Here is a 54,764-nt window from a genome sequence, read left to right on the forward strand (position 1 = left end):
GATGCCCCACTGACCGCGCAGGCGCTCCCGCCAGGCCCGGCCGAAGCCCGTCGATCCCCCGTAGTTGACCTCCATGACGCCGATCCCGCGGGAGGCGAAGTAGCTCATCCGCGCCGACATGTCCGCTGTCGCCTGCCCGGTCGGACCGCCGTGGGCGACGACGAGGTAGGGCGGGCGTTCGCGTTCGAGGGCGGCGAAGCGCGGATTGTGCGGCGGGTGGATGACGACGGGGACCCCGCCGAGGCGGCGCGTGAAGGGACGCGAGTAGTAGTCGTCGTGCGCGTCGAGGCGTTCGACGGCGATCTCGCGGATCTCCCCCGTCACGCGGTCGACGGCGCACAGCGCCCCTGAGGACTCGGGTGATTTGAGGGTGAGGAGGACGTGGGTGCGTCCGAGGTCGTGGAGTTCGATGCTCCCGCCCGTTGCAATCGTCTCGACTGTCGACGCTGCGGCGCCAGGGTCAGTCGCCGAGGCGTCAAGGTCAGTCGCCGAGGCTGTAGTCGGGTCCGTCGTCCGGGCCCGGACGAGTGCGGCGAGGTCGGACTGCGAGTGCGCCCAGATCTCATCCCCCTCGCCGAGGTGCCACGTGGCCCCCAGCTGCCACAGGGGTCCCCCGATCTCGGCTCCCGTGTCGAGGACGGGACGCAGGTCCGCGGTCGTCCACGCAACCGGGCGAGGTGTCGGGGAGGCGGCGACCGCCTCGGCGAGGTCGAGGGAGTGCAGGGCCCACTGCCCGGTGTGGTCGGAGATGATCCGCAGCGTCGTCGGGGAGGAGAACTCGGGCTGGAGAAGCGAGACGCCCTCTCCTGAGGTGGCCGCGCCTGAGACACCGTGGAGGACCCCGCACACCCTCCCCGAGGTCGAGTCCTGGAGGTCGGTGACCCACAGGCTCGTCGCATCCCACGGCATGTTCGGGTGCTCCCAGCCGATGAAGGTGAGCAGCCGGCCGTCGGGTGAGAGCCTGGGCCACGCCATGAAGTGGGACTGCCGGGAGAGCACCCGGGTCGTCCCGTGCCGGGTGATGAGGACGATCGCGCGTTCGCGCACCGTCGACCGGCAGTCCTCGCGCACGCAGAGCAGACCCCACGGGGTCATGTGGAGGTCGCCGTAGCGGACGAGCCCGGACGTGTCGCGGGTGAGCGCGTGCGGGGACCGGCCGGGGATGATCTGCCACACCCGCTGGTCGGCGGCGTTGACGAAGCAGATGACCTCGCTCAGCGGGTCGAGCGCCCACGCCCCGCCCCCGTACTCGTGGACGGCGGAGCGGATGTTGAACGTCTCCGGGAGGATCCGCTCACCGGCACCCGGATGGGACAGGGAGGTCCTCACGAGACCCGTGCGGGAGTTCTCCTCGGGGAACTTCGTCGAATAGTAGACGTGCTCGCCGCGGAACTTCGCCTCGAAGATCGGGGCGGCCCCCGCGGCGACCTCGGCCGCGCTCAGCGGCGACGACCACGTGCCATACGGCGCGGTGACGACGTCCTGCGGGGATTCCTTCATGACCTCAAGGCTACCGCCGACCACCGACGTCACCGGGGGCGGCGCGCACCCGGAGTCGGGCGCGAACCCTCAGACCGTGGCGGTGGCGATCGCACCCTCGCCGAGGCGGTCCTTGGCGGTGACGTCGATCGTCGCCTGACCGAGGACCCGGGTTCCCCGGTAGATCACCATCGTCTGTCCCGGGGCCACCCCGGACAGCGCCTCGGCGACGTCGACGTGGAGGAGCTGACCGGCGGGCCGGGCGGCCGGCACATCGGCTTCGTGGGCGGGCACCTCGGCGATGACCTCGCCGAGCCACGCGCGGGCCGGCACGGGGTCGGCATGGGCGCGAATCTGGACCTCGCAGTCGATGCCCGTCTCCACCGTGTCGCCGATGTCGCTCGGAGCGGGCCCGCTCCACGAGGTGCGGATGCCGGTGAGGTGATGGACGGTGAGGTCCTCGCGGGAGCCGACGGTCACGGTGTTCGACTCCGGGTCGAGTCCGGTGACGAAGCGGGGCCGGCCGTCGGCGGCGGGCTTCTCGATGCCCAGACCCTTGCGCTGGCCGATCGTGTACGTCATCGCCCCATCGTGCTCGCCGAGGACCGCGCCGTCTTCGTCCTTGATCAGGCCCGGACGCATGGGGATCTTGTCCGACAGCCACGCCTTCGTGTCCCCGTCGGGGATGAAGCAGATGTCGTAGGAGTCGGGCTTGTTCGCCACGGGGAAACCGCGCTCGGCCGCCTCGGCGCGGACCTCGGCCTTCGAGGCGGTCGCCCCGATCGGGAAGTAGCAGTGCTCGAGCTGATCCCCGGTGAGCACGCCGAGGACGTAGGACTGGTCCTTGAGCAGGTCCTCCCCGCGGTGGAGTTCGGGACGGCCTTCGGCGTCGCGGATCACCTCGGCGTAGTGGCCGGTCGCGATCCGGTCGAAGCCGAGTGCGAGCGCCCGGTCGAGGAGGGCGGCGAACTTGATCCGCTCGTTGCAGCGCATGCACGGGTTGGGGGTGCGGCCGGCGGCGTACTCGGCGATGAAGTCATCGACGATGTCCTCCTTGAACCGCTCCGAGAAGTCCCACACGTAGAAGGGGATGCCGAGCATGCCTGCGACCCGGTGGGCGTCGCGGGAGTCCTCGATCGTGCAGCAGCCCCGCGAACCCGTCCGCAGGGTCCCGGGCATGCGGGACAGGGCGAGGTGGACGCCGACGACCTCGTGGCCGGCGTCGACGGCGCGGGCGGCGGCGACGGCGGAGTCGACTCCGCCGGACATGGCGACGAGGACTCTCATGCGCTCTCCTGCTTCCATCGTGGGGTGGCCGAGACCATTCCGGCCCGGCGGGCCTGGTCGACGACCTCGGGGAGGACGGCGAGCACGGCGTCGACGTCGGCGGCGGTCGAATCGTGGCCGAGGCTGAAGCGCTGGGCCGAGCGGGCGACGTCCTCATCCATCCCGCAGGCCAGCAGCACATGCGAGGGACGGGACACCCCGGCCGAGCACGCCGAGCCCGTCGAGGTGGCGATGCCGCGGGCGTCGAGGCCGAAGAGCAGGGAGTCGCCTTCGCAGCCGGCGAACGTGAAGTGGGCGTTGCCGGGCAGGCGTCCCTCACCGCGCGGACCGGAGAGGCGGGCGCCGTCGATCGTATCCTCGATGCCCGCGATGAGGCGGTCGCGCAGGGCCGCGAAACCGGCGGCACGGGTGGTCAGGTCGGAGGTGGCGAGGTCGGCGGCAGCGGCGAAGGCGATGGCCCCGGCGACGTCGAGGGTGCCCGAACGCACTCCGCGCTCCTGGCCGCCGCCGTGGAGCACGGGTGTCGGGGCCGCACCCCGGTCGAGGAGGAGGGCGCCGATGCCGACGGGTCCGCCGATCTTGTGCGCGGTCACCGTCATCGCGGTCGCCCCGAGGGCGGAGAAGTCCAGCGGGATCTGCCCGAGCGCCTGGACGGCGTCGATGTGGAAGGGGACGCCGAGTTCTGCGGCGAGGGCCCCGAGTTCGGCGATCGGCTGGATCGTGCCGATCTCGTTGTTCGCGGCCATGACGGTGACCAGCGCGGTGCGGTCGGGGTCGCGGCGCAGCTCGGCTTCGGCGGCCGCGAGGTCGAGGCGACCGTTGCCATCGACGGGAAGGTCGACGACCTCGGCACCGAGGCGCTCGAGCCATTCGACCGAGTCGAGGATCGCGTGGTGCTCGATCGTCGAGGTGAGCACGCGCGGTCGTGCCGGTGAGGCGAACGACCCGTCGTTGCGGGAGAGGTAGAGGCCCTTGACGGCGAGGTTGTCGGCCTCCGTGCCGCCGGAGGTGAAGACGACCTCGGACGACGACTGGGCGCCGAGGGCGCGGGCGAGGTCGTCGCGGGCGGTCTCGAGGCGCATGCGGGCAGCCTGACCGACCGCGTGGAGCGCGGACGGGTTGGCCCGTCGGCTCAGCTCCGCGGTGTAGACGTCGAGCACCGCCGGGGGCATCGGCGAGGTCGCTGCATGGTCGAGGTAGATCGGCACGCCCACCATTTTAGGCGCTCAGCCCGGGGCCCGGCCAGGAGTCGTGCCCGATCTCACCCGCCGCCCGGGCCGTCCACGATTCTCCGGCGCCACGTGCGGTGACTAGACTTGAGCGGGTGTTCACCGTTCTCACCTTCGTGCTCTACGGCGTCGCGGCCGTGCTCGCGGTCTGGTCGATCGTCGAGACGATCCGCAACCGACCCGCCGGCAGGCTGCTGCTCGGAGTCGCGGCACTGCTCCTGCTGCTCCTCATCGTCCAGCTCGTCGTTTCGATCGTCGCATTCGGCGGTGCCGGCGATGTCGACCCGCTCCTCTTCTTCGGCTACGTCATCACGGCGATCCTCGTCATGGCCCTCGCCGGGTTCTGGGCGTTCGCGGAGCTGTCCCGGTGGGGTCCCGGCGTGCTGATCGCGGCCGGGCTGACGGTGATCGTCATGATCGAGAGGATGGACCAGATTTGGCAGTGAACCCGAGGCGCAGCCGCACCCGCTCTCCCCGCTCCCCGTACTCGGCGATGCATTCGGGTCTCGGGCGGGCCCTGACCGCCGTGTACGGCATCTTCGCGCTCTCGGCGACCGCGCGGGCCGGCTACCAGGTGATCCGGGAGTTCGACGTCGCCCCGATCGCGTACTCGCTCTCCGTCTTCGCCGCCCTGATCTACATTCTCGCCACCGTGTGCTTCGTCATCGGCAGTCGCCTCACGCACCGCATCGCGATCGCCGCGTGCCTCATCGAGTTCGCAGGCGTCATCGTCGTCGGCATCCTCAGCCTCACCGTGCCCGAGGACTTCGCGAAGCCCTCGGTGTGGTCGACCTTCGGCATCGGCTACGGCTTCATCCCCCTCGTCCTCCCCCTCATCGGCCTGTGGTGGCTGGCCCGGGTGGGCAGGCAGGTGAAGGCCGCCGAGGCGGTCGCCGCCTGAGATCTCGACCGTCCCGTCTGCCGCCGTCCCGCCTCAAGCCTCACTTTATGCGGGAGGAGAGGATGTCCCAGTCGGAGGCCACAGCGGTGAGCTCTTCGCCCTTGGCCATGATGACGTAGGGCTGGGCGGTGTCGACCTTGACGGTGTTGCCGTTCTTGTCGTTCGTCTTCACCGCCTCGATCGTGTCGCCGAGGTCGAGCGAGTAGTCCTCGGGCACCTTGATCGTCAGCGTGCAGCGGACCTCGCCCATGCCGAGGGCGCCGTCTTCCGTCTTGAGCGTCATCGACCCGAAGTCGAGGTCGGCGTACGGCTTGCACTCCGCCTTGACCTCGTCGAAGCCGGAGTCCTTGTTCCGCAGCCCGCCGAGGTAGTCCCGGAAGGATTTGAATCCGCCCTGGTCGAGGCCCTTGACCTTCTCGGCCTTGCCGTCGGCGAGATAGGCCGAGACCTCGTCGGCCGCGGTGGCCATCGACTCGGTGAACGCCTTCGGGGCGGTCTCGACCGCGCCGGAGCCGTCGGCGAGCAGGGTGGGAGCCTGATCGGCGGGGATGAAGACCGCGGTGCGCACGATCGGCTGGGTCGAGGCGGATTCGCGGGTCGCGAGCTGGACCTGGGTGAGCTTGTCCTCCCCGTCGGTCGTGCCGAGGGCGTAGAACCACATCGGGTACTTCTCGAAGCTCGGACCGCCCGCGACGACCTCGGCGAAGTTCGGGGCGCGCAGCTTCTGCTTCGTCTTGTCCGCGATCTGGATCTGCGCCCGGGTGCGGTCGATGAGCGGGGCCCCTTGGATGGTCTCGAGGCCTTCGCCCTTGTTCTCGAGGATCTTGTCCAGCGACTCGGTGTAGGCGGTCATGAACTTCCCGGCCTCCCCCGGCCGCACCGCGGTGCGTTCGTACGGGGTGACCTGGGGGGTGTGGGGCTGGGCAATGGGCAGGGCGGCGCAGCCGCTGAGCGCGAGTCCCGTCGTCAGGGTGAGCGCGGTGGCCACGCGGGCGCGGGCTCCGCGCCGGGACCGCCTGGGGGCGTCGGTCTGCCCGCCGGTCTGCCCGCCCTTGGGTGCCTCGGGGGCGGTGGCGGAGTCGCCGGATCCCCGGCGCGTGGTCCTGCGGGTGTGCACGGAGTCCTCTCCTGTTCCGGTGCCCGGCGTCCTCGGGGTGCCCGTCTTCTTCCGGGGGCGGATGCGTCCGTTCCACCAGCGGAGGAAGAAGTACGCGGCGGCGCCTGCGAAGATGATCGCGACGGCGAGTCCGATGAGGCTGAGCGCGAACACGCCTTCGACGCGCATCTTCAGCTGCACGCTCGTGCCGTCGAGGTTCTCCCCCGCCGTGGCCGGGGCGATGACGAGCATCTGCGGGTCGGCGTCGAGGTCGAAGGTCTTCGTCACCGACTGCCCGGTCTCCCGGGAGATCCACCAGTCGCGTCCGGCGATGTCGGCGGCCGGTGCCGGGTCGCCGGGCAGCGAGCGCTTCGTCACCGAGTTCGGGAAGTCGACGTCGCTGATCTGGATCTGCGAGACCCCGTCGAGGAAGCTGTCGGTGTCCACGCCGTTCGCGGTGCCGAGGAAGAGCTCCTTGCCCTGGCTGTTGCGGGCCTCGATCGTGACGTCGGTGCCCGAGTAGGGTATGACCGCCTCGTCGAGGACGATGGCATAGGAGCCGTCGGAGACCTCGAAGGCCTCGGTCTCGGTGACCTCGTCGGTGCCGACGACGGACAGGGCTGAGCCGACCAGCACTGCGAGGATCGCCGCGGCGATCGCGAACAGGACGGCTGTGGTGAGGCGGACTATCTGGATCAGAACAATGCCCTCATCAGTGATGTGCGTGCTTTGGCCACTGCTGGGTCGTCGGGTCCGACGATCTCGAAGAGGTCGAGGACCCGCAGTCGCAGTGCTTCCTTCTGCTCCCCCGCCGAGGTTCGGATGAGGGAGATGAGTCGGGTGAAGGCGCCGGCGGGATCGCCGGTGACCACCTGTGCGTCGGCGGCGGCCATGGCGGCTTCGACGTCCTTCGGGTCGGCATCGGCGGCCGCGATCAGCTCGGCGGGGTCGGCGTCGATGAGGCGGCGGCCGAGACCGGCGCGGGCGAGACCGAACTTCGCCTCCTCATCGGCCGGCGATTCGGCAAGCGCTGCCTTGAACAGGGATTCGGCGGTGTCGAAGTCGCCTTCGGCCAGTGCCGCCTCGGCCTCGGGATGCTTCGGGCCCGCCGGCTCCGGTTCGACACCGTCGACGACGGCGTGACCGCTCACCCCGTTCTCCGCGGCGAGCTTGAGGAGTTCGTCGAGATACGCGGCGATCTGCGGCTCAGGCAGGGTCCCCTGGAACAGCGGCACCGGCTGGCCCTTGATGACGGCGACGACGGTCGGTGCCGCCTGCACGCCGAAGGCCTGCTGGAGGCGGGGGTTGGCGTCGACGTCGACGCGGGCGAGCACGAGGCGCCCGCCGTAGCCGGCGATGAGGCTCTCGAGCGCCCGGCTGAGCTGGGTGCTCTCCTCACTCGCCGGGGAACCCAGGTCGATGACGACGGGGACGCGTTCGGAGAGGGCGACGACGTCGTTGAACACAGCCTCGTCGACGTCGAGGACGAGGGAGGGCAGGGGCACCGCGTTCGGGTCCTGGGCCGGGCTCGCCTGCTCACCGGCGGGCATGTTCTTCGACCGGACCGCGGAGAGGTCGAGCCCCTGCTGCGGGCCTGCGTCCTGTGAGGGATTGACTGTCACGGGATCTCCTTTGCTTGCTGGTCAGTGGCTGGTGCGTCAGCGGAGGCCGGCTCAGCCGAGCTTGGCTCCGCTCAGGGTTTCGAGTCCGCCGATGAGGCGGACCTTGCCGTCCTTGGGCACGAGGAACGTGAGCACCTGGTACGTCGAGGTCGTCACCGGCTTCTGCGTGCTGCTCTCACCAGTGAGCTCCTTCTGCGGGGTGCTCAGCGTCAGCGTGCCGGTGCGTCCGCCTTCGGACTGGGGAGTGATCGTCGACGTCGCTTCGATGACGCCGGTGACGACCGCGGCGTCTCCCGCGGTGCCCTGGGCGACGATCTGCTTGCCCGGCTCGTAGGCGAACTTCACGCTCGCCTTGCCCGCCTCGGCGCTCTTCTTCTGCTCCTTCTGGTTCGCCCAGATCGACTTCGAGAAGTCGTCGGCTTCGAAGGTCTTCGCCTCCTTCGAGTCGGCACCCGAGCTCAGGGCCTTCGCGTAGTCGGCGAGCGTCTGCTGCGGGGTCTTGGCAAAGCCCTCGGCGGTCGCGTCGAGCAGCGGGGACCCCTGGCGGGCGTCGGCGATTTCGGGCAGCTTCGTGCCGGGCACGAGCTGGGTCTGCGACCACAGCTTGTAGTCCGAGCGCGGGTCCTCCTGGGTGAGGACGAGGAGCTGGGCGGAGTCCCCGGCGGAGGTGACGAGGCTGGTCACGCGCGGCCATGCGTCGGTGGCGGCGGTGTAGTTGAGCACGATGTCGTCGGCGGCGACGGCCGGCGGCAGCTTCTCGTCCTTGACCTTCTTCTTCACCTCGTAGGCGGCGGTGCGCTGGTCGAGGGCCGGTCCGGCCGCGCGGGCTTCGAGGGCTCCCTTGTCGAGCTTCTCATCGGCGGCGGCGACGTCGGTGGCCACAGCGCCGAGGATGCGCTCGGCCTGGGTGGCGCTCACCCCGGCCATCGGGGCGGTGGGTGCCGCCGAGGGTTCGGGCTTCGGCAGCTCTTCGGTCCCGCACGCGCTGAGCGCGAGGACGGGGACGATCGCGAACGCCGTGCCGTACTCGGCCAGCTTGCGGCGACGGTCCTGGCGGGCCTTGCGCCGGTCGGCCTCCCGCTTCGCGGTGCGCCGTCCGAGGATGAGGAGGACGACGCCGATGACGAAGATGACTCCGCCGGCGATCATCAGCGGGAGCGCCCACGGGGTGGCGGCGTTGCTCGGCCACGACAGGGTCACCGAGGTGACCTCGCCGGGCTGTCCGGTGCCGGCGATGAGGAATCCGGTGCGGTTGGCCTCGGCGTTCCAGTCCAGGCTCACGGATCCGCTGCCGGTGACCTCGGCCTCCCAGAGGTCGGCACCTGCCGGGTTGGGCACCTCGGCCGCACCGTCCTTGGCCTCGACGGTCAGCCCGCCGCCGGTGGCGAGCCCGGTGACGCGGGCGGCGGCGGAATCGCCGATCCACGCGTCGATGCTCTCGATCGGGGCCTGGGCGATCGTCAGGTCGCCCGTGCCCTCGGCGGTGAGCTTCGCCGGGGTGTCATAGAGGTTGAGCATGCCCGGGTCGACGATGACGGCCGGCGCTGACCCCTCGATCTGCGTCGTGGCGGTGATCGTGTCGTCCGGGGCCCACAGGGTCTTCTGCAGCAGCCCGAGGCCTGAGACAACGACACCCACCACCATGAGAATCACAGCCAGTGTGTAACGCACGCGCGAACCTTCTCCTCAACTCGGCACTTCCTCGCCGGCCCCATGTGGGCAGACGACAGTCCAAGTTTAGGCCACTGAGCTGGGACGGGTTCTGCGGATGCACTCAGCGTGTGTCGTCGCCCACACCGCCTCGGCGTCACAGGCGCTGCCTGCCCGACGCCTCGGGCACGCGTGCGCCGGGCAGCATATAGGCTTGCAGGGTGAGCAACGACAGAATTGTGTGGATCGACTGCGAAATGACCGGCCTGGACGAAGCGCGCGACGAACTCGTCGAGATCGCCGCGATCGTCACGGACTTCGACCTCAAACCCCTCGACGAGGGCATCGACATCGTCATCCGGCCCTCCGCGGCGGCGCGGGAGAACATGAATGAGTTCGTCACGAAGATGCACACCGCCTCGGGCCTGATCACCGAACTCGACTCCGGCACCACCGTCGCCGACGCTCAGGCCCGAGTCCTCGAGTACGTCAAGGGCCACGTGCCCGAGGTCGGCAAGGCCCCATTGGGCGGGAACTCGGTGGGCACGGACAAGGTGTTCCTGGGCAAGCAGATGCCCGAACTCGTCGACTACCTCCACTACCGGATCATCGACGTCTCCTCGATCAAGGAGCTCGCCAAGCAGTGGTTCCCGCGCGCCTACTTCCAGGCTCCGGAGAAGCACGGCGGTCACCGCGCGCTCGGCGACATCCGCGATTCCATCGTCGAACTCGAGTACTACCGTCGTGCCGTCTTCACGCCGGAGGGCCCGAGCTCCGATGATGCGAAGCGGATCTCCGCCGAGGTCGTCGCCGAGTTCGCCTCCGAGGACTGACGACTCCCCGGATTCCCGCTCCCGACGACGTCCTAGTTCGTCTTCTTCGCCGGCTGGGCGAAAACCGAGGCGGGGAACGCTCCGGCCTGCGCGAAGACCTTGACCAGGGTGCGGCTCGGGGACACGAGGGCTGAGATCTGCTCGTCGTCGAGGACGGACCAGGCGGCGGCGACCGTGCCGTCGGTGAGGACCTCGATCTCCTCCTTCAGCGTCCGTCCCGCCTCGGTGATCTCCGGCAGCGGGTAGCCGCGGTCGTCGGTGCCGATCGTCAGCAGTCCCGCCTCGGCGAGGCGCGTCTGGGCGGCCTGCCACTCCTCATCGCTCCACCCGCGAGTCTTCTGCGCGGCACGGGGCTTGAACGAGGCACCGGTGCCGACGTCGAGGAGAAGCGCGTCGATGCCGGGCACTCCGGCGGTGACGAGGGAGGCGACGTGACCGTCGCCGCGGAACTCGCGCAGCACCGTGGCGGTGTCCCAGAGAGCCTCGAACGCGGTGGCCGGGGTGTGGGCGTCGACGGCCTCGGCGGTCGCCGCGGCCAGGGCCCGCCCGGAGAAGTCGAGGGCCGCCCGCACGGGTGCGAGGGCGTTCGTGAGCTCGGTGGCCGCCTCGGTGAGCAGGGCGATGTCGTCGCGGGAGCCGAAGAGCTCCTCGAAGTAGAGGGAGACGGCGTCGAAGCGCGCGGAGACCATGACATCGGGCGAGACCGTGTCCCAGAGACGGGGAATGAGGGTGGCGATGAAGGCAGGCGAATAGTTGCAGAACGTTCCGGCGACGACGCCCGCGGTGACCCGGCCCATGGGGGCCGAACGGGCGGCCATGTTCGCGGGGATGCCGGGTTCGAGGCCGAGTTCGGCATACGAGCGGCCCACGGTCTCGGAGAAGTAGATGGACGAGTGGAACGAGTTGAGTCGGGCTGAGAGAGTCCTGATGTTCTGCGTGCGCGTTGAGTCCATGAGCCCATCCTAGGTCGCAGCGATGGAAGAATGGCGGCCATGCCGACTCGTGAGTACCCTCGCCCCCGCAGCCGCCGCCGATCCCTCATCGTCTCCGGGATCGTCGTCGTCCTCACGCTCGTCGTCGGGGCCATCGCCGCCGACCGGATCGTCGCGGGCCTCACCGAACAGCGGATCGCCGAGGGACTGAAGTCCTACGGCGACGCCGACGTCACCGTCGAGGGCTTCCCCGTCCTCACTCAGCTCGCCGCGGGCCGTCTCGACTCGGTGCGGGTGAAGGCGGCGAGCGCGAAGTACGAGAACATCGAGTTCTCCAGCGTCGATGCGAAGCTCTTCGACGTCCCCACCGACACCTCCCGCCCGATCGGCACGGTCGACGCCGAGGCGACGCTGCCGCTGTCGACGATCGACACCCTGGCGAAGGAGAAGGCGTCCCTGCCTGCGGGCATGTCGTTCACGACGGAGGGCAGTCGGCTCATCCTCACCGGTTCGCTGCTCGGTCAGGATGTGCGCATCGGCATCGACGCGCGCGCGAGCGGTCGGCAGATCCTCGTCTCCGCCTCGACGATCACCCTCGGTTCGGCCGAGGTCGACCTCTCGAGCCTGCCGGGGTTCCTCACCTCGTCGATCTCCGACATCGTCATCGACCTCGAGGCCCTGCCTGCGGGTCTCGAGCTCACCGACATCAAACCCGTCGACGACGGTCTGCGGGTGAGCGTCCACGGCACCGGCGTCATGCTCAAATGAGTGCTGCGCTCAAGTGAGCGTCGTGCTCAGGTGGGCGCCGTGCTCACGTGAGCGTCGGACTCTGGGGAGCTCACTCTTCGGCACGGTCGCTCTTGTCCTTGGGCACGATCATCCGGTAGCCGGACCAGACGATGTCGACGAGGACGACGATCGTCCAGATGCGCGAGGCCGACCCGATCCACCGCTGCACCTGAGTGCCCTCGGAGTTCCAGGTGAGAATGGTCGCGGGCGAGGTGCTGCCGGTGATGACCTCCCACGGCCAGCTCGCGCCGAAGAACGCGAAGACGACCTGGGCGAGGAGGTAGATGCCCACATGGACGGCGAGTGTGGTGGCGGTTCTCTTCATGGCTGAGGTCAGCCCCTTTCCCTGATCGGTGTGCTCTGGTGGTGTGCGGTCGGATGGTGGTGTGCGGTCGGGTGGCGGCCCGCTGGCTGAGTGCGGTGTTGCGAGTGTGTGCTCGGATGTTTCTGCGACGGCGTCGAAGGGACGGAGGCTGCGTCGGCCGAGGATGCCGGAGACGACGAGGAGGAGTCCCGCCCCGATCGTCGCGACCTCCCACAGGCCCGCCCCGAAGAGGAGACCCGCGGCCAGGGCGCCCGCGGCCGAACCGAGGAGGTCCGCACTCTGATACCACCCGAACCCGCGACCCGCGTGCTCACCGGAGACCTCGGCGACGAGACGTTCGAGCAGCGGGACGAGCAGCGAGAAGCACAGGGCGGAGAGGATCCAGAGCACCGCGAGGGCCACCGGGCCGGGACGGGTGACCAGGGCCGCGGCGAATAGGGCGGAGCAGCCGAGACCGGCGAGGAGGATCCGGTGCGGAGGCACCTGGCGGACCAGTCGGTGCAGCGGCCTCGGGGCGATGCTGAGCACGATCGCCCCAGGCAGGTAGACGAGCGCGATCGCGCCGAGGTCGAAGCCGAGGCGCTCGATGAGGTGGAGGATGAGGAGGAGGGAGACGATGCCCTCGGCGAAGGCGACGACGCCCGTGAGCGCGAGGATGCCGCGCAGGGACCGCAGCAGGTGCCGGGCGTCGACTTGTGTGAGGGGTCTCGCGACCAGGCGGTCGGTGCCGGTGAGCCGGGCCGTCCCGGTGAGGCGGTCGGTGCCGGTGAGGGCGGTGAGCGCGAGGAGGACACCGGCGACGAGGCACGAGGCCGCGCACGCGAGGAACATCGCCGACGCTCCGGCGATCTGGAACAGCGGGATGCCGGCGAGGAAGGCGATCCACGCACCGGAGGACTCGCTCTCCATGAGTGCGGCGAAACGGTCGTCTCCGGAGTCGATGCGTGAGGCGATGTGGGCGCGGATCGCCACCCAGAAGTACGCGCCGCCCAGTCCCCCGAGACCAGCGGCGGCGAAGGCCGGGGGCAGGGTGGTCGCGGCGGCATAGAGGACGAAGGAGAGTGCACCGCATCCCGCCCCGGCAGCCGCGAGCAGAAGCGTACCCCGCTCACTCCCTGCGCGGTCGACGAGGACGCCGGCCACCGGCCTCATGAGGAGGGAGACGAGGAACTGGACGGCGAGCAGCGCCCCGGTCTGGGCGGGGGTGGCGCCGATGACCTGGGCGGCGGCGAGCGGGAGGACGAATTCGAGGAGCTCGGCCGGTCCGCTGAAGAACCCTGCGGCGCCCTGCACGCGTGGTGAGTCCATGCCCCCAGGCTAGGAACCGGGACCCGGCATGCGCGTCGGTCCGAAGTCGCACCGGGCATGCGACTTTAGGATGATCCGCCTCGGCGCCCGGCATCATTAGACTCAGATCATGTCCGCTGCGAGGCCCACTCCCCGATCGATCCGCCTGCCCGGGCTGCCGACCTTCGACGTCGAAGACCTCGTCACCGCGATCGTGCTCAGCTGCATCGGGATCCTCTTCATCGTCCTCGGACCGCAGGAGCAGTGGTTTCCCCTCGACGTCGTCCCCGATGCGGTGGCGCAGCCGATCCTGGTGATCTGCGGTTTCATCGGCACGCTCTACGCTCCCCGCGTCCTCGTCTCGACGACGAGCATCCTCGCAGGCATCGGCATCGACCTGCTCGCCGGCGGACACAACTTCGCGCTGTGGCTGGTCTTCCAACTCGTCTTCGCCCTCGTCGGGCACGCCCCGAAGCCCGTCGCGAGAATCGTGTCCCTGCTCGCGGGGGCGGCCACGGTCCTCACGGGACTCCTCGCCGTCGCCGCCGGAGCCGACCTTTCCACGGCCTTCCAGTTCTCCCTGCTCGCCGCCCTCATCGTCTTCCTCCCCGCCGCGTGGGCGTCGAGTGTGCGCGAGCACCGGAACACCGCCGAGGCGGAGCGGGCCCGCGCCGAAGCCGAACGGTCCCGGGCCGACGCCCAGACCCAGGTCGCCGTCCTCGCCCACCGTACCGCCGAGGTGAGCGCCCGGCTGACCGAGCAGAAGGTGCGCACCGCTGCCGCCGAGGACCTCCACGACCTCGTCGCCGGTCACATCTCCGCGATCGCCCTGCAGTCGCAGGCGGCCCTGGCCGCGAACGACGAGCGGATCCGCGCCGAGGTGCTCACCACCATCCACGCCTCCGCCGACCGGGCGCTGAGCGAACTGCGGCGGATGATCGACGTGCTCAGCGCCGAGCCGGCCGCAGCCGATCCGGCGACGTCCTCGGTCGCCGAGACGTTCGCGCTCGCCCGCGGCGTCGGGGTCGAGGTGCACGGCGACGACCTCATCGGCACGCTCACCGGTGACGATGAGAAGGCCCTGCGTCCGGTGTTCGCCGAACTCATCGCCAATGTCGTCAAACACGCGCACCCGCGCGAACTGGCGATCACCGCACCCGAACCGGGCGTGCTCGCCGTGTCCAATCCCGTCACCGGGCCCGACCGTGCTGCCGGCGAGCTCATCGGCACCGGGAGGGGACTGGAGAACATCCGCAAACGCCTCGGCCGCCTCGGTGGGAGTGCCGCGTTCACGTGCGCATCGGGTCGGTTCACCGCCGTCATCGACCTGCCCTCGCACCCGGACGACGGCGCGGGGGCCGAATCATGATCTCCGTCCTCATCGCCGACGACCACGGCGCGGTGCGCGCCGGCATCCGCATGGTGCTCGAGACCTCACCGGACATCACCGTCGTCGGGGAGGCCGCCGACGGGCGGGTCGCGGTGAGCATGGCGGCGGCACTCTCGCCGGACATCGTCCTCATGGATGTCCGCATGCCGCACCTCGACGGGATCGCCGCAGCCCGGGAGCTGCGGGACACCCCCGCGACGGTGCTCATGCTCACCTCGTTCGGACTCGACGAGGTTATCCTCGGGGCGCTGAGGGCAGGGGCTGCGGGGTTCCTGCTCAAGAACGCCTCGGCCGAGGAGCTCATCGACGCAGTCGTCCGCGCCGCGGCCGGGGACACCGTGCTCTCGGGCGAGGTCACCGCGAGCGTCGTCGCGATGCTCTCGACCATGCCCGAGGATGCGGGGTCGGCCCCGCCTGTCGCGGCCCTGCCTGAGGACCTCACCGAGCGTGAGCTCGAAGTGCTCGAAGGGGTCGCTGCGGGCAAGAACAATCGGACCCTGGCCAGGGAGCTCGGGATCGCCGAGGCGACGGTGAAGACCCATGTCTCCCGGGTGCTGACGAAGCTCGGCGTGCAGTCGCGGGTGCAGGCGGCGCTGCGGTACACCTCGGCGACAGGAGGGTCAGGGGCGTCGTAGGAGACCGGGGTGTCGTAGGGCGTGGGGCGTCGCAAGAGTCTGGGACGTCATAAGGATCGGTGGAGGCGATTGACAGGACCGACTCAGTCACGCTGGCTACGATCGGTGGTGACCGTCACATCTGTGAACCGCACCTGTGAAGAAGGGCCTCATCATGGCTTTCGACAAGTTCCTCAACAAGGCGAAGAACCTCGCCAACGATCCCAAGGTCCGTGAGAAGCTCAACTCCGAGAAGGTGGAGAAGTTCAGCGACCAGATCCTCGACAAGGCCGCCGGCGCCGCGGATTCGCTGACGAAGGGCAAGTACACCGACAAGATCCAGGGTGCTCGCGACGCCGCCGATCGTGCGATCGGCACCGACGGACGCGGACCCGCAGACGGGCGCGGCCCCGCCGATGGTCGCGGACCCGCCGGTGGTCAGCCGGGACCCGACGTCCGGCCGGACCGGGATCCCTCGACCGATCCGCAGGATCCGCGGAACCGACCCGACGCCTCCTGAGGTCGCCGCTCTTCGCCTGAGCCCACCGGCTAACGCACCGACGACGCCCCCGCACGGGTCACGTGCGGGGGCGTCGTGCGTTCACCGGCGACCGCCTCGGCGAAGTAGGGAACGACCGCCTCGGCGCGGACACCCGGGTACTCAGCGACCGCCTCAGCGGGGTGGGCGATCCCACATCGGCAGGGCGGATGGGTGTGTGAGAATGGCAGTCGGGCCGAACGCCCGGCCGATCCCCGACCGACACGATGCAGGAGGTGCCATGCGATCGCCCATCCCCGATTTCCTCGATGCGACGCTCGAACGTCATCGCTACGATCTCAGCGGCGCCACCGCCGACTACATCCCCGACCTCGCCGCCGCGGATCCGACGAAGCTCGCGATCTGCATCTCCACCCTCGACGGCGTCGAATACGATTCGGGCGACGCGGACTTCGAGTTCTCGATCCAGTCGATGTCGAAGCCGTTCATCTACGGGATCGCGCTCGAGGCGCTCGGCCTGCCCGCCGTGCTCGACAAGGTCGGGGTCGAACCCACCGGTGAGGCGTTCAACGAACTCTCGCTCGACAAGACCTCGGGCAAGCCGCTCAACCCGATGATCAACGCGGGGGCGCTCACGGTCCACTCCCTCCTCGGCGGGGAGGGCGCGACGCTCGCCGAGCGCACGGAGATCGTGCGCGCCGGACTCTCCCGCTTCGCCGGCCGGCAGCTGCGCGTCGACGAGCACATCGCCGCAGGCGAACTGCAGGAGGCCTACCGCAACATCGCGATCGCGAACATGCTCCGCTCCTACGGGGTCATCACCGACGACCCCGACGAGGTGGTGCGCGGCTACATCAACCAGTGCTCGGTCCTCGTCAGCGTCAAGGACCTGGCGATCATGGCCGCGACCCTGGCCGGGGGCGGGACGAACCCGCTCACCGGTGAGCGCGTGCTCTCGCCCCGGGTCAACCGCCAGGTGCTCGGGGTGATGATGACGTGCGGGATGTACGACGCCGCCGGGGACTGGATGACGGAGGTCGGAGTGCCCGCCAAGAGCGGTGTCTCCGGCGGACTCTTCGGTGTCCTGCCCGGTCAGCTCGGGATGGCGACGTTCTCACCGCGGCTCGACAAGCACGGCACGAGCGTGCGCGGGGCGAAGATCTTCCGCTCGCTCTCGGCCGACCTCGGCCTCCACATCATGAACGCCCCGGAGCCGGCCCGTTCGATCATCCGCCGCGACCGCCGGTTCGTCGATGCGAAGGGCGACATGGTCCGCATCGTCAGCCTCCAGGGCGCCATCCAATGGGCCGGGGCGGAGAACGTCATGCGCGAGATCACCGCCCCCGACGAGGCCGTCGACGTCTTCGCCCTCGACATGCGCCGGGTGTATTCGATCAACGAAGTGGCCAGGCGGATGGTCGTCGAAGCGCTGCGCCGGCTCGAGGACGAGGGCAAACGCGTCGTCCTCCTCGACCCCGAGAACGCGATGGGCTGCAGCGGGCAGGATTCGGCACTGCCCGATGTCGAGATCGTCGACTCCCCCAAGGAGCTGCGCGACCTCGATCTGCGCGGACTGCGGCGCGTCCGCGACGACTTCGCCGACCAGACCTCGTAGCCGGCTTGCGGGCCGGGCGGACTCTGCGGCCAAGGGCCGGGCGGACTGCGCGGCCGGGCGGACTGCGCGGCCACGGGCCGGGCGGACTGCGCGGTCGGAGCGTTCGCGGAAGCAGCACCGAGAGTTCGAGCACGTTTGCTAAGGTGAACCTAACTCCTCGCGAACGAAAGGTCTCCGATGTCGACTGCCGCCCCTGAACGCACGAAGCGCCCCGACCGCCCGCAGGCGATCCTCACGGTCGTCTCGAGAGAGACGATCACCCCGAACCTCATCCGGATCACCGCCGGAGGCGAGGGCTTCGACGCGATCAGGGACAACGAGTCGAGCGACAAGTACGTCAAGATCATGTTCGCCGATCCCGCCTTCGGGCTCGTCCCGCCCTACGACCTCGCGGCCCTGCGCGAGCACTCCCCCGAGATGCTGCCGCGCAATCGCACGTACACGGTGCGGGAGATGGATCGGGAGAGGAAGCAGCTGACGATCGACTTCGTCGTCCATGGCGATGAGGGCATCGCCGGCCCGTGGGCCAAGGCGGCCGCCCCCGGTGACACCCTCGTGGCGATGGGTGCGGGTGGCGCCTACCGTCCCGAACCGGCGGCGCCGTGGCATCTGCTCATCGCCGACCACACGGCGCTTCCGGCGGTGAGTGCCGCACTCGAGGCGATGGACGCGGGGGCGAGGGGCCACGTCATCGCGAATGTCGCCCACGCCGAGGATCGTCTGCTTCCCGAGGTACCCGCCGGCATCACCGTGACGTGGGTCGAGGACGACGAGGCGCTCATCGCCGCCGTCGCCGATCTCGACTGGCCGGAGGGCACACCGCAGGTCTTCGCCCACGGCGAGAGGGAGACGATCAAGGCGATCCGACGGATCCTCAAGGAACGTGAGGTTCCCCGCGACTCCCTGTCGATCTCGGCCTACTGGGCGCGCGGCCGGGCCGAGGATCAGTTCCAGGCTGAGAAGCGCGAACCGATCGGGCAGATCGACTGACTCCACCGCGCGTGGGGACGGTCGTCGACCGTCCCCACCCGCGTCAGTTTGCTCAGCGTCGCTTCGTCACAACGAAGGCGGTGACGCCGAGTCCGATGAGCAGCAGTGCGAGAACTCCCATGAGGAGGTACTGTCCGAGGTCGGCACCCGTGCGCGGAAGCGACCCGGCATTGCTGTCATCGGCCGTGCCGTCCGCGGAGTCAGCTGTGCCGCCTGCGGAGTCGGCCTTCGCCTCGCCGGCCTTCGCATCCGCTCCGGCATCCGTGCCCGTCGCACTGGCACCGCCCTTCGCCGAGGCGGAACCGCCGCCCGCTCCCCCGTCGGTTCCGGCAGTCGCGTCGGTTCCGGCGGACTCATCGGACCCGGCGGTGGCGTCGGACCCGGCCCCCGCCTCGGCGCCCGCATCCGCCGCGGCACCAGCATCGGAGCCGCCGTCGTCGGTGAGGTCGGCGACGGAGTAGATGCTCGTCGTCCCCGACACCTCGTTGCCGACGACGAGCGCGGCCTCACCGGTCGGTGACTGCGCGGCCTCGAGGAACGTGATCCCCTCGGGACCCAGGTCGCCTGCGCTCGAGAGCAGGCCGGCCGGATCGGCGGCCCCGTCGATCTCGTCCTCGACGGAGACGGAGAAGTCGCGGTTGTTGTAGTAGGTCGCGAAGGTCGGCTTCGCCGGGTCGGACAGGTCGTAGACGGCGATGCCGCCGATGCGCTCGAAGCCGACGAACGCGTACGTCGTCTCCCCCACCTGTCCGATCGTCAGCGCCTCGGGCTCGGGGCCCTTGTCGTCGCTGCGGCCCTCGAGGTTGGATTCGGTGTGGTTGGAGTTGAAGAACTGCGGGATGGCCTTCGCGGTCATCTGCTCGAACTCATCACCGGAGTCGGCGACAAGCTTGCCGTCGGTCGTCCAGATCGAGAACGACCGGCCGCCGAACGCGTAGAGCTCCTCGTAGCAGCTGCCGTCGGCGCTGAGACCCAGGTCGGTGATGACGTTGAGGCGGCCGAGCTGATCGTCGCCGAGCTTGTCGGCCAGCGGTGAGGTCGTGCACACCGGTGCCAGGCCGTCGCCGCCGAGGTCCTTGACCCTGGCCGCGTCGACGAAGTCGCCCCATTCGCGGGAGTCGCCTTCGTTCGCGGTGACGAGGTAGTCGGTGCCGCCTGCGGAGAACGTCGAGACGGTGTCGGGCATGTACGCGCCCTTGAGCCCCGGGTAGGTCGCGATGTTCACCGTCGGAGCGTCCTTCGGGTCACGGTCGGAGGCGTCGAGACCGTTGCCGGCCGTGCCGTAGTCCTTGAATCCCAGCGGCATGATCCGCTCGACCTCGCCGGCGGCGATGTCGACGACGGCGATCGCGTTGGCCTCCTGCAGGCTCGCGTACGCCTTCCCGCCGGCGACCGTGATGTACTCGGGTTCGAGGTTCCGGGAGACCGGGAGGTCCCCGTTGGGGTTGGGTCCGAACACGCGCACACCCTCGGGCAGGGTCTTCGACCCGCCGTCCTCGAAGTCCCGGAAGTCCGCGGTCCGCACATCCGCGGTGGTGGGGGCGGCCACCTCGGCGGGGAGGTCGACGATGCCCACCGAGCCTTCGGGATCGGTCGAGAAGTCATCGGCCGGTTCGCCCTCGTTGGCCACCAGCGCCTGCTTGCCGTCGGGGGTGATCGTGACCATGTCCGGCAGGGATCCGACCCCGACCGATCCGAGCACCGTCGCCGAGGTGGTCCTCGCGTCGAAGAACATCAGCGACCCGGGTGCCGTCTTGTCCTCGTTCTCCAGGGCGATGACGCCGAGGCCGTCGTCGCGCACGGCGACCGAGTTCGCGGTCCCGGAGCCGGTGATCTCCCCGATCTTGACCGGCTTGGCCGGGTCCTTCGCGTCGATGATGTCGACGGTCGCGGCCTGCGCGTTGACGGTGAAGACGGTGTCGCCGTAGACGGCGGTGATCTCTGCGGCGGACTCGTCGAACTGTCCGGTCTCATAGGCGCCGAGGTAGCCGAGCGCGACCTGCGCATCCGGGGCTGAGGTGCTGATCGGCTCCGGCACCTCGGCCGCGGTGGCCGTGGTAGAACCGGTGACGGTGAGTCCGGCGCTCAGACCGGTGGTGAGGAGGAAGGCGGTGAGGGCGGCGGTGACTGTCTTCGATGTCGTCATCGGTTCTCCGAGTCGAGGCGGGCGCGGGTGAGTTGTGCCCGCAGTTCTCCATATATATGGAGTGAGGTGTCCCGGCTCGGAACCGGAGATGACGACTGCGTGAACGGGTGGCGGCTGACCGGGCGCTCAGTGCAGGTCGAGGGCGGCGATGAGCGCGGCGACCGTCTCCTTGCCCTCGGCGTCGAGCGGGGCCAGCGGAGCGGGCAGGCAGTGACCGTTGACGAGACCGAGCTGCTCGGCGATCGCCGCACCCACCCGCAGGCTGCCGCCGTGGGCGGCGAAGAGATCCCACAGCGGTTGGAGGTGGACTAACAGTTCGCGGGCGCGTTCGGCCTCCCCGGACTGTGCGGCCCGAGTGATTGCAAGCATGGGCCCGGGCAGGGTGCCGCCGATCGCGGAGTACCACGCGTCGCAGCCGGCGATGAGTCCTTCAGCACCGTAGGCGTCGACGGAGACGCCGACGGCGACCCTGCCGGAGGTGGCGGTTCGGATGGCGGCGACGCGTGCCCGCCAGTCCTCAGGGCTCATTGGCAGGCCGGGGATCTTGATCGCCGCGACCGTCTCGATCTCGGCGAGCCGGGCGTAGAGGTCGGTGGTGAAGGTGAAGTGGGTGGTGCCGGGGTTGTCGTAGACGATGAGGGGCAGTCCGCTCGTCGAGGCGACGGTGCGGAAGAGGGCGACGACCTCGTCGTCGGTGAGCGGGTGGTAGCTGACGGGGGCGAGCAGGAGGGCCGCGGCGCCGGCCGCCTCGGCGGAGGCGGCGTTGGCCAGGACGTCGCGCGTGCTCAGGGCACCGATGCCGACGATGACGGGAATACCTGCGGCACGCTCGACAGTGATCCGCGCGATCTCGGCGCGTTCGTCCGTGTGGAGGTAGGGCCCGCAGCCGGTCGAGCCGAGCGGGGCGATCGAATCGACGCCGGCGGTGACGAGACGGTCGACGAGTCCGGCGAAGGCGTCGGTGTCGAGGCTTCCGTCGCGGATCGGGGTGAGCGGGAAGGCGCTGAGGCCGGTGAGCGGGTCGGTGCTCGGCGGGTCCGGGGTCGGCAGCGGCATAGGAACTGCCTCGCTGCAGGTCGCTGAGTCGGTCATCGGCGGGCTCCTGAATCGGGGTGGACGGTGTCGGTGTCGTCGGTGTCGGTGTCGTCGGTGCCGGCCTCGTCGGCGTCGGGCAGGAAATGGGCGAAGGCCCGGAAGGCCGGCCTCGCGCTCGGGTCGGTCACGGCGGCCGCGCCGACGGCGTTGGCTGCTCGCAGGGCGGTTTCGGCGCTCAGGCCTGCGCGCAGGCCGATCGTCAGGGCCGCACAGAAGGCGTCGCCGGCGCCGACGGTGCTCACGGGAGTCACGGTCTGCGCGGGGGCGACGGCGATCTGTTTCCCGCGTTCGTACAGAGCCGCACCCTGAGCGCCGTAGGTCACGGCGACCGAGCGGGCCTCGCGCAGCTGCGGGAGAGCTGCGAACTCGGATTCGTTGACGATGATGAGGTCGGCACGGTCGACCACCTCGGCGGGGAGACGACGGGCAGGGGCTGCGTTGACGACGAAGAACCCGCGGACGGCGGCGGCGAGCGCGGTCACGGTCGCCAGCGGGATCTCGAGCTGGGTGAGCACGGTCTCGGTCGCGGGGAACTCATGGTCGGCGATGCTCACCTGGGCGTTCGCACCTTCGCACACGGCGATCGTGTTCTCCCCGCGGGCGTCGACGGTGATGAGCGCGGTCCCGGTCTCCGCGTCCACCTCGGCGACCTGGTCGACGTCGACTCCGGCCTGCCGCAGGGCTTCGGTCATCTCGCGTCCCGTCGGGTCGGTGCCGACGGCGCCGATCATCCGAGTCCGCGCGCCGAGGCGGGCCGCAGCAGCCGCCTGGTTCGCGCCCTTGCCGCCGGGGCTGCGCAGGAGCCTGCCTCCGCCGACGGTCTCGCCGGGGGCGGGCAGGCGGTCGGTGACCGCGGTGATGTCGGCGTTGATGCTGCCGACGACGGTGAGGGCGATGTCGAATCCGGGCACGCTTCACTCTAACGCGCGGGGGCTGGGGTGGGGGCGGAACCCGCAGCGGCTGGGGCGGGAGCGGAACCGGCGGGGACTGGTTCAGGGGCGGGTGACGTATATTCGGGCCATGGCTGAAGACTCGATCACGGTGGCGACTCGGCCGTCGAAGGGAATGTGGACGAGCGGTGCGGCACAGGTGCTCATCGTCATCACCTGCCTCATCTATCTCTTCACGGACGCGCTGTGGGCGCTGTTCCTCTGGGAGGCGGTGACGACGCTCTATCTCATCGTCGGGTTCATCGTCGTGTGGAGGGACTCGCGTCCTGCCGCCGGTGACCGGGATGAGGCGAGGGTCGTCGTCAAGTGGCTGTGGGTTCCTCCGCTGCTCGCCGCGCTCGTCGGCATCAGTGCGGCGATCACCGCGATGGTCGCGCAGGGGACCGGTGAAGCCGGTTCGGACCAGACGCTGCTGCTCTACGCGGCGAGCGGGGGCATCATCCTCTCCTGGCTTATGCTCCACATCGCGTTCGCGGAGATCTATGAGGTCACCGAGGCGGCCAACGACGACCGCGAGCTGAGCTTCCCGACGACGACCTCACCGTCGAGGCTCGACTACCTCTACTTCGCGTACACGATCGGCACCTCGTTCGCGACCTCCGATGTCGAGGTCTGCGGGGTGCCGGACCGCCGCATCGTCCTCCTCCACAGCATCGTCGCGTTCTTCTACAACGCACTCGTCGTCGCCGTCGCCTTCCAGGTCCTCCAGAAGCTCGTCTCGCAGGGGTGAGCGAGTTCAGCTGCGGTGCTCAGCCGACGAACACGCAGAAGGGATGTCCGGCGGGGTCGGCGAAAACGTAGAGGGGTTCGTCGGGGTCGTCAGTGCGGTCGAGGAGGATGCGCGCCCCGAGGTCGAGAGCTCGCTGCCGGTGGATATCGAGAGTCCCGGTGTCGGGGACGGTGAAGTCGAGGTGCAGCTGCATGGGAACGGCAGAATCGGGCCAGGTCGTCGGCGCCAGGGTCTCGACCTGCTGGATGGCGAGCGCGCGGTTACCGGCAGTGTCGACGAGGACGAGCCAGTCAGCCTCGTCGGCACTGCCGTCGGCCGGTGGTTCGTCGCCGGTGCGGTAGTTCAGTCCGAGGAACTGCCGGTAGAACTCGGCGAGGCCACGGGGGTCCTCGGCGTCGAGGACGGTGTGGAGCAGGCGCGGGAACTCGGTCATGCCCCACTCTAACTCCGCGCACGCATGGGCTGTTCGGCGCAGAGGCGGCCACAGAGCCGTGAATGCAGACCGAGGGGAACCGCCGAATCGGCGGTTCCCCTCGGCCACTCGTGCGCTGCCTGTCGCTCAGGACGCGGGAACCTCGAATTCTCCGCGGAACTCGGGGATCTTCTTGTCCTCGCCGAGGACCTTCGCCTCGGGGCGGACGTAGGAGCCCTTGAGGGTGTCGGCGGTCTTGCTCACGTAGATCGGGACGTAGCCGGTGGCTTCACCGTCACGGCGCGACGCGGACTCGAAGTACGTGTAGCCGGCATTCTTGACCTCCTCGTCGGCGGTCGAGGCGTAGTTGGCCTCCTCACCGGCGCTGTCGAGGTAGAAGTCGGCGGGGCTGATCGTGCCGCCGTAGTCCTTGCCGGGAACGACCTTGACCTCGAGGTAGACCATCTCGCCGTCCGGATTGTCACTGGCCTCGTAGTACTCGGTGGGGTTGTTGCGGACGGCGGAGACGATGGTGACGACGTCGCCGGTCTCCTTGTCGGTGAACTCCTTGCCGACCTTGACCACGGTGCCCTCGCCCGCCGGGGCCGCTGCCGCGGTGGTCTCGGGTGCCTGGGTCTCCTCGGTGGTCATCGCCGCCGGTGAGTCCTCGGAGCTGCCGGCTGCCTCGTCGGAGCCGGCGGAGCCGCACGCCGAGAGGGTGAGCACAGCCGCGAGCCCGATGGCCGCGGTGTACGAGGCGACCCGAGTCGAGCGGAGTCCTGAGAGCGTCATGTTCGTCCTTTCCCATGCGAGGCCATCCTGTGTGCCCCGTCAACCGGACCAACACTATCCGCATCACTCCTGCTCAGAGGTGCCAGGGACGACAAATGACGTGTCAGATCGGGAACATCGCACGCTCGGCCCGGCGGGCAGTCCGGCTCAGTCCGACGACCCGTCCAACTCACCTCGGCGGCAGCAGGGGGCGTGGCGGCAGGGGCGAGGAGTAGACGACGCTGGTCGCCACGCTCCCGAGGGTGCCGATCCGTCCGCTGACCTGCTCGAGGTGGCGCATATCTGTGGCGACGACCTTCATGATGAAGCAGTCGTCGCCGGTGACGTGATGGGCTTCGATGACCTCCGGCTGCTTGCGCAGCAGCGCATGGAGCGGGTCGTAATCGCTGCTCGGGTAGCGCAGGCGGAGGAACGCCATGATCGGGAAGCCGAGCGCTTCAGGGTCGACCTCCGCCCCGTAGCCGCTGATCACTCCCGATTCCTCGAGTCGTCGCACGCGCTCGGCGGTGGCCGAGTGGCTCATCGTGATCCGGCGCGCAAGTTCGGCGACGCTGAGACGACCGTTGTCCTGAAGCACGGAGAGGATCGCCGTGTCGACCTTGTCGAGGCTGATCGTGAGTTTCGCGGCCATGCGAAAAGACTGCCACGAATCTCCCGCCGAGGCGAGATGATCACCGGATGATCGGTCTGTCATCTGGGCCTTCACCTCACTAGCATGCGGTCATGACCACTCACCACACCGAGGCGGCCGCCCATTTCGCGGCGAAGCTCGCCTGCGAAACCGACCCCTCCGACGTCCATGCCGACCAGCACCGGGGAGCGCGCTTCGTCCTCGTCGACTCCCGCGGCACCGCCGCATGGGAACAGGGACGCATCACGGGTGCCGTGCATATGCCCACGGCCGAAATCGCCGAGCGAGCGCCTGCAGAGATCCCCCGCGACCTGCCGGTCGTCACCTACTGCTGGGGGCCGGGCTGCAACGGCGCGACCCGAGCCGCCCTCGAATTCGCGAAGCTCGGATTCAGCGTCAAGGAGATGATCGGAGGCTTCGAGTACTGGGCACGCGAGGGACTGCCCATCGAGGACGACTCCGGGCCGATCACCCGCACCCCCGACCCGCTGACCGCACCGCTGGGAGCGATCACGTGCGAGTGCTGAGTGCACTGCAGTGAACCCGGCCGTCGATTCCGTCGGACTCGAGCCGATTGGTTACTCCACAGCAACGGTTGCTTGCAAGTAACCGTTGCCGTAGAGTAACGGTTATGAGCAGTACTGGATCAGCCGAAGTCGTCTTCGACGCATTGGGCGAACCGATGCGGCGACGCATCGTGGAGGCGCTGCGCGAGCGGCCGCTTCCCGTCGGCGAACTCGCCGACCGACTGCCGGTCGGTCGCCCCGGCGTGAGCAAGCACCTTCGGGTGCTCCAGAGCGCCGGTCTCGTCGAGCATCACAGCGTCGGCACCCGCAACCTCTACGCACTCGCCCCCGGCGGCCTCGACCTCGCTCAGCGGTGGCTTGTCGACATGTGGGATACAGCGCTGGGTGACTTCGCAGCCGAAACGGAACGAGTGATCGCAGAACGCGAATCCGACCACCAGGAGGAGACATGAGCAGCCTGCCACCCATCCACCGCGAAATCGTCGTGCACGCCGACCCCGCCACCGCGTTCGCAGTGTTCACTGAGCGCATCGGCGCTTGGTGGCCGCTCGACTCACTCAGCATCTCCGGGACCGGTGCGACCGTCGCCTTCGTCGACGGTGTCCTCGTAGAGACCGCACCGGACGGCACGACCTCGCCCTGGGGCGAGGTGACCGAGTGGGTGCCGCCGAAGCGACTCGCCATCACGTGGCACCCCGGGCACGACCCTGAGCAGGCCAGCGAGGTTTCGGTCGAGTTCACTGCGGTCGGGGACCAGACTCTCGTGGTGCTCGAGCACGCAGGGTGGGAGCGGTTCGCAGACGCCGTGGCCGCGCGCCAGGAGTACGACCGCGGTTGGCCCGAGGTCCTCAGCCGATACTCGGCTGCGGTGGGTGGGAAGACTGCGCCCACCGCAGATGCGCCCGAGGCATGACAGAGGCCCCAAATCATCCTCACGCGGTGGGATCTCTTTGAGCCACTGCTCGGCGAGCAAACATGGGTGACGGCATACTTTGCGGAGTTGAACCGCACACGCCGGGCATTGGCACACACTGGACGCTTAACCGGCGCGGATGTTGAACGAATGGTCAACTCTCCAAGACGAGAAAACCCGGCCCCTGAGGGGCCGGGTGGTATGACTCAAGTGTATCAGTACGCCGAGGCCTGACTACCACTCTTGGGGCTTGATGATGCGCGGGTCTTGGGGCTTGATGATGCGCGGGCCGATGGTTATTGGAAGCTGGTGTGCGTACCAGTCCGAGGGCTGCATCTGGTACCACCAGTGGTTGCCGACGCTGTCGGTATGCTCGCCGTGGGTGCCGCCGAAGCGACTCGCGATCGACTGGCACCCCGGGCACGACCCCGAGCAGGCCAGCCAGGTATCGGTCGAGTTCACCGCGGTCGGGGACCAGACCCTCGTGGTGCTCGAGCACGCAGGATGGGAGCGGTTCGCAGACGCCGTGGCTGCGCGCCAGGAGTACGACCGCGGTTGGCCCAGGGTCCTCAGCCGATACTCGGCTGCGGTGGGTGGGACGACTGCCCCCACCGCGGATGCGCCCAAGGTATGACAGAGGCCCCATGATCCTGCGATCACGGGGCCTCTCGTTCGGGGTGCCTGGGTAGCACGTTCGGCAACTCCTCCCCGAAGACAAAGACCCTAGTCAACCGCATGAATCGTGGGGTCTACGAGGTCTCGCGCCGTCCCTGGAGTAGCGCTCCGAGGGACGATCGGGGGCCAGTCGTGAGGACTGTCGAGACGGCTCAAACTTTTCTGACCGCTGCTGAGGTGGACGCTCTGGTCGGCGACTACCTGGCAGGTGCGGGCGTCCAGGCGCTCGCCGAGCGGTACGGGATTCATCGTGCCACGGTGTTCTCCCACCTCCGTCGTCGCAACGTACCGAGCCGTCGGCCCGGGCTCGGCATTGATGAGAAAGCGGAGGCCGTGCGCCTTGCGCGAGCGGGAGTCTCGATGCGGGCGATCGGTCGCCGGATGGGTGTCCACCGCACGGCCGTGCGAGCGGCGCTGGTCGAGGCTGGGCTCATCATGGACGACGCCAGCGACGGTTCATAACGCACCTCCGCGCCGCTGATCCCCCAGGGCTGTCGGCGCACGTCGTCGGTGACGAACGCCGAGAGGAACCGACGATGCCGAGCTTGAGTGAACTGGCGACCGACGAACGAACGGCGCGAATGGCGCGGTCTATGCTCGTCGAACCCAACGATCCGGTGATGGGCCGCATCCTGGCTCGCCTCGGAGCTGTTGAGCCGCTCGCCGAACGCGATGGAGCGGTGGTGCGCCTCGCCGTGGATGCGCAGGTCTGGCGCGCCCGTTTCAGCGCACCGGAGGCGAAGGACGTGGCTATGAGCATCGCCCAGGTTCAGCAGTCTGACGTCCGAGCGCCGTCTCGATCGTCGACGCCGATTCGGGACCGGATCAGCTGGACCTAGCCGCAACCGACTACGAGGTGCCCGCGTCCATTGGCTGAGCGGCACGGCGGACCGCTGCCGATCCGGGCCGACCTGGCCACCTGAGAGCGCTCTCAGGCGCGAGCACACCGCTGAATCGGCTGGGATATCGTTCGGCCATGGCAAGGGCGGAGCGATGAATCACGGCACCAGCACGAGCTCGTCTCGCGCGCCGGAGCCGCTGCGCGGCGTCATCGGGGTTCGAGCCCGAGCAGCGCTGGCCGCCACCATCATCGTCGCCGTCGCGCTCGCGCTGGGTTCGGCGGCGCTCGTACTGCTGCTGCGGCGCTCGTTGAGCGCGAGTGTCGAGGCGTCGGTGCAGGACCGCGCCGAGGAGGTCTTCGTCGAGCTCGAGGCGATCCCGGCTGGAACGAGCGCCGACGCGCTGGCGCGGTCGCTAGGGTCGACCGCGCAGAGCGCGTCGCGCCAGGGCACGGTCGTGCAGATCCTCACCGCCGACGGCGACGTGGCGAGCCAGTCGGCCGACCTGGAAGGTGAGCCTGCGCTCGGCCAGCCCCTCGACCCCGCCGACGGGATCGTCTGGGACGATGCGACGCTGCCGGTGGAGGAGGAAGAGGCGTACCGAGTCGCGCGCGCCGCCATCGGGACGCCGACCGGGACGTACACCGTCCTCGTCGCGCAGTCGCTCGAGTCGGTGGACGAGAGCACGGCCGCAGTGCTGCCGCTGCTGGCGATCGGCTACCCCATCCTTGTGCTCGTCGTCGCTGTCTCGACGTACTGGCTCGTTGGTCGCTCGCTGCAGCCGGTGGAGGCCATCCGTGCGAAGGTGGCCGCGATCGGCGGACGGCAGTTGACCGAGCGCGTGCCCGTCCCCGCGGCGCAGGACGAGATCGGCCGGCTGGCCGTGACGATGAATGGGATGCTGGGGCGGCTGGAGGCGGCTCAGCTCTCGCAGCGGCGGTTCGTCGCCGACGCCAGCCACGAGCTGCGCAGCCCGATCGCCACGATCAAGGCGATGGGGGAGACGGTCGTCGCCCATCCCGACGGGGCGCTCTCTGGGACCGCCGCGGAGGCTTTCGTCGAGGAGGCGACACGGATGGAGCGGCTCGTGAACGGGCTGCTGCTGCTCGCCCGAGCTGACGAGCGGGGGCTCGCCCGAGAGCAGCATGACGTCGACCTCGACGATCTGCTCGCGGCCGAGCGCGACCGCATCCGCTCCACCACCGCCTTGACGGTCGAGGCGAGGATCGAGGCGGTGCGCGTCTCTGGGTCGTCGCCTCAGCTGGCCCAGGCCGTCCGGAACCTCGTCGACAATGCCGTGCGGCACGCGCGCGAGGTGGTGGCGCTGAGTGTGCGAGCCGAGGACGGCATTGCCGTCATCGAAGTGCGCGACGACGGGCCGGGCATCCCCGCCGCCGACCGGGAGCGCGTGTTCGACCGCTTCGTGCGGCTGGACGAGAGCAGGGCCCGCGACGAGGGCGGCACCGGACTCGGCCTCGCGATCGTCAAGGAGATCGTGCTCGCTCACGGCGGCAAGGTCGAGGTCGTCGACAGCGGCACCGGAGCTGCGCTGCGCGTCACGCTGCCGCGGCAGCGCGAGGCGTGACGCCGGGCGTGACGACGCGGACGGACCCGGACTCGAGAGGTCAGTCCCGAGCTATGAGTCGATAGCCGACACCGCGCACCGTCCTGATCGATGTGCGTCCGAACGGCTGGTCAATCTTCTTCCTCAGGTAGCCGATGTAGACCTCCACCACGTTGTGGTCGCCCTCGTAGGCCGCGTCCCAGACCGCCTCCACGATCTGCGTCTTCGTGGCGACCTCGCCGGGGTGCCGCATCAAGAACTCGAGCAGCCCGAACTCCCGCGGCGTGAGCGCGATCTCCGTCCCGCCGCGCTCGACGCGGTGGCGCACCGGATCCAGCGAAAGGTCGCCCACGCTGAGCGCGACCGGCCGCTCCGGCGCGCCGCGGCGCACGAGCGCTCGCAGCCTCGCGACGAGCACGATGAACGAGCACGGCTTGATCAGGTAGTCGTCGGCACCCAGGTCGAAGGCATCCGCCTGGTCGTATTCTCCGTCCTTCGCCGTCAGCATCAGCACGGGCGTCCAGATGCCGGCTGCGCGCATGCCCTCGCACACCTTGTAGCCGTTGAGGCCCGGCAGCATGATGTCCAGCACCACGACGTCGTACTGCTGCTCCTTGGCCTTCCACAGTCCGTCGATGCCGTTGTCGGCCCAGTCGACGCTGAACGCCTCGGCGATCAGCCCGTGTCGGACCGCCTCGGCCAGCCGTCGTTCGTCCTCCACAAGCAGCACCCGCATGCGTTCCATTGTGACTGCCGCGCTCCACTCCCGTGGTCGTTCAGTCCGCGTCGCGCAGGCGTGCCGCTCGGCGAGCGCGCACCACCTCGATCACCAGCGGGACGACAGAGATCGCGACGACCGCAAGGGCGATGGCGTCGACGTTGTGCGCGACCCGCGGCACGCCGCCGAGCCACCGCCCGGCGAGCACGGCGATCGCGACCCACGCGACCGCCCCGAGCACGTTCCAGAGGACGAAGGTGCGGTACGGCAGGCGGGACATTCCCACGACCGGTGGAACGAAGGTGCGCGCGATCGGCACGAAGCGAGCCAGCACGAGCGCTCTCGCGCCGTGCTTGAGGAAGAACGCGTCCGCCTGCTCGAGATATGAGGACTTGAGGATCCTCGCGTCAGGCGAGAACAGCCGCCGACCGTAGCGCCGACCCAGCAGGTAGCCGATCTGATCGCCGGCAATGGCTGCGGCCGCCGCGACGACCAGCACGAGCGGGATGGGAAGGCCGAGCTGCGGGCTCAGCAGTCCGGCGGCGAACAGCAGGCTGTCGCCCGGCAGGAAGGGGAACAGCAGTCCCGTCTCGACGAAGATGATGGCGGCGAGGGCGAGCAGCACCCACGGCCCTGCTCCGGTGAGGAGCGAGACCGGGTCGAGCAGGCCTGCGAGGAAGACGTCGGGCACGTGTGATTCTCCTGATTCATCGGACTGACGCTGAGCGTGCGACAGCGCCGGCGGAGCGCGTTGCTCCGCCGGCGGTGGTCGGGGGTCAGGTGTTGGGGTCTTCGGCGCCGTTCTCGCCCGTCTCGTCCTGCTGCTCGGTGCCGTTCTCGGTGGCCTCGTCGGTGCACTCGGGCTCGTCAGCCTCCTGCGCGAGCACGCTCGCGTCGCCGGCGTCGACCTTGACCTCGATCACGGAGCCGTCGGCCGCGGTCACCTGGACCTCGTAGACGACGTAGCCGTTCTCGTCCTCGAGCGTCGCGTCGCCGGCGGTGCCGGGCACCGCTGCGAGCGCTGCTGCCGTCGCCTCCTCGGGCGTGACCGTGGCGAGGCTCTGCAGGCTCGCGGCCTCGTCGGCCTCGGACAGCTCCGTGTCGGTGCCGTCGGGGGAGGTCGCGTCCTGCGGCGCCTGCACGGTGCCCGTGTACGACGGTTCCTGCTCGTCGGTCGCCGAGGACGACGGCTGCGTGCTGTCGGGGTTCGCCGCCATGGCGAGGCCGGCTCCACCGAAGGCGAGCGTCGTGGCGATGATGCCGGTCACGGCTGCCTTCTTCTTGAGGTTCTTCATGGTGTGCTCCTGTTCGGTTTCCGAACCCTTGCCGGTCCGGGCCGACCCGGTGATCGAGTCGATGTGATGAGACTCCCGGTCCGGCACTGTGGCGACTCTGAGACCACCTGAGAGCGCTCTCAGGTGCGAGCGCCGCAGGCGTGCTCGATCGGGAACGCCGTGCCAGGATCGCTCCAGGCCGGCGGACAGGAGCATCGATGCAGCGGGATCGCGAGGACCCGAAGCAGACGGGTCCCGACGCGGAAGTCGAGGTCGAGCGCCACCTGGGCACGAAGGATCTGACCCGTTGGCCGTCGCGCGCCGGCCGGGTCGGCGCTTTGATGGTCCACCGCCTGAGCGAGCTGCTCGGGCCTCACGCGGCTCTCGTCCTCATCCTGGCGGTCGGCGCGGTGGTCGCAGCGCTCGCGACGCTCGCGGCGGCCTGGGTCTACGACGCGGTGACAGAATCCGACGGCGTCGCAGGCTTGGACCGTCCGGTGCTCGCGGCGTTCGTGACGGTTAGGTCGCCGTGGCTCGATACGGCGGTGACGTGGTACACGAACATCGGCGGCGTGATCGTGATGCCGATCATCGCCGTGCTCGCCATCGTCGTGCTGACGCTGCGTCGCCGCAACTGGGCGCCGGTTCTGATCATCGGGGCCGCGGGCGTGGGATCGCTGCTGATGACGGTCGTCGGCAAGGGACTCGTCGCGCGGGTGCGGCCGGGGTTCAACGACGCCGTGCCACCGTTCGAGCATTCGCCCTCGTTCCCAAGTGGGCACACGCTCAACGCCACAGCGATTGCGTGCGCGATCGCCTACATGCTGCTCCTGCGGCAGTCGAGCCGTGTCGTCCAGGTCGCGACCATCGCCGTGGCCGTGGTGTTCGCCGTCAGCATCGGCATCAGCCGCATCTACCTCGGCCACCACTGGTTCACCGACGTGCTCGTCGCATGGATGTTGGGAGTGGGCTGGCTCGCGGTCGTCATCACCGCGCACCGGCTCTATCTCACCGCGCGGCATCGACAGCAGACAGCCCTTGCGACGTAGCGCTCGCGCACCCGTTCGGCCTGCTCGGGCGTCAGCTTGCAGGGGATGTGTGCTGAAGTGCCCGCGTCCGTCGTCGGGTAACGAAGAAGGCGCGGATTGCGCGCCCGTCGTCATCGTGGCCGAGTTGTGCAGCCAGTTCGGCGGGGGGGGTCATGGGCATGGCATGCGCTGAGGGTACCCCGCGAAGGGCTGCACGCTCGAGAGCTGGCCTCGGTGCCCTGTAAGCGTGCTGGGCAGGCGCTGATGAGGGAGCCCACGCAAGTGACTGATTGGAGAGTGGGGACGGAAATAGGTCCGTCGCCCACCGGACTTGAACTGGTCGAACGCTCCGGCTATCGATCGACTCGTCGTCTTCGGTGAGGTAGCGAACCTCGGTGTCCAGCAGCTGGCCGCCGCTCATGCAGCCTTGACCGTTCCCATCATCCCTAGGTCCTCGTGATCGAGGATGTGGCAGTGGTAGACCGTGAGGCCCGTGAACCGTGCGAAGTCGATGCGCACCACGACCGAGCCCTGAGCCGGGACGTTCACGACGTCCCGCCACTGGGTGCCGTCGATCGCCGATCCGTTCACCTGGATCAGCTGCATCGGCCAGACGTGCAGGTGGAACGGATGATCCATCGGCGTGGGGTTGCGGATCGTCCACTCCTCCACGGTCTCCGCGCCGACGCGCTGATCGATGCGCCCCGCGTCGAATGCGCGCCCGTCGAAACCCAGGGCCATCATCCCGCCCTGCTGCGGCATGCCCATCCCCATGGTCATGGTGAAGGAGATCTCGCGCAGCGCGTCGGGAGTGCGGGAGCGCAGGTCGGCGTCGGGCGCGCGCGGGGGCACGGCGGGCAGCACCGCGGCGTCGGGCCCGCGAACTTCGACGAAGGCGAGCAGCGCCGGGCCGGAGGAGCTGCCCCCGCCGGCCATCATCCCGCCCATCATGGCGGCGCCCCGGTCGTAGCCGAGTGTGCGCAGCTGGGCACTTCCGGCCTGCATCGTCACCAGGAGATCCGCCCTGTTGCCGGGAGCCAGCAGGACCTCATCGACGGCGCGGGGCCGCGGTTCGTGCCCGGAGTCGATGCCCAGGAGCTCCAGCCGCTGACCAGGCAGCGCGAGTCGGAGGTAGCGCGCCGTGCAGGCATTGACGATCCGCCAGCGCTCCCGCTCCCGCGGCCGCGCGACGATCTCGGGCAGCAGTTGACCGTTGACCATCAGGAAGTCGCCCTCCCGGCCCATCATGCGATCTGCCTCCGAAGCGGCAGCGACGGCTCCGCCGGCGAACGAGATGTCCGAGATCACGAGCACCCGCTCGCGGGCGACCGGGAGCGCGTCGCCTTCGACCACGATGGCACCGAAGAGGCCGCCGAAGATCTGATCGGCGACGTTGCCGTGGTGGTGGGGGTGATACCAGAACACGCCGCTGGGGTGGTCGGGAGGAAGGTCGAAGCGGTAGTCGAACACCTCGCCGGGTGCGAGGCTGATGAGGGGATTGTCTCCGTTCCCTGTCGGGGAGACGTGGAGCCCATGCGTGTGGAGATTGGTCGGCTCGCGAAGACGGTTCTCGAGGCGGACCTCGATGCGGTCGCCCGGGCGCACGCGCCACGTCGAGGCCGGGACGCTGCCGTTGTAGCCGAGCACGAGCGCCCTACGGCCGGCTATCTCGTTCTCGTGCTCCGCGGCGACCAGCTCGGTGCGGAGCACGCCCCCGCGGCTTCGCAGCGAGCTCGGCTCGGCCAGCGGCCCGGAGGGCGTTGCATCGGGCGAGGTCCAGGGCAGACCCGTGCTGCTGAGCCCGAGCCCACCGACTACCACGCCCGCGGCGCCGCAGGCGCCCAGCAGCAGAGCCTGGCGGCGGGTGATCGGCTCCATCAAGGAGCGTCGCGCAGGCGTGCGACTCGCTCGTCGTACTCAGCGTGGTCGATCTCGCCACGCGCGTAGCGCTCGTCGAGAATGGCGCGCGCCGATCCGCCTCGCGGCTCCGGTGGCCGGTGGCCTCCGCGGTTCAGACCGCCGGTCGCGAGCCGCACCGTCAGGACGACGAGCGCCGCGATGCCCGCGATCATCAAGAGCAGGAACACCCACCCCATTCCGGGGCCCATGCCGCCCCAGTTGCCCATGCCGCTCCAGTTGCCCATGCCGCTCCAGTTGCCCATCAACATGCTTCGACCTCCCCGTTCTCGTGCTTAAGGCGCAGTCGCGCCGTCACTCGTTGCCGCTGCCGACTTCGGCCAGCGCTGCGCCCAGGCGGTCCGCCGCTTCGTCTGCGACCGCTCGCAGCGCCTCGTTCCCGGTGACGCCGACCATGACCTTCGGGTCGAGCGCCTCGACGACCGACGTACCGTCGCCGGCGTCGCGCACCGTGACGTTGCAGGGGAGTAGCAGTCCGATGGACTCCTCCGCCTGGAGCGCGCGGAGCGCGAGCGGAGGATTGCACGCGCCCAGGATCACCTGCGGGGGCATGTCGACATCGAGCTTCGCCTTGAGCGTCGCCGCCATGTCGATCTCGGTCAGCACGCCGAATCCCTGCGTGGCGAGCGCCGCGCGGATCGCGGTGACCGTTTCGTCGAAGGGGAGGGCGACTGTCGTGGTGATGCCGTAGCTCATGACTTGCTCCAAGCGACTCGGGGCGGGCGGGAGTCGGCCGAAGGCTTGTGCCGGCACGATCCGCGGTCCCCGCTGATGCATCCAACTATACCCCCAGGAGTATTCGAGAACAAGAGTGGATGAGCGAGGGCGGCGCCCGCCGACCCGCGTCTGTCCATCCAGGCGAGAGGCGACACGCGAGCCGTCACCGCAGCGTGTCTCAATGCCGGCGGACTGTGGCAGATCTATTCGACACCCCTGGTCGGCTGGATGCAGTCCGGTTCGCTGGTGCACGTGGCGGTCCACGCCCACCTGCTCCTCGCGGGCTACCTCCTGACAACCGCGGCCATCGGCCTCGACTCGACACCGCATCGAGCGCCTCACCTCATCCGTCGGTGACGTGCAGCCGGCGCGCAGCTCATGGCAGCTGATCGAGGCCGCGATCGTGGCGCTCTTCTGCGCGCGCTGGTACCGAGAAGCCGGACGTCATGCGTCCCGCCGGCGGCGCGGCGGTAAGCCAAGTGCGCTGAGCTCCCCGGCGGAGGGAGCCGTCACCGGAGCGGCAGGACGCCGCGGCCCGGACCGGCGATCGAGTCGCTTCAAAGAGACCGTGTCGCACCGGCGCATGCCGCGCCATCGCTCTCCGATCCGCGGTGGAGCGTCTTGGACGTGGTGTCGGAGCCGGGAGTGTTAAGGACGTCCGGACGAGCGCAGAAAGCCTCGGGCGCCATGGGGATCAGAGCCTCCGCCGATAGCCAGGATCCGTACCCGTGCAACCCTGGGCGCATGTCGATGCCGTCCCCCATTGCATGCCGCGCGCCGCGCGAGCTGAGGCAGGGGAGCTGCTGCCGCATGACGTCGCGTGGAATGCGGCCGGCGGGCTACTGCTCCTCGCCAGCGTCGCCTGGACGATCGCGCTGGCGCGCCGCGGACATCGCGCAGCATCCGCACCGCCAGCCGGAGCGGATGCGGTGACGGCATCGGATCGTGGCCGATGAACTGATCCTGCTCGGCCGCGCTGGCGGGCCGATCTGCACGCGAGCTCGCCCCGGCGTTGGCGCGAGTGCGTCTCGGCGCACTGCGCCGGAGCCCTCACCATCGGAACCGACGGCCCACGACACGTCCTCGACGACTAGCAATCGGCGAGGCAGCACGAGGGGGCGGCTGAAGCCTGCGCTCTAGCGGGGGCCTCGCTGGTCGAGCGGCTGGCGGGCTTCCGGGATGCCCAGCGTGTTGTGCTCTGCGGCGGTGGCACTGACTCGCGCGAGCAGCGATGCCGGGCACCAGCCGCGGACTGCGCCGGTGAGGAGGAGCGCAGCGCCGAGCGTGGCGGCGATGGCGAGCGGCGCGTCGTGCAGGTTGCTGAGCGCGAAAGCGCCGGTCAGCGCGCCGACAGCGGCCTGCACGACGCGTTCGATGCTTCCCGGAGCGCAGACCGGGGCGCGGCGGCGGGAAGTCACGGCGCCTCGGCGGCTGCGCGCTGCTCGGCGACCTGGCGGCGCACGTCGTCCATGTCGAGCGCGCGGACGCCGGCGATGAGGCTGTCGAGCTGGGCCTGGCCCAGCGCGCCGGGCTGCGAGAAGACGAGGATCCCGTCGCGGAAGGCCATGAGCGTCGGGATGGAGGTGATGCGGAACGCCGCGGCCAGCTGCTGCTGGTCCTCGGTGTCGACCTTACCGAACACGATGTCGGTGTTCGACGCGGCAGCTCGGTCGAAGACGGGCGCGAAGCTGCGGCAGGGGCCGCACCATGCCGCCCAGAAGTCGAGGAGCACCATGCCGTCGCCGGCGATGGTCGAGTCGATCGTTTCGAGGGTGATGTCACGGGTGGTCATGTTCGGGCTTGCTCCTTGGATACGTGTTGGTCGGATGGGCCGGCGTCAGCGCCCGATTGCGAGGCCGGTCGCCGCTGACGCGCTCTTGAGCGCGCCGAGGTCGGTGACGTCCGCGAAGCCGGCCTCGCGCATGAGCGCGACCGCCTGTGCTGACCGGCTGCCGGACCTGCAGTGGACGAAGTAGGGCGCATCAGGGTCGAGCGAGGGCAGTGCCGCGGCGAGGTCGCCGTTCGACACGTCGAGGAGGACCGCGCCGTCGAGGTGACCGGATGCCAACTCGGGCGCGGTGCGCACGTCGATGACGACGGCGTCCGCTGGAGCTGCGACGCTGCCAGGGGGCGTCGATGCGCAGCCTGTCGTGACGGCGGCGAGCGCGAGGCCGGCGAGGCCGGCGAGCTGGGTTCTGGTCATGGTGTTCTCCGGTGAGCGGTGTCGTTCAGGTGAGCGGGAGGTGGAGCGCGAGCTGCTGCACGAGCAGCGCGACGGCCACGCTGAGCACGAGCACCGCGAATCCGGTGCGCAGTGCCCGTTCGGGGATGCGGCCGGTGAGCGCCGAGCCGAGGAAGGAGCCCGCCACGGCGATTGCGGTGAACGGCAGCACCAGCGCCCAGGGGATGTCGGGGAGTGCTGGTTGGGCCGCGAGCCCGGCGAGCGATTGCATCGCGATGACGAGCAAGGATGTGCCGATCGCGGCCGACGCGGGCAGGCCGGCGAGCAGGATCAGCGCGGGGACGATGAGGAAGCCGCCCCCCGCGCCGACCAGCCCGGCGAGTGAGCCGACAACCGTTCCGAGCACGAGGACGAGGGCGATGCGCGGCCGAGCGGGCTCCGCCCGGTCGTGACGCGGGCGCCGGCGAAGCATCGCCACCGCGGCGGCGATCATCGTGCCGGCGAGCAGCACCATGAGCACGCCTGGGGGCAGCGTGCGGCCGAGCAGCCCGCCGACGAGCGCGCCGACAACACCGGCCGCTCCGAAGACTACGCCGACACGCCAGCGCACGCGGCCCGCGCGAGCGTGCTGCAGCAGTCCGAGGGCGCTCGTCGTGCCGACGATGAGCAGTGACGACGCGATGGCGGCTCGCGGCTCCACGCCGCCGACGGCGGTCAGGACGGGCACGGCGAGGATCGAGCCGCCGCCGCCCAGCAGGCCGAGGCTGATGCCGACCAGCAGGGCGAGCGCAAGAACGGCGATGGTGGCGGTCGGCGTCATCGGGCGCCTCGATCCTCGGCGGTCAGCTGGTCGCCGGCTCGCGCCCGGTTGTCTGGAGCCACCCGAGGTAGGAGCCGTCGAGCTCGACGACGTCGACGCCGGCCCGGCGCAGTGCGCTGGCGACGACGCTGTTGCGCACGCCGCTCTGGCAGTACGTCACGACGGTGCCGTCCGCGGGCAACTCGTCGAGGTGCCACAGCGCGCGGCCGCCGCTGAGGTGCGCGGAGCCGGGGATGTGCCCGTCGGCGTGCTCGGAGCTGCCGCGCACGTCGACCAGGTTCACGTCGGCGAGGCCGTCGAGCTCCTCCGGCTGCAGCAGTCGGGGCTGCACCAGCTCGAGCCCGTCGAGGGAGCGGATGAAACCGTCGACGGCGTCGATGCCGACCCGCACGAGGTGGTCGCGCATCCGCTCCGCCTCCTCGCGGTCGTCCGCGAGGAGAACGAGCGGCCGGTGCTCCGCCTCCGGATCGTAGACCCACGCCCCGTAGGTCGCGGCCTTCGCTGCGCCCGGGATGTTGAGGGAACCGACCACGGTGCCGTCGTGCACCTGCCGGCGGTCCCGAGTGTCCACCAGGATCGCGAGGTCGCGCTCCAGGAGGTGCTGCACCTCCGCAGTGGACCGCTCGGGGAGCGGTGCGCGGGGGTGGAGCACCGCGGGGCCGGTGCGGTTCTGGGACTTCATTCGGGCGAAGTACGCGTGGGCGTCGGGCTGGCCGGAGAGTAGCTCGTCGACGAAGCCTTGCTCGTCGTCGGCGGCGAGGTAGGGAGCCCACCACGAGAAGGCGCGCTCGTAGCCGACGGTCGTCGCCGCGATCGCGCCGAGCGACTTGCCGCACGCGCTGCCGGCACCGTGCGCTGGCAGCACCTGGACGTAGTCGGGCAGTGTCAGGAAGCGGTCGCGCAGGCTCGCGAAGAGTTGGTGAGCGCCCTCGAAGCGGGTGTCGACGCCGCCGGCCGCCTCGTCGAGCAGGTCCGGTCGGCCGACGTCGCCGACGAACACGAAGTCGCCGGTGAGCATGAAGCCCGGCTCCTGGGCCTGCGCGCCGTCGGTCACGAGGAACGACAGGTGTTCGGGCGTGTGGCCGGGGGTGTGCACCGCTCGCAGCGTCACGTTGCCGACGACGATCTCGTCGCCGTCGTGCATCCGGTCGGCGTCGTCGAAGCCGGTGCCGTAGGTCCAGTCGGGTCCGCCCTCGTCGGAGACGTGCATGCGGGCACCGGTGCGCGCCGCGAACTCGCGGGTGCCTGAGAGGTAGTCGGCGTGGATATGGGTCTCGGTGACGTGCGCGATGCGCAGGCCGTGCTTGTCGGCCAGTCGCATGTACTCGTCGACGTCGCGGCGGGGGTCGATCACGATCGCCTCGCCGGTCGCCTGGCAACCGATGACGTAACTCGCCTGTGCGAGGTCCTCGTCGTAGATGCGCTCCAGCAGCATGATGCTCTCCTTGTTCGTCGTCGTCGTTGTAGTCGTCAGCAGTGGCAGCGGTCGGCCGCCGGGACGCCCCCGAGGGCCTCCTCGACGTGCTGGCCGCATCCGGCCCAGCTCGGCTTGCCGCAGCGGTCGCAGGTGATGCGTGCGCACATGGTGATGTCCTCTCGTCAGTGGATCAGCGGCCGAACAGGCGCGCGAGGAAGCCGGGTCGCGAGGCCTTCGCCTCATCGATGTCGCGCTGCGTGTGCCGGCCGGGGCACCAGTCGGATGCCGGGACCGTGCGGCGCACGTCGTTCACGTGCTGGCCGCAGCCAGCCCAGGTCGTCTTCCCGCAGATGTTGCACTTCGCGGCTCTGCACATCTCGCCCTCCTGGCGGTGTCGATGAAGGTTGAATACCCCGGGGGGTATCCAAACTATACCCTGGGGAGTATGGTGGATGTCAACCCAGGAGGAATCCGATGAGCATCAGCCCAGACATCGTCGCGGCGCACGACCCGGAGGCGAAGCGCAAGATCGTGAATCGGCTGCGGCGCGCGCACGGCCAGCTGGCAGCCGTCATCGCTGCGGTCGAGGACGAGGCCCACTGCCGCGACGTCGTGCAGCAGCTCTCCGCAGTGTCGAAGGCCGTCGACCGGGCTGGCTTCCTGGTGGTCGCCGGTGCCCTGAAGGAGTGCCTAGCCGAGGAGCCGGGCGACGGCGAGCGCATCGACGAGCTGGAGAAGCTCTTCCTCTCGCTCGCTTAGAGATTCCGGCGGGCGTCTCCGTGCCTCGGTAAGCACGCCGAGCAAGTGTGGCCCTCGCCATGCTTTTCCCTGGTGGGCCGCCGAGGCAAAGAAATAGGGCCAGGTGCGAACTTCCTCCAAGGGTGGTCCCTTGGTCGAAAGTTCACACCTGACCCGTCTGTGGGTGCCTGAGTAGTACGTTCGGCAACTCCGCCCCCAAGACAAAGACCCTGGTCAACCGCCTAGACCGTGGGGTCTACGAGGTCTCTCGACGCCCCCAGGATACCGCTCCGAAGGACGATCGTGGCCCCGTTGTGAGGACTGTCGAGACGGCTCAAACTTTCCTCACCGCCGCTGAGGTGGACGCGCTCGTCGGCGACTACCTGGCAGGGATGAGCGTCAAGGCACTCGCCGAGAGGTATGGCATCCATCGCGCCACGGTGTTCGCGCACCTGCGTCGCCGCAACGTGCCTAGCCGCCGCCCGGGGCTGGGGATCGACGAGAAGGCGGAGGCGGTGCGACTCGCCCGAGCGGGCGTCTCGATGCGCGCGATCGGTCGCCGGATGGGCGTGGATCGTAAGGCCGTACGTGCGGCGCTGGTCGAGGCCGGACTCATCGTGGACGAAGCGAGCGATGACTCCTAGCTGCGGTTCCGAGTTGCTGATCCGTCGGTAGCGCTCTGCGCACCTCGTCGGTAACGAGCGCCGAGAGGAACCGATGATGGCCAGCTTGAGTGATGTCGCGAGCGATGAGCGCACTGCGAGGATGGTGCTGTCGATGCTCGTCGAGCCCAATGACCCGGTGACAGGACGCATCTTGGCCCGGCTCGGCGCAGTTCAAACGCTTTGGCTCGCTGAACACGACGGTGCAGTAGTCGGGCTGAGCCCTGTGGACGCGCAGGTCTGGCGCGACCACCTCAGCGTGCCAGACGCGAAGGAACTCGCCGCGCGTATCGACCAGGTGCAGCAATCGGGAGTTCGAGCACTCGTCCCAGGCGATAGCGACTGGCCTACCGCCGTCGACGATCTTGGTGAAGTTGCGCCCTACCTGCTGTGGACTCGCGGCGCGTCATCCTTCCTCTCCCGTCCGATGAGCGATTTCGTCACGATCGCCGGCGCTCGGGCATGCACGTCCTACGGCGACTACGTAGCTCGGGAACTCGCCAGTTCCGTTGCCGCAGACGAACGAGTTGTCGTTGCGGGAGGCGCCTACGGGATCGAAGGCGCGTCACATCTGGCAGCCCTCGCGGCGGGTGGCGACACGATCGCCATCCTCGCCAACGGAGTCGATCGTCCGTACCCCGTCGGCCATCGCGACCTGCTTGATCGCGTCGCTGATGTCGGTCTTCTTGCAAGCGAGGTTCCGCCCGGCGCCGTTCCGTCTCGGCACCGGGTCATCGCCCGCGCCCGGCTGATGGCTGCGCTGTCCTCTGCGACGGTCATCGTCGAGGCAGGCGGTCGGTCAGGTTCACTTGTGGTTGCCCAGCGAGCCGCCGAACTCGGCCGACGTGTCGGAGCCGTCCCTGGCCCGGTCACGAGTGCCGCGAGCGTTGGGCCGCATCGTTTGCTGCGCGATGGCATAGCGTCCCTGGTGGCGGATACTTCGGACCTCGCGAGTCTGGTTGGACCAGGCCAGGTGTCACGAGAGCGACTCGACATGGAGCAGGTCCGCCCACCTTCGCCTGCTCCGACGCGCACGCTGTAGCGCGCCGGGTCGGCACAGGCCGCCTGGCACTTGAACTCAGCGAGGGCTTCGAGTGAGTTCGCGCAGTGTCATATCGGAGCGTTCCTGCCGCTGCGCGCGGTACGCACGGGCGCGAGCTTTCGTGAGGAGAACGACGCTCACAGGGCCGATGGCCAGCATCTTGAGAGCGTTCCAGATGCAGAGCAGGACTACGAGGTGGAGCCACCCCGGGCCGCCACTCTCGATGAGCGTGGTGCACCAGAAGGCGACGGCCAGGTAGGGGCCGGCAAGAAGCATCGCTGGCACGCCCCACTTCAGTCCCTTCCGGGTGCGGATCAGGTCGAGCAGGACATTGCTCGGCATGTAGCGGCGCAGGAAGTAGCGAACCTCGGCGCTGGCTGTCCACAGTAGGCGGATCATGATGGGCTCCTCTCAACACGCGAGTCATTGTCGAGACGGTGCGTGGAGAGTGACCCGAAGGTCTGCCGCGAGCGGCCCAAAGGTAAGGAGAAATCCGCCTCGCCTTCCAGGGTACGCCGAGGTGTCGACATTTGGAAGGCTCCGAAGGGGCCCGGGCGCGACCCGCATGTGGGAAGCCTTCAGCCCCTGCGGCGTGCTGAGAGGTGGCGGCTTCGTTGAGCGCCGGGAGCGCGCGGAGGGCGCTGTCACGACTCCGACCCTGCGGTAGTGGAGCCCCGGTAGGCCCTCGCCTCAGACGGTCAGAAGGGTGTCGGCTAGCGACTCGGACACTACGTCGATAGCGCCGGTCACGACAGCGAGGCGCTTCAGATTCGTCCAAAGCTGATGGCGAGTTTCCTGGTTCGAAGCCCGCCACAGGGTAGCAAGGCGTTTCTCCAATGCGGTCGTCTCACCGGGTGTCCGCGCACGTACCTGCCGTGCCGGGAAGTCGGTCTCGGGCAGCACTCGGTCACGAGGCATAGCCGTTAGCAGAGCGTCACTCATCGCGCTGTTCACCGAGAAGTAGGTCCCAAGTCTCATTGCCTCAGTCAACTCGCTAGACGTACCAAGAAACCAGTGGAGAATGACGCCGGGATGGGCGCGTTGCTTCACCAGGTCGAGGACTTCGCGTGTGCGCCCGGTGGAGTGGATGGAGATCATGACTGGCTTGCCGTCGCAGGCGTCGAGGACGTCACTGAGTATTTGCTCTTGCTCGTCGCGAGCGCCGCGACGGTCCAGACCGACCTCTCCCACAAGCGCAAACCGAGGAAGGAGCTGACGAAACACTTCTGGGTTGTACTCCGCACGCGCAGTCGCGACCGCTGGGTGGACGCCGATACCCCAGGTAAGACCGCGGTCGTCGCGGTTCATGACAAGTCGTGCCTCGGAGAGACTGCGGGTAACCGCAAAGACGTGAGAGTGACCGAGAGTGGCGAGTTGGCTGTGAGTCACGTCTGGTGCGACGTGGGCATGGCAGTCCAGAGTCGGGAGTCGGTCTTGGCGATTGCTCATGGGAGCTCCAACATCGCGAGCTCATCCAGTCCCCGCTGAACAAGGCCCTCAACGCGATCGAGATCGTAGTCGGGTGGCCAGGTTCCGGAGTCGATTGCGTCCGCGTCCGCTCCAGCCTCGATTGCATATCGGACGGCCTCGATATCGCCCCGTCGGGCGTCAATGAGTTCGGCGAGGTGGGTTCCGGATATCGCGTGACAGAGGTACTGAGTCTTGTCCGGAACCTCGGCCTTGATGAACGTTGCGCGGCGCACCATGCAAGGCACGCAGAGACCGCAGTTGAGATTGGGCGATCCTCCGAACCAGTTGCCGCCGAGCTTGCTACACGAGAGCGTGGCGGCTGCAGTCTCCTGCCAGCCGGACGGTGGGCGGAGGCCACGGATGCTCTGCATCATTTCGCCCTTCGTCATCCATTCGAACGGGTTCGTGACGGTGACGTCGATGTTCAGTGCGGTCAGAATCTCTGCGACGCGCCTGAACGTCTCGGGATGGGTGGAGCGGGTTGACAAGGCGCCGCCTCGATTGGGTCTCAGTGGCAGATTGATTCCTGTGTAGCCGTTCTCGGGGATAATCAAGCTCCGTGAACCAAGGCTGCTCGCGACAGCGACGCCCAGGCTCAGAAACATGAAGGCCCTGCTGCGACTGCTCGGCTCACGGCGCCTGATTGCTTGTGCGAGTTGGACTCGCGTGTAGGACGGTGCAGGAGCGAAAGACTGGCCCAGCCAGGTTCCGACAGTGGACTGCGCACCGCGGATCGACGTGGCGCTGTCCTTGTGCCCAACGAAGATCGTCTCGGCGCCCGACATCAGCAGTTGGATCGCACCGAGGAACGAGTCCAGCCCGCCGCTCAAGAGCGCAACCGAGCCGTTCTCGCCGACCTTCAGGGTCTCCTCGAAGTCGACCTCGGCTCCTCCGGCCACGGTTAGGTTCCAGGTGTCGCCGGTAAGCCAGCCTAGAAGCTCCGAGGTCGTGTCGAGGAGCTCCTCGGTCCACAGTTCTGGGGCCACGACCGTAACGTGGAGCGCGATGTCTCGGCTGAAGCGGGCTCCGCGCCTGGTGCTGCGATCGGCCATGTATGCGCCGGCGGCGATGTGGACAAGGTCCGCCACTGCGGGGGCAACGTCTTGCAGAGGTGCGAGGTTCCAAGCGAGGTCTGACACGACGGACTTCGTGTGGCCGGGCGCGGTTGGCCACTTGAGGGTGTCGTATCCCTGGAGCCGTGACTTCTTGTCGCCTTGAGCCCTAACGACATAGGCCCCGGATGCTGTCACGATCGCTCGCCTTTCAGGAGTCGCAGCACGTCGGCGCTCATCTGGCGTGCGACTTGGTGGAAGTCTCGCGTCGTGACGGTGCCGTAGCTGCCGAGGTCGAGCTTGTTGACCTTGGCTTTGACCCACTGTCGAAGTCCTGTTTCGCGCTGGTGCGCCTGCTTTGCCGTAACGGAGTTAGCGAGTATCTGGTCTCGTAGTTCTATCAAACCGAGTCGGACGGTCAGTTCACCTATGAAGTTGCGGATCGCCTCTAGCCCTGAGAGATTGCTGGACTCGGGGCCGCTTGCGAGCAGGACTTTGATCTGTTCCAGAGACGCCTGGCGCATCGCTTGCTCATCTGGGTGCCCGGCCTGCCCGATCGCGACATCGAGAATCCGCGCGCACCGCATTCGCGGTGACAGCGCGTCCAACTCCTCCAACGTCAGTCCGTAGCCAGCGAGCGTTGCGGAGTCGCGATCTCGGTACGCCGTTGCGGCACCGATCGCGCTGCCGCCCCGAGCTGCCTGTGCCGTGACCCGGCGCCCACCACCCGATGAGCCGCCACCTCCTGAAGCACCCCCGCCGCCTGACGAGCCCCCGCCGCCTCCTCGGCCACCACCGCGACGCGGCAGGGTATCCGACAGTGCGAACGACGGGACAGAGGGACGGCGCGCATCGGGGTCCTCGCCAATCAGAGCTCCAGCGATTGCAGAGAGGAGTGCGTCGTAATCCGGGTCGCCATCGATTCCCGGGGCGTCATTACTCGGTGCATCAGTGGACTGGCCCCCCAATGAGGTCCATTCGTCACGTACCTGATCCCAAGCGGCGGCGCCACTCCCGCCAAACGCTCCGTTAGTGCCCATTGGTGCTCTCTATCTCCATCTTGGCCGCTTGTGCCACCATGTCGTCTATGCCGTCTTCGGTGGCAAGTCGTTGGAGGATCGGCTGGTACTGAGCTTTCAGTGTGGCGCCGTTCATGTTGACTACCGTTCCCGTGGTCAGCCGACGGAGTAGTTCGCCGGCGGCCTCGATGACGAGTTCGACGAGGCTGGGTGTCTTGTCGGCCCACTGGATTGTCATCTCGAACAAGACGTCGAGGTCGTCGAGTCGTCGGCCTTGCCTGAGGCTCAGCTCCATCGCTGCTCGCTGTTCGGCTTCACCGAGCGCAGTCAGCTCGACGAGTGCTGCTTCGCGAGCTGCGGTACCCGTGCCAAGGAGGTCCGTGACGAGACGGATCACTGTGTCACTTGTGTCCTCGCCAGCGCGGACGTTTAGGAGCGATGCGGCGAGGTCCAGGTAGAGGCTTAGGTCAAGCTCCGCGAGCGATGGTTCGCTCGCCGCCCAGTGGTGGGTGTCTTCGCCGATTTTGTCTGGGCGGGTCACACCGTCTTCACCGTGCGCCCACCCTTCCCATGCGGTAAGTAGCGCAGTCCTCTCAGGTCTCGGAGTTGCGGCCAACGTCTCGAAGGAGGATCGGTGGAGGTCCTCCAGTAGCAACATCTTCATGAGAACTGCGGGAGCGATGGAGACCTTCCGGGAGTGAGCCACCATCGACCGCACCCCGAAGGCGTTGAGGAAGCGCTTGATTTGACGAGGGTTGGCCAATCGGTCGGCGGACAGCCCTTCGGCCAACTGGGCAGCCAAGCTCAGGCTCTCCTCGCTCGGCTTCGGGCTTAGCTTGCCAAGGTCTCCCAGCAGCGGCGATAGACCCAGTTGACGGCGACTGGAACAGTGGTTTGCGAGTGCTTCGATCTCGTCTGGGGTTGCTCCCTCGGTTTGAGTGAGCAGCAGGCCGATGTATGCCTCGGCGTCGGCTGTTGCCAACCTCGGTAGGGTCACTGGAAGTTGAACGATCTTCTCTAGATAGCGGGTGGCTAAAGCCCCGCTGCGGTTGGTCTCGCCGAGGCTGACCGCGATGGAGTCCCGGACCATCTCTTGGTCGGCAGCCACGACGAACACCATCTTGGGCACAGCGAGGAACAGCTTGATTCCTTCGAGTGTTGCCATGACGGCAGGAGGCAGGCAACGGTCCAGATCGTCAACCATCACGACTACTCGATCAACGTCTGGTAGCCCGCCTATGAGCTTGCCGAAGGAGTCCTTGAATCCGCTCATGGACTTGTCATCCGAGCGTGCCTTCGGGGTGAACGCGTCAATCAACTCGTCCGGTTTCCACTGCATGGTGAGGGCGCCCTTGCCAAGGGCGAGCCCAACGCGGGTCCAGCTGATGCGCTTCAGGAGGTCCGCGACGCGATCCTTCACGGTGCTATCCGCTTGGAATGCGGCCCCAAGTTGGTCGAGCACTTCGGCAATCAGTGAGCCGCGTACGTCATCGTGGTTGTCGTACTGCCAAGGGTCCGTTCGTATGACGACGTACCGCCCCGCGGCTTCCAAGCGACTCTCTAGAAGATTGAGCACCGTGGACTTGCCGCCGCCCCAGGGGCTGTGAACGCCGATCGCGAGCGGATCGACGTTGGCCGTACCGATCGCCTTCACGATTGGGTCGACGACAGCGTCAAATCCGAGGAAGTCATCGAGGCTAGGGTTGTCGTCCCAGAGCCGCAGTATCGCGGAGTCAGTCATGGCGTTGGCTCCTCGCTGGTCAGCCGCTTCACGGCGTCGAGTTGACGATGGACATAGGAGAAGAGGGAGAAGGCGTCGTAGAAGTCAGCGAGCTCTTCGTCAATCAGGATTCTGTTGGAGTGCGCTCGCGGGTTTCGAAAGTGCCCGTGGATGCCTACCAGCAGGTTCTTAAATCCTCGGTGCGCACTGATCTCGGATTCCGATCCGTGACCATTGATCGACCAGATGGGTCGTTCGCGATTGGTGCCGAACACCCCGTCGTAGAGCGTTGCGCCGTCGCCGGCGAGCCCTGTTATCGCCCGGACCCTGGCCGGGATGCTCTTCGACGCCTCAGACATCGCGTGGAACAGCGAGCGATTGACAAGTTCCTCATCGCAATAGCGGAGCAGTTCGGAGTGACAGCCGCGACGCTTCAGCTCGGTCTGAAGACGCCCCGCGAGCGCTGCCCCTTCCTCGATTGTGGATGCCTTCTTCCCCGTCACGAGCTTGCCGGTCTCGTTGATCGAATAGCCATAGAACACGAGGAACTCATTGAGCCGATCGCGCAGATCGTTGAACCGGTTCGGCTGAGTCACGTACCTGCCTGGACTCATGGCCCTGGCGATGAAGGCACCGACAACGTTGCCTGCCTGCTGTCGGGCCTGAACATTGTGCAGAGTGACGTACAGACTCTCGCGCTTGTTCGCGCCAGTCTCCCGCTGATCGACTCGAACCATGCGAAGAAGGGAGTCGATCTCTGAACCTGTGAGGCCAGGAAAGTCCGTCTGCGCGAGCACATCACACACGCCCTTGACCATCTCCGTGGGGAACGGCGGTATCTTCTTGGGTCTCTGAGTGGTGGTCGTCACCGAGCGTCCCTGTTCTCAGGCGACCGACCAGAGTGCTGCGCCTAGTGAGTAGTTGTCATGACGCCTCAATGGTCCCACGCTCCTCCAGGTCGGCGGAGGCGACGCACCGACACCGAGCAAGCTCGTCGACCTTCGACGGTCGGGTCTCGATGGCGAGGTCAGAGACTCCTAGGTGCATCGCGCTGCACTGAAGTGGCGGATGCGATCATGCTCTCCACGCCCCCAACTTGTCTGCGCATTCCTTCGTAGGCGGATCGCGCTCGCGCGGCGTCGATCTTCTGGGCGGCCGACTCGGGCGGAGCACCGAGAGGTGCGTCGTCGGTGATGCGGTAGCGGTCTCGGTAGGCGGCGACCGCGCGGGCGGCCTTGCGCCAGGTGGCGGCTCGTCGCCGGTCGTTCGGCTGCGCTCCAAGAGCGTCCGTCCACGGCGCGTTCTCGGCGAGCGCAGCTTCGAGCGCGGCATCGGCGCGCGCCTCGATCAGCTCCTCTCGCTCGTCGAGCGCCGCGTACATCTCGGGGTCGATGACTCCGTGCGCCTGTGGGATGAGGCCGGCGATGAGTCGCGGTGGCTTGCGAGTCCTGCCCGAGCCTGCAGGCCGGGCGGTCGCCCGTTCGACCCGGTAGTGGAGTACGGCGGCGATGTCGTCGGCGTCGTCGAACCCGCGCGCTGCGACGAGGCGTGGCAGCAGTACGTCGACGTTGTGATGGTTGGCCTCGGCGCGTCGGAGTTCGGCCGTGAGCGGGCCGAACGCTTCGGACTCGATGGCGTTCTCGGCCTGTTCGTCGGTGAGTCCGGAGCCGCGGATGAGGGTTGCCCAGCGGTCGTGTTGGGCTGCGGCGGCGATGGTCTCGTACTCGGCGGCGAGCTGGGCGATCGAGCCCCACTGTTCCTGTTCGGCCACGATGGTCTCGTGCGCCGAGAGTTCGGCTCCGCTGTGCCGTAGAACGCCGTAGAGCACGCTTCGCGCGGTGGCATGCGGGTCGTCACCAGGGTGCGGCTGGGCATGGTCGTCTGCGCGGTCGAGAGTCACGTAAGCGTGGTTCGAGCGCCGTCCTCGGGTCATCGCGACGTAGAAGGTCTCTCTCGTCGAGGTCGGTTCGACCAACACGTGTGCGGTGTCGGTCGTGACGCCTTGCGCTCGGTAGGCGGTGACTGCGTAGCCGAGATCGACATGCTCGGCCACGTACGAGGCTGGGAGGACGATGCTGCCGCCGAACCTGCTCCTTCGCTTCCGAGCCCTGCTGGTGCCGTCGTCGCGAACAACGGTGCCGGTTCCGTAGTCGCGTGCGATGGTGATGGTCCCGTCGTCGCCGACGGCGGTGATGGTCCAGATGTCGCCGTTGCGCACCCAGTCCCGCCCGGCCAGGGTGCGCAGTTCGCGCTTGTTCTGTCGCGTGATGATGGTGTCGCCGACGCCTGCGGCGGTGCCGTCGCGCAGCTCGACTTCGCGGTCGGGGTTCAGCGTCTTGTTGAGGATCAGGTCGGCGCGGGCGCGACGGTTCAGCGTGGTCACGTCTTCGTGGGTTTCGGCGATCAGCACCGAGACGAGTCCGGCGTCGCGGTCGGCGCGCCAGGCGTTGTAGGCGGCGTCGGTCATGGCCTCGGAGTCGCCGTCGGTGATGCGCTCGTGGGCGAGGTAGGTGTCGATAGCCGCCGTGCGTCCGTGACGTAGCTCGAGTGAGGCGGTCTTCTCCCAGGTATGGGTGAAGCGGTGGACGTCGACCAGTTCGGGGGTGTCGGCCCGGTCTCTGGCGATCATTGCGAAAGCGCCGCCGGCGTCCACGGATTGCAGTTGGGCGTAGTCGCCGACCAGCAGCACCTTCGCGCCCGCTTCCTGGGCGAGGTGGGTGATGCGGTCCAGTGACAGGGTGCCGGCGAGGGAGGCTTCGTCGATGACGACGAGCTGACCCGCCTCGAAGGTGGTGCCGTGGAGGAGGTGGTTCTGCCACCACTTCGCCGTGTTCTCAGTCTCGATCCCGAGATCGTCGGCGAGGACCTGGGCGGCAACCGCTGACGGGGCCAGGCCGACGACCGAGCCGGGGCCGTGCTCGGCTTCCCAAGCGCGACGGAGCGCATTCATGGCGGTGGTCTTGCCCGCCCCGGCGGGACCGACAAGCACGTCGAGCACCCGTCCCGACACCGCGATGCGGGCCAAGGCGTCGGCTTGGTCGTCGCCGAGCATCAGGCCGTCCGCGTCGGGTCTGGCGGTGATCTTCTCGACCGTGGCAAGCGGCACCGTCGGCCCGGCCAGGTTGGCAGCTCGTTCGAGGAGTCTGTCCTCGGCAGCAAGCTGGGACTCGGAGGTGAACACGGTAGAGCTCTTCGGACGGAACACTGAGGTGCCGTCAGGCCGACGGAACACGACCGGCGAGGCCGCGAGTTCGGGCGGGGTCAACCGAAGCGAGACGAGCTCGGCGGCGTCGGTGACCATCGCGACGATGGCTTCCCGATCCTGCATGGTGGCGAATCGCCAACCCATTGTCTGCCGGGATGCCTCGGCCATGAGATTCCACCGTCGCCAGGTCGAGCGCTTCTCGCCGACCACCTCGACGACTGAACGCCCAATCTCGCCGATCACGTCGAGCGGCACGTCGTCGGCGCGCAGCAGGAGCGGTTTGTCGTTGTCGGTCATCTCGCGTGCCCACGTCGTCGCGTCCCGATCGAGGGTCTTGGACGCGCGATCCCGCCACTCAGCGGTCAGGTCAGCCAAGGATCGGACCTGCTTCTCAGGCCTCGTAGCCAGCGTGGCCTGGGCTCGCAGTTTGAGGATCGTCGCGTTCGATGGTTGGTGTCCGTGCTGGGCAACGTACTCGGCGATGAGCCGGTTCTTCTCGGCGTCGATGTGGCGAGCGCGGGTGGAGAACTCCGCGACCAGTTCCTCCGGCACGCCGGTGATAGCCCACGCTGGGTTCCGGTCCCGCCCCATCTCGCGGGCCTCCCACGAGACGCCGAAGGTGCGCGTCATGTGGTCGGCGAACGCAGCTTCGTGCAGTTCGGAGAGCGCGACGACGGCGGCGTGCATCGGTCTGCCGTCGAGCGATCGCCATTTCCCATCGAGGACGGTCTTGGCCTTGTTGCTGATGACGACGTGCGTGTGGAGGTGGGGGTCGCCGGCGCGGGAGTCGAAGTGATCGAAGGCGGTTGCGATGAGCCCGGTGACATCGACCTGTGCAACCGCGCCGTCACCGGCGGTTGCACCCGTGCGTGTGGCTGCAACCTCGCGCTCCATGAACGCAACCACCTCCGCAACCGCTCGATGATGCGCCTCCGCGATCAGCGCTTGGACCCCGGCGTCGGCAACCGCCCACAACACGCTCGCGGACTTCGGGATCGAGAAGGTGAAGTCGAAACCCGCCACCGCACGGCGTGTGCTGCGGGCAGTCTCCTCGGCAACGATCTGCGCGACAGCCTCACCCTTGGCCCCAGGTGTCATCGTCGACTCAAGGCCTGCGATCCGTGCCTCGATCCGCTCGTTCTGGCTCTTGTACGTCGCGAAGCCCAAGCCGAGTTTGTCGCCGGTGATTGGATCACAGCCCGTGCCCATCAGGAGCTGGAGCTGGTCTCCTGATACTCGGTCGCCCACCTGAATCTCGCCCTTGCCGAGGGCCGCTACACCCGCGCCAAGCCAGCGACCAGGCGGGGTGCCCTCCTCCATGTAGTAACGAGTGAGCGGCGTCGAGAGCGGCCGGTTGCCGTCGGCGGCCACGACCGTCTTGAGCAGGTACTTGTAGCCATCACCCGCCGACATCACGCGCATCGAAACCGTCATGCTCACCTCCGCTTCTGCCGGGCAGGTGAGCATCCGCACCCGGTGACTTCTACGGCGGTAATGCCCGGATCAACCTCGACCTGCAAGACGCGTGTGACCTCCGAGTGCGGTTGGAGCGAAGGCCGGAGGTAGAGGACCTCGGGCGGCAGGCGCGTGTGGGTGTCGTGCACCTGACAGGTGACCAGCTCGACATCAGCTTCGTGACGAGGCGATGCCGGGAACGACCGTCACCGGAGCGCACTTCATGCACGACCTCGACGCCAGCGGCGACTCAGAACTCAGGATCGGGTCGCTGTTCAGCGGCTACGGCGGCCTCGATCTCGCCGTCGAGCACGTCTTCAACGCCAAGACCGTGTGGTTCTCAGAACTCAACGAGCCCGTCGCCCGCGTCTTCTCCCACCACTGGCCCGGCGCGCCGAACCTCGGCGACATCACGACCATCGACTGGAGCCGGGTCGAGCCCGTGGACATCCTCATCGGCGGGTTCCCCTGCCAAGACGTGTCCACCGTCGGCAAGCGCGCCGGCCTCGCGCCAGGAACACGCTCGGGGCTCTGGGCACACATGGCCGTGGCCATCGACGCGCTCCAGCCCGAATGGGTCGTCATCGAGAACGTCCGCGGGCTGCTGTCCTCACCCGCGATACGGCCACCCTCAGAAGGAGACGACCATGACCGACGCAACCCGGACGATGCAACCCCCGACGGCGCAACCCTTCGCGGCATGGAACCCGACCCGTGGCATCTGGGAGACAACGCAGCTCGACATCTACGGGCTCTCGGCGCCGTTCTCGGCGATCTGGCCGACCTGCGGCTGGATGCACGATGGATCGGCCTACCGGCTTCCCTTGTCGGAGCTCCTCACCAACGCTTCCGCATCTTCGCCCTCGCCCGGCGCACTGTTCCGCACCCCGCTGGCTGGCGACGGACTCATCGCGCGGCGGAGAGACTCTCGACCAGGTGCGAGCGAGACGAGGGACGATCGCGCTGTCGCACCAGATCATCGACTTCGCGCTCCACGGACCGGCTGGCTCACCGAGCAGGAGAGCCGAGTCGGAGACGCTGTGGTCCCTGATCGACGGACTGTTCAGCGCTGGGGACGCTACGCCGACGCCATCGCCCGGTGGGAACACATCACCGGACGCCCCGCGCCAGCGCCAGCCCTCCTGACCGACGCGGACGGCCCCCGCCCAGCACCCGCGTTCGTGGAGTGGCTCATGAGTCTGCCGACTGGATGGGTCACCGATACTGACCAGCTGACGCAGAATCAACAGATCACCGCGCTCGGCAACGGAGTGCTTCCGCTGCACGCTGTCGCTGCTCTGCGGACGCTGAAACTCTCGGGACGGTCGGGCGATCTCTAGTCGTCGTGCGATGCGGCGGGCAGCAGCGCGGATAGTTCGGGGGTGCCGTAGGTGAGGAAGACCAGGTCAGCGTCGTCGCTCTCATCCCATGTAGCACGGTCGAACGTCACCGGCAGCGGGGCGAGCGGCGACGGGTCGAAGTATTCCTCGATGTCGTGCACGCCATCGTCTTTTCGGAAGGACAGAGCTGAGAGTGCTTCCGCCGGAGGCTTGAGCCAATACACCCGAGGACGGGAAGGGTCGGGCTCGAAGGCATCACTGGTTAGGCCGTTCGCGGTGAGTACACGTTCCAGGTCTCGCAGAGATGTACCGCCCTCCAGCGTTGGCGGCTGCTTGATCCGACCGTCACCGCCGGGTTCGCCCATGTCGTCGTTGCCGACAGGCTCACTCTTGATGTCCTCGACCTGCTGGCGAATCTGTCCGACTTCGGAGTCAATCTCGGTGGTCGTTGCGTGGCCAGTCAGTGCCAGACGCTCGATAGCCTTCTCAATATTGGCGAGCACTGGGGCTGCGTCGCCCACGATGTCGGTGAAGTCGCCATAGTCCTCGGCGATGCCCTTGTACACCTGCTCCTCAACGGTGTCAGCGTAGAAATAGTTGCTGATGCGGATGTCCTTGTACGACGCGCCGATGCGATCGACGCGCCCGATTCGCTGCTCGACACGCATGAGGTTCCAGGGCATGTCGTAGTTGATGAGTCGCCCGGACGTTTGCAGGTTCAGACCTTCACTCATGGAGTCTGTACCGATGAGGACTTCAAGCTCGCCACTGCGGAACCTGGTCTTGATCTCCGACTTCGTAACCTCGGTCCAGCTTCCAGACTCGACGTTGTAGACCTCCCCACCTCGGCCCGAGTAGCAGCCGAGGCGGCGGTACCCCGCTGTGAGAAGCCGCTCGCGGACGTAGTCCATCGTGTCGGCGTACTGGGTGAAGACGACGACAGAGGAGTACGTGTTCAGAGCCTCGGTCACGTCGGCAACAAGTTTGCTCGCTTTGCTGTCTTCGCCCGTGATGCTATCGAGGTCTTGGAGGAACGACTTGAGCTCTGCGATTTCGTCACGGAGGCGGTCGGCTCTCGTGTCGAAGGCCTCTGGCTCGAACAGCGAACCTTCGACATCTACGTTGTCGTCGTCGGTGAGCAGCTCGGCGAGGTTCTTGCCGTTCTCCAACACACTC

The 54,764-nt window shown here is 68.4% G+C and carries 57 protein-coding genes (2 of these 57 cut by a window edge); 23 read left to right on the plus strand and 34 right to left on the minus strand.

What is annotated here, in order from left to right; all coding sequences use genetic code 11:
• The 3 genes from AACX88_RS08720 to AACX88_RS08730 all read right to left on the minus strand — a co-directional run.
• Positions 1-1,500, minus strand: the 5' portion of a protein-coding gene (locus tag AACX88_RS08720) for a S9 family peptidase (RefSeq protein WP_339392645.1). The gene continues 528 nt to the left of window position 1, outside the view; the window shows 1,500 of its 2,028 coding nt (coding positions 1-1,500); it begins with the start codon at positions 1,498-1,500; its stop codon lies off the left edge, out of view.
• 69 nt (positions 1,501-1,569) lie between these two features.
• Positions 1,570-2,766 carry a tRNA 2-thiouridine(34) synthase MnmA gene (mnmA, locus tag AACX88_RS08725; protein WP_339392646.1) on the minus strand — a complete coding sequence of 399 codons (1,197 nt, stop codon included), beginning with the start codon at positions 2,764-2,766 and terminating at the stop codon, positions 1,570-1,572.
• Positions 2,763-3,974, minus strand: a complete 1,212-nt coding sequence (locus AACX88_RS08730) for a cysteine desulfurase family protein (RefSeq protein WP_339392647.1) — start codon at positions 3,972-3,974, stop codon at positions 2,763-2,765. Before AACX88_RS08730 ends, mnmA begins: the two co-directional genes overlap by 4 nt.
• Positions 3,975-4,090: 116 nt before the next feature.
• Between AACX88_RS08730 and AACX88_RS08735 the strand changes: the two genes are divergently transcribed.
• Together AACX88_RS08735 and AACX88_RS08740 are read left to right on the plus strand one after the other, a co-directional pair.
• Positions 4,091-4,441: a hypothetical protein gene (locus AACX88_RS08735; protein WP_339392648.1), complete on the plus strand. Its 351-nt coding sequence runs from the start codon at positions 4,091-4,093 to the stop codon at positions 4,439-4,441.
• Between the two features lie 47 nt (positions 4,442-4,488).
• Entirely contained in the window at positions 4,489-4,896 is a 408-nt protein-coding gene (locus AACX88_RS08740) for a hypothetical protein (RefSeq protein ID WP_339392691.1), read from the plus strand.
• A 40-nt stretch (positions 4,897-4,936) separates the two neighbouring features.
• Here AACX88_RS08740 and AACX88_RS08745 read toward each other — a convergent pair whose 3' ends face one another.
• The 3 genes from AACX88_RS08745 to AACX88_RS08755 are packed head-to-tail and all read right to left on the minus strand — an operon-like array spanning position 4,937 to position 9,258.
• Positions 4,937-6,628, minus strand: a complete 1,692-nt coding sequence (locus AACX88_RS08745; RefSeq protein ID WP_339392649.1) for a hypothetical protein — start codon at positions 6,626-6,628, stop codon at positions 4,937-4,939.
• Between the two features lie 59 nt (positions 6,629-6,687).
• The gene (locus AACX88_RS08750) at positions 6,688-7,614 is read right to left on the minus strand and encodes a co-chaperone YbbN (protein WP_339392650.1); all 927 of its coding nucleotides are present in this window, start codon (positions 7,612-7,614) and stop codon (positions 6,688-6,690) included.
• 51 nt (positions 7,615-7,665) lie between these two features.
• A complete protein-coding gene (locus tag AACX88_RS08755; RefSeq protein ID WP_339392692.1) occupies positions 7,666-9,258 on the minus strand; it encodes a hypothetical protein in 1,593 nt (530 codons plus the stop codon).
• 227 nt (positions 9,259-9,485) lie between these two features.
• Here AACX88_RS08755 and orn point away from each other — a divergent pair, with 227 nt between their 5' ends.
• Positions 9,486-10,097, plus strand: coding sequence for an oligoribonuclease (gene orn, locus AACX88_RS08760; protein WP_339392651.1), 612 nt, complete (start codon positions 9,486-9,488; stop codon positions 10,095-10,097).
• A gap of 32 nt (positions 10,098-10,129) precedes the next feature.
• Here the strand turns inward: orn and AACX88_RS08765 are convergent, their stop codons facing one another.
• Positions 10,130-11,050 (minus strand): SCO6745 family protein, encoded by a 921-nt coding sequence (locus AACX88_RS08765; RefSeq protein WP_339392652.1) that lies wholly within the window; start codon positions 11,048-11,050, stop codon positions 10,130-10,132.
• Between the two features lie 39 nt (positions 11,051-11,089).
• On the opposite strand from AACX88_RS08765, the gene AACX88_RS08770 reads away from it, so the two are divergent.
• A complete protein-coding gene (locus AACX88_RS08770; protein ID WP_339392653.1) occupies positions 11,090-11,797 on the plus strand; it encodes an LmeA family phospholipid-binding protein in 708 nt (235 codons plus the stop codon).
• A 70-nt stretch (positions 11,798-11,867) separates the two neighbouring features.
• Here the strand turns inward: AACX88_RS08770 and AACX88_RS08775 are convergent, their stop codons facing one another.
• Positions 11,868-13,451 carry an MFS transporter gene (locus AACX88_RS08775; protein WP_339392654.1) on the minus strand — a complete coding sequence of 528 codons (1,584 nt, stop codon included), beginning with the start codon at positions 13,449-13,451 and terminating at the stop codon, positions 11,868-11,870.
• Positions 13,452-13,560: 109 nt separating this feature from the next.
• Here AACX88_RS08775 and AACX88_RS08780 point away from each other — a divergent pair, with 109 nt between their 5' ends.
• The 5 genes from AACX88_RS08780 to AACX88_RS08800 all read left to right on the plus strand — a co-directional run bounded on the left by AACX88_RS08780 (position 13,561) and on the right by AACX88_RS08800 (position 18,538).
• A complete protein-coding gene (locus tag AACX88_RS08780) occupies positions 13,561-14,799 on the plus strand; it encodes a sensor histidine kinase (protein ID WP_339392655.1) in 1,239 nt (412 codons plus the stop codon).
• Positions 14,796-15,455, plus strand: a complete 660-nt coding sequence (locus AACX88_RS08785; RefSeq protein ID WP_339392656.1) for a response regulator — start codon at positions 14,796-14,798, stop codon at positions 15,453-15,455. The genes AACX88_RS08780 and AACX88_RS08785 overlap by 4 nt, the downstream gene beginning before the upstream one ends.
• A 154-nt stretch (positions 15,456-15,609) precedes the next feature.
• On the plus strand, positions 15,610-15,954 hold the full coding sequence (locus tag AACX88_RS08790) for an antitoxin (protein ID WP_339392657.1): 345 nt from the start codon (positions 15,610-15,612) through the stop codon (positions 15,952-15,954).
• 259 nt (positions 15,955-16,213) lie between these two features.
• A complete protein-coding gene (locus AACX88_RS08795) occupies positions 16,214-17,548 on the plus strand; it encodes a glutaminase (protein ID WP_339392658.1) in 1,335 nt (444 codons plus the stop codon).
• A gap of 177 nt (positions 17,549-17,725) precedes the next feature.
• Positions 17,726-18,538 (plus strand): siderophore-interacting protein, encoded by an 813-nt coding sequence (locus AACX88_RS08800; RefSeq protein ID WP_339392659.1) that lies wholly within the window; start codon positions 17,726-17,728, stop codon positions 18,536-18,538.
• 52 nt (positions 18,539-18,590) lie between these two features.
• Here the strand turns inward: AACX88_RS08800 and AACX88_RS08805 are convergent, their stop codons facing one another.
• From AACX88_RS08805 to AACX88_RS08815, 3 genes are all read right to left on the minus strand, one after another.
• Positions 18,591-20,684, minus strand: coding sequence for a choice-of-anchor I family protein (locus AACX88_RS08805; protein ID WP_339392660.1), 2,094 nt, complete (start codon positions 20,682-20,684; stop codon positions 18,591-18,593).
• A 126-nt stretch (positions 20,685-20,810) separates the two neighbouring features.
• Positions 20,811-21,776 (minus strand): dihydrodipicolinate synthase family protein, encoded by a 966-nt coding sequence (locus tag AACX88_RS08810; protein WP_339392661.1) that lies wholly within the window; start codon positions 21,774-21,776, stop codon positions 20,811-20,813.
• Positions 21,773-22,690 (minus strand): ribokinase, encoded by a 918-nt coding sequence (locus tag AACX88_RS08815; RefSeq protein WP_339392662.1) that lies wholly within the window; start codon positions 22,688-22,690, stop codon positions 21,773-21,775. Before AACX88_RS08815 ends, AACX88_RS08810 begins: the two co-directional genes overlap by 4 nt.
• Before the next feature lie 109 nt (positions 22,691-22,799).
• Between AACX88_RS08815 and AACX88_RS08820 the strand changes: the two genes are divergently transcribed.
• Positions 22,800-23,459 carry a DUF1345 domain-containing protein gene (locus AACX88_RS08820; protein WP_339392663.1) on the plus strand — a complete coding sequence of 220 codons (660 nt, stop codon included), beginning with the start codon at positions 22,800-22,802 and terminating at the stop codon, positions 23,457-23,459.
• Between the two features lie 19 nt (positions 23,460-23,478).
• Here AACX88_RS08820 and AACX88_RS08825 read toward each other — a convergent pair whose 3' ends face one another.
• The 3 genes from AACX88_RS08825 to AACX88_RS08835 all read right to left on the minus strand — a co-directional run bounded on the left by AACX88_RS08825 (position 23,479) and on the right by AACX88_RS08835 (position 25,294).
• Positions 23,479-23,892 carry a VOC family protein gene (locus AACX88_RS08825; protein WP_339392664.1) on the minus strand — a complete coding sequence of 138 codons (414 nt, stop codon included), beginning with the start codon at positions 23,890-23,892 and terminating at the stop codon, positions 23,479-23,481.
• 126 nt (positions 23,893-24,018) lie between these two features.
• On the minus strand, positions 24,019-24,663 hold the full coding sequence (locus AACX88_RS08830; protein WP_339392665.1) for a hypothetical protein: 645 nt from the start codon (positions 24,661-24,663) through the stop codon (positions 24,019-24,021).
• Positions 24,664-24,832: 169 nt separating this feature from the next.
• Positions 24,833-25,294, minus strand: coding sequence for an Lrp/AsnC family transcriptional regulator (locus tag AACX88_RS08835; RefSeq protein ID WP_339392666.1), 462 nt, complete (start codon positions 25,292-25,294; stop codon positions 24,833-24,835).
• Between the two features lie 92 nt (positions 25,295-25,386).
• Here AACX88_RS08835 and AACX88_RS08840 point away from each other — a divergent pair, with 92 nt between their 5' ends.
• The 7 genes from AACX88_RS08840 to AACX88_RS08870 all read left to right on the plus strand — a co-directional run bounded on the left by AACX88_RS08840 (position 25,387) and on the right by AACX88_RS08870 (position 29,833).
• A complete protein-coding gene (locus tag AACX88_RS08840) occupies positions 25,387-25,821 on the plus strand; it encodes a rhodanese-like domain-containing protein (protein ID WP_339392667.1) in 435 nt (144 codons plus the stop codon).
• A gap of 104 nt (positions 25,822-25,925) precedes the next feature.
• On the plus strand, positions 25,926-26,273 hold the full coding sequence (locus AACX88_RS08845; protein ID WP_339392668.1) for an ArsR/SmtB family transcription factor: 348 nt from the start codon (positions 25,926-25,928) through the stop codon (positions 26,271-26,273).
• Complete coding sequence (locus AACX88_RS08850) at positions 26,270-26,734, plus strand: SRPBCC domain-containing protein (RefSeq protein ID WP_339392669.1); 465 nt, start codon at positions 26,270-26,272, stop codon at positions 26,732-26,734. The genes AACX88_RS08845 and AACX88_RS08850 overlap by 4 nt, the downstream gene beginning before the upstream one ends.
• 292 nt (positions 26,735-27,026) lie before the next feature.
• Positions 27,027-27,368, plus strand: coding sequence for an SRPBCC domain-containing protein (locus AACX88_RS08855; protein ID WP_339392670.1), 342 nt, complete (start codon positions 27,027-27,029; stop codon positions 27,366-27,368).
• Between the two features lie 218 nt (positions 27,369-27,586).
• The gene (locus AACX88_RS08860) at positions 27,587-27,871 is read left to right on the plus strand and encodes a hypothetical protein (protein WP_339392671.1); all 285 of its coding nucleotides are present in this window, start codon (positions 27,587-27,589) and stop codon (positions 27,869-27,871) included.
• A 74-nt stretch (positions 27,872-27,945) separates the two neighbouring features.
• The gene (locus tag AACX88_RS08865) at positions 27,946-28,248 is read left to right on the plus strand and encodes a hypothetical protein (protein WP_339392672.1); all 303 of its coding nucleotides are present in this window, start codon (positions 27,946-27,948) and stop codon (positions 28,246-28,248) included.
• 154 nt (positions 28,249-28,402) lie between these two features.
• Positions 28,403-29,833 (plus strand): sensor histidine kinase, encoded by a 1,431-nt coding sequence (locus tag AACX88_RS08870; protein WP_339392673.1) that lies wholly within the window; start codon positions 28,403-28,405, stop codon positions 29,831-29,833.
• A gap of 40 nt (positions 29,834-29,873) precedes the next feature.
• On the opposite strand, the gene AACX88_RS08875 is transcribed toward AACX88_RS08870, so the two are convergent.
• From AACX88_RS08875 to AACX88_RS08885, 3 genes are all read right to left on the minus strand, one after another.
• Positions 29,874-30,548: a response regulator transcription factor gene (locus AACX88_RS08875; RefSeq protein ID WP_033107200.1), complete on the minus strand. Its 675-nt coding sequence runs from the start codon at positions 30,546-30,548 to the stop codon at positions 29,874-29,876.
• Positions 30,549-30,588: 40 nt separating this feature from the next.
• Positions 30,589-31,221, minus strand: coding sequence for a VTT domain-containing protein (locus tag AACX88_RS08880; RefSeq protein WP_016465075.1), 633 nt, complete (start codon positions 31,219-31,221; stop codon positions 30,589-30,591).
• 85 nt (positions 31,222-31,306) lie between these two features.
• On the minus strand, positions 31,307-31,825 hold the full coding sequence (locus AACX88_RS08885) for a PepSY domain-containing protein (RefSeq protein WP_016465076.1): 519 nt from the start codon (positions 31,823-31,825) through the stop codon (positions 31,307-31,309).
• 197 nt (positions 31,826-32,022) lie between these two features.
• Between AACX88_RS08885 and AACX88_RS08890 the strand changes: the two genes are divergently transcribed.
• The gene (locus tag AACX88_RS08890) at positions 32,023-32,853 is read left to right on the plus strand and encodes a phosphatase PAP2 family protein (RefSeq protein ID WP_339392674.1); all 831 of its coding nucleotides are present in this window, start codon (positions 32,023-32,025) and stop codon (positions 32,851-32,853) included.
• A gap of 396 nt (positions 32,854-33,249) precedes the next feature.
• Here AACX88_RS08890 and AACX88_RS08895 read toward each other — a convergent pair whose 3' ends face one another.
• From AACX88_RS08895 to AACX88_RS08905, 3 genes are read right to left on the minus strand one after another with little or no spacing between them, the layout of a single operon-like run.
• Positions 33,250-34,710, minus strand: a complete 1,461-nt coding sequence (locus tag AACX88_RS08895) for a multicopper oxidase family protein (protein WP_123046344.1) — start codon at positions 34,708-34,710, stop codon at positions 33,250-33,252.
• Positions 34,710-35,000: an SHOCT domain-containing protein gene (locus AACX88_RS08900; protein ID WP_016465079.1), complete on the minus strand. Its 291-nt coding sequence runs from the start codon at positions 34,998-35,000 to the stop codon at positions 34,710-34,712. Before AACX88_RS08900 ends, AACX88_RS08895 begins: the two co-directional genes overlap by 1 nt.
• A 43-nt stretch (positions 35,001-35,043) precedes the next feature.
• Positions 35,044-35,445, minus strand: a complete 402-nt coding sequence (locus AACX88_RS08905) for a DUF302 domain-containing protein (RefSeq protein WP_016465080.1) — start codon at positions 35,443-35,445, stop codon at positions 35,044-35,046.
• A gap of 156 nt (positions 35,446-35,601) precedes the next feature.
• On the opposite strand from AACX88_RS08905, the gene AACX88_RS17645 reads away from it, so the two are divergent.
• Positions 35,602-35,823 (plus strand): cytochrome c oxidase assembly protein, encoded by a 222-nt coding sequence (locus AACX88_RS17645; RefSeq protein WP_422614423.1) that lies wholly within the window; start codon positions 35,602-35,604, stop codon positions 35,821-35,823.
• Positions 35,824-36,602: 779 nt separating this feature from the next.
• Here AACX88_RS17645 and AACX88_RS08910 read toward each other — a convergent pair.
• The 6 genes from AACX88_RS08910 to AACX88_RS08935 all read right to left on the minus strand — a co-directional run bounded on the left by AACX88_RS08910 (position 36,603) and on the right by AACX88_RS08935 (position 40,261).
• Positions 36,603-36,884 (minus strand): YgaP-like transmembrane domain, encoded by a 282-nt coding sequence (locus AACX88_RS08910; protein ID WP_016465082.1) that lies wholly within the window; start codon positions 36,882-36,884, stop codon positions 36,603-36,605.
• Positions 36,881-37,258: a thioredoxin gene (gene trxA, locus AACX88_RS08915; RefSeq protein ID WP_168916117.1), complete on the minus strand. Its 378-nt coding sequence runs from the start codon at positions 37,256-37,258 to the stop codon at positions 36,881-36,883. Before trxA ends, AACX88_RS08910 begins: the two co-directional genes overlap by 4 nt.
• Positions 37,259-37,303: 45 nt before the next feature.
• On the minus strand, positions 37,304-37,669 hold the full coding sequence (locus AACX88_RS08920; protein WP_016465084.1) for a rhodanese-like domain-containing protein: 366 nt from the start codon (positions 37,667-37,669) through the stop codon (positions 37,304-37,306).
• A gap of 25 nt (positions 37,670-37,694) precedes the next feature.
• Positions 37,695-38,468, minus strand: coding sequence for a sulfite exporter TauE/SafE family protein (locus AACX88_RS08925; protein WP_339392675.1), 774 nt, complete (start codon positions 38,466-38,468; stop codon positions 37,695-37,697).
• A 22-nt stretch (positions 38,469-38,490) separates the two neighbouring features.
• On the minus strand, positions 38,491-39,903 hold the full coding sequence (locus AACX88_RS08930; protein WP_033107194.1) for an MBL fold metallo-hydrolase: 1,413 nt from the start codon (positions 39,901-39,903) through the stop codon (positions 38,491-38,493).
• Positions 39,904-40,075: 172 nt separating this feature from the next.
• Positions 40,076-40,261 carry a hypothetical protein gene (locus tag AACX88_RS08935; RefSeq protein WP_016465088.1) on the minus strand — a complete coding sequence of 62 codons (186 nt, stop codon included), beginning with the start codon at positions 40,259-40,261 and terminating at the stop codon, positions 40,076-40,078.
• A gap of 98 nt (positions 40,262-40,359) precedes the next feature.
• Here AACX88_RS08935 and AACX88_RS08940 point away from each other — a divergent pair, with 98 nt between their 5' ends.
• From AACX88_RS08940 to AACX88_RS08950, 3 genes are all read left to right on the plus strand, one after another.
• Complete coding sequence (locus AACX88_RS08940; protein ID WP_016465089.1) at positions 40,360-40,644, plus strand: metal-sensitive transcriptional regulator; 285 nt, start codon at positions 40,360-40,362, stop codon at positions 40,642-40,644.
• Positions 40,645-40,937: 293 nt separating this feature from the next.
• Positions 40,938-41,267 carry a helix-turn-helix domain-containing protein gene (locus AACX88_RS08945; RefSeq protein ID WP_232212129.1) on the plus strand — a complete coding sequence of 110 codons (330 nt, stop codon included), beginning with the start codon at positions 40,938-40,940 and terminating at the stop codon, positions 41,265-41,267.
• Positions 41,268-41,340: 73 nt separating this feature from the next.
• Positions 41,341-42,327: a DNA-processing protein DprA gene (locus AACX88_RS08950; RefSeq protein ID WP_339392676.1), complete on the plus strand. Its 987-nt coding sequence runs from the start codon at positions 41,341-41,343 to the stop codon at positions 42,325-42,327.
• Positions 42,328-42,363: 36 nt separating this feature from the next.
• Here AACX88_RS08950 and AACX88_RS08955 read toward each other — a convergent pair whose 3' ends face one another.
• From AACX88_RS08955 to mobF, 7 genes are all read right to left on the minus strand, one after another.
• The gene (locus tag AACX88_RS08955; RefSeq protein WP_064862412.1) at positions 42,364-42,726 is read right to left on the minus strand and encodes a hypothetical protein; all 363 of its coding nucleotides are present in this window, start codon (positions 42,724-42,726) and stop codon (positions 42,364-42,366) included.
• Positions 42,727-43,017: 291 nt separating this feature from the next.
• The gene (locus AACX88_RS17650) at positions 43,018-43,776 is read right to left on the minus strand and encodes a TatD family hydrolase (protein WP_064862411.1); all 759 of its coding nucleotides are present in this window, start codon (positions 43,774-43,776) and stop codon (positions 43,018-43,020) included.
• Positions 43,773-45,047 carry an adenine nucleotide alpha hydrolase family protein gene (locus AACX88_RS08965; protein ID WP_064862410.1) on the minus strand — a complete coding sequence of 425 codons (1,275 nt, stop codon included), beginning with the start codon at positions 45,045-45,047 and terminating at the stop codon, positions 43,773-43,775. The genes AACX88_RS17650 and AACX88_RS08965 overlap by 4 nt, the downstream gene beginning before the upstream one ends.
• Positions 45,044-45,466 (minus strand): hypothetical protein, encoded by a 423-nt coding sequence (locus tag AACX88_RS08970; protein ID WP_146048014.1) that lies wholly within the window; start codon positions 45,464-45,466, stop codon positions 45,044-45,046. Before AACX88_RS08970 ends, AACX88_RS08965 begins: the two co-directional genes overlap by 4 nt.
• A gap of 412 nt (positions 45,467-45,878) precedes the next feature.
• Positions 45,879-47,609: a KAP family P-loop NTPase fold protein gene (locus AACX88_RS08975; protein ID WP_339392678.1), complete on the minus strand. Its 1,731-nt coding sequence runs from the start codon at positions 47,607-47,609 to the stop codon at positions 45,879-45,881.
• Positions 47,606-48,457, minus strand: a complete 852-nt coding sequence (locus AACX88_RS08980) for a TIGR02391 family protein (protein WP_231895001.1) — start codon at positions 48,455-48,457, stop codon at positions 47,606-47,608. Before AACX88_RS08980 ends, AACX88_RS08975 begins: the two co-directional genes overlap by 4 nt.
• Positions 48,458-48,615: 158 nt before the next feature.
• Entirely contained in the window at positions 48,616-52,227 is a 3,612-nt protein-coding gene (gene mobF / locus AACX88_RS08985; protein WP_339392693.1) for a MobF family relaxase, read from the minus strand.
• Between the two features lie 211 nt (positions 52,228-52,438).
• Between mobF and AACX88_RS08990 the strand changes: the two genes are divergently transcribed.
• Positions 52,439-53,299: a DNA cytosine methyltransferase gene (locus AACX88_RS08990; protein WP_339392679.1), complete on the plus strand. Its 861-nt coding sequence runs from the start codon at positions 52,439-52,441 to the stop codon at positions 53,297-53,299.
• A 285-nt stretch (positions 53,300-53,584) separates the two neighbouring features.
• Here the strand turns inward: AACX88_RS08990 and AACX88_RS08995 are convergent, their stop codons facing one another.
• Positions 53,585-54,764: the end of a DEAD/DEAH box helicase gene (locus AACX88_RS08995; RefSeq protein ID WP_339392680.1), read on the minus strand. The gene runs 2,129 nt beyond the window's last position; only the last 1,180 of its 3,309 coding nucleotides appear in the window; the start codon falls outside the window, past its right edge — the gene reads right to left on this strand; it ends in the stop codon at positions 53,585-53,587.

The sequence above is a fragment of the Brevibacterium metallidurans genome, assembly GCF_037101285.1.
GTDB classification, from domain to species: Bacteria; Actinomycetota; Actinomycetes; order Actinomycetales; family Brevibacteriaceae; genus Brevibacterium; species Brevibacterium metallidurans.

Excerpts from the sequence above, each read along its gene's own strand:
- mnmA (WP_339392646.1), bottom strand. The coding sequence starts at position 2,766 with ATGAGAGTCCTCGTCGCCATGTCCGGCGGAGTCGACTCCGCCGTCGCC.
- AACX88_RS08740 (WP_339392691.1), top strand. The coding sequence starts at position 4,489 with ATGCATTCGGGTCTCGGGCGGGCCCTGACCGCCGTGTACGGCATCTTC.
- AACX88_RS08755 (WP_339392692.1), bottom strand. The coding sequence starts at position 9,258 with ATGGTGGTGGGTGTCGTTGTCTCAGGCCTCGGGCTGCTGCAGAAGACC.
- AACX88_RS08765 (WP_339392652.1), bottom strand. The coding sequence starts at position 11,050 with ATGGACTCAACGCGCACGCAGAACATCAGGACTCTCTCAGCCCGACTC.
- AACX88_RS08770 (WP_339392653.1), top strand. The coding sequence starts at position 11,090 with ATGCCGACTCGTGAGTACCCTCGCCCCCGCAGCCGCCGCCGATCCCTC.
- AACX88_RS08775 (WP_339392654.1), bottom strand. The coding sequence starts at position 13,451 with ATGGACTCACCACGCGTGCAGGGCGCCGCAGGGTTCTTCAGCGGACCG.
- AACX88_RS08780 (WP_339392655.1), top strand. The coding sequence starts at position 13,561 with ATGTCCGCTGCGAGGCCCACTCCCCGATCGATCCGCCTGCCCGGGCTG.
- AACX88_RS08785 (WP_339392656.1), top strand. The coding sequence starts at position 14,796 with ATGATCTCCGTCCTCATCGCCGACGACCACGGCGCGGTGCGCGCCGGC.
- AACX88_RS08790 (WP_339392657.1), top strand. The coding sequence starts at position 15,610 with ATGGCTTTCGACAAGTTCCTCAACAAGGCGAAGAACCTCGCCAACGAT.
- AACX88_RS08795 (WP_339392658.1), top strand. The coding sequence starts at position 16,214 with ATGCGATCGCCCATCCCCGATTTCCTCGATGCGACGCTCGAACGTCAT.
- AACX88_RS08800 (WP_339392659.1), top strand. The coding sequence starts at position 17,726 with ATGTCGACTGCCGCCCCTGAACGCACGAAGCGCCCCGACCGCCCGCAG.
- AACX88_RS08805 (WP_339392660.1), bottom strand. The coding sequence starts at position 20,684 with ATGACGACATCGAAGACAGTCACCGCCGCCCTCACCGCCTTCCTCCTC.
- AACX88_RS08810 (WP_339392661.1), bottom strand. The coding sequence starts at position 21,776 with ATGACCGACTCAGCGACCTGCAGCGAGGCAGTTCCTATGCCGCTGCCG.
- AACX88_RS08820 (WP_339392663.1), top strand. The coding sequence starts at position 22,800 with ATGGCTGAAGACTCGATCACGGTGGCGACTCGGCCGTCGAAGGGAATG.
- AACX88_RS08825 (WP_339392664.1), bottom strand. The coding sequence starts at position 23,892 with ATGACCGAGTTCCCGCGCCTGCTCCACACCGTCCTCGACGCCGAGGAC.
- AACX88_RS08830 (WP_339392665.1), bottom strand. The coding sequence starts at position 24,663 with ATGACGCTCTCAGGACTCCGCTCGACTCGGGTCGCCTCGTACACCGCG.
- AACX88_RS08835 (WP_339392666.1), bottom strand. The coding sequence starts at position 25,294 with ATGGCCGCGAAACTCACGATCAGCCTCGACAAGGTCGACACGGCGATC.
- AACX88_RS08840 (WP_339392667.1), top strand. The coding sequence starts at position 25,387 with ATGACCACTCACCACACCGAGGCGGCCGCCCATTTCGCGGCGAAGCTC.
- AACX88_RS08845 (WP_339392668.1), top strand. The coding sequence starts at position 25,926 with ATGAGCAGTACTGGATCAGCCGAAGTCGTCTTCGACGCATTGGGCGAA.
- AACX88_RS08850 (WP_339392669.1), top strand. The coding sequence starts at position 26,270 with ATGAGCAGCCTGCCACCCATCCACCGCGAAATCGTCGTGCACGCCGAC.
- AACX88_RS08855 (WP_339392670.1), top strand. The coding sequence starts at position 27,027 with ATGGTTATTGGAAGCTGGTGTGCGTACCAGTCCGAGGGCTGCATCTGG.
- AACX88_RS08865 (WP_339392672.1), top strand. The coding sequence starts at position 27,946 with ATGCCGAGCTTGAGTGAACTGGCGACCGACGAACGAACGGCGCGAATG.
- AACX88_RS08870 (WP_339392673.1), top strand. The coding sequence starts at position 28,403 with ATGAATCACGGCACCAGCACGAGCTCGTCTCGCGCGCCGGAGCCGCTG.
- AACX88_RS08875 (WP_033107200.1), bottom strand. The coding sequence starts at position 30,548 with ATGCGGGTGCTGCTTGTGGAGGACGAACGACGGCTGGCCGAGGCGGTC.
- AACX88_RS08885 (WP_016465076.1), bottom strand. The coding sequence starts at position 31,825 with ATGAAGAACCTCAAGAAGAAGGCAGCCGTGACCGGCATCATCGCCACG.
- AACX88_RS08890 (WP_339392674.1), top strand. The coding sequence starts at position 32,023 with ATGCAGCGGGATCGCGAGGACCCGAAGCAGACGGGTCCCGACGCGGAA.
- AACX88_RS08895 (WP_123046344.1), bottom strand. The coding sequence starts at position 34,710 with ATGGAGCCGATCACCCGCCGCCAGGCTCTGCTGCTGGGCGCCTGCGGC.
- AACX88_RS08900 (WP_016465079.1), bottom strand. The coding sequence starts at position 35,000 with ATGTTGATGGGCAACTGGAGCGGCATGGGCAACTGGAGCGGCATGGGC.
- AACX88_RS08905 (WP_016465080.1), bottom strand. The coding sequence starts at position 35,445 with ATGAGCTACGGCATCACCACGACAGTCGCCCTCCCCTTCGACGAAACG.
- trxA (WP_168916117.1), bottom strand. The coding sequence starts at position 37,258 with ATGACCACCCGTGACATCACCCTCGAAACGATCGACTCGACCATCGCC.
- AACX88_RS08920 (WP_016465084.1), bottom strand. The coding sequence starts at position 37,669 with ATGACCAGAACCCAGCTCGCCGGCCTCGCCGGCCTCGCGCTCGCCGCC.
- AACX88_RS08925 (WP_339392675.1), bottom strand. The coding sequence starts at position 38,468 with ATGACGCCGACCGCCACCATCGCCGTTCTTGCGCTCGCCCTGCTGGTC.
- AACX88_RS08930 (WP_033107194.1), bottom strand. The coding sequence starts at position 39,903 with ATGCTGCTGGAGCGCATCTACGACGAGGACCTCGCACAGGCGAGTTAC.
- AACX88_RS08935 (WP_016465088.1), bottom strand. The coding sequence starts at position 40,261 with ATGTGCAGAGCCGCGAAGTGCAACATCTGCGGGAAGACGACCTGGGCT.
- AACX88_RS08940 (WP_016465089.1), top strand. The coding sequence starts at position 40,360 with ATGAGCATCAGCCCAGACATCGTCGCGGCGCACGACCCGGAGGCGAAG.
- AACX88_RS08950 (WP_339392676.1), top strand. The coding sequence starts at position 41,341 with ATGATGGCCAGCTTGAGTGATGTCGCGAGCGATGAGCGCACTGCGAGG.
- AACX88_RS08955 (WP_064862412.1), bottom strand. The coding sequence starts at position 42,726 with ATGATCCGCCTACTGTGGACAGCCAGCGCCGAGGTTCGCTACTTCCTG.
- AACX88_RS17650 (WP_064862411.1), bottom strand. The coding sequence starts at position 43,776 with ATGAGCAATCGCCAAGACCGACTCCCGACTCTGGACTGCCATGCCCAC.
- AACX88_RS08975 (WP_339392678.1), bottom strand. The coding sequence starts at position 47,609 with ATGACTGACTCCGCGATACTGCGGCTCTGGGACGACAACCCTAGCCTC.
- mobF (WP_339392693.1), bottom strand. The coding sequence starts at position 52,227 with ATGACGGTTTCGATGCGCGTGATGTCGGCGGGTGATGGCTACAAGTAC.
- AACX88_RS08990 (WP_339392679.1), top strand. The coding sequence starts at position 52,439 with ATGCCGGGAACGACCGTCACCGGAGCGCACTTCATGCACGACCTCGAC.